The sequence below is a fragment of the Agarivorans sp. Toyoura001 genome, assembly GCF_005405585.1.
Classification (GTDB): Bacteria; Pseudomonadota; Gammaproteobacteria; order Enterobacterales; family Celerinatantimonadaceae; genus Agarivorans.
Map to the genome: position 1 here is coordinate 1 of NZ_BJEQ01000024.1, position 57,671 is coordinate 57,671.

The following is a 57,671-nucleotide window of genomic DNA, read 5'->3' on the forward strand; positions in this document are numbered from 1 at the left end:
TGTAAGACACTGAAAGAACTAAAGAGACTTGTAAAAGAATCGATAGCGATATACAACACGATGAGACCGCACCTGAGTTTAAATATGGAAACGCCCAATCAGGTGCATAATAGAAAAGGCCAGCTACAGGAGCTGGCCTAAAAATCGTCAACCTATTTTAGGACGGGTCAGGTGTTTAACGTTTTTGCCATACCAGCAAGAGGTTGTTTGCTGGCATGTCAATTTGCTCGCATAACTCTAGCCTTCCAACCGCTCCCCAGCTTATCAGCTCCTCAATGTCTCGTAGGCCACCGTAACCCTGTTGTTGCAACATTAGGTCAAATGCTTGGTTACTTTGGCCGCTGTAAGCGCCTGCTTGCTTAAATGGCCCATAATGAAAGAAATAGCCGTTAACGGGCAAGCCTTTGCCAATAGCTGAATACATCTGTTGCACAATGGTTGGGCTCATTATGTGCGCGGTATTTGCGGTATACACTGCATCACACTCACAAGGCCAGCTGTCTTGGCCAATTTGGTAATTAAGCGGCTGAGTTTGGTGGTTTAACTCAAAGTAGCTATGCCAATATTCAATGGCTGCTAAGTTGGCTTGTTGATCTGAGCACTGCCAGTGGAGATGCGGACAGGCTTGAGCAAAATATGCCGCATGTTGGCCAGTACCAGTGCCAATCTCTAAAACTCGTTGTGACGTTCCTAAACGAGGTGCTAACTGGCTGAGTATAGCCTGTTTGTTATTCTCGGCCGCTTGGTTAAAAAACTCAGCGGGGTGTTGATTAGTCTTCATCAGGCGCTTTATGTAAATAGGCTTTTGCCGAGAGATCTTTATTATAAGTGTCTTCTTTTAGCTTCACTTTATACTGCAGGCCAGCTTTGGCTAGCATGTGTGCAGCAATCGGTGCTGTAATAAATAAAAACATCGTGATGAGAAACTCTTTTAAGTTCAACCTGCCTAAGTCGAAACTAAAATACACCATAGAGGCAATTAGGATACAGCCTACGCCTAAAGTGCTAGCCTTGGTTGGGGCATGCAAACGGGTGAAATAATCAGGAAGCTTAGCTAGCCCAATAGAGCCAATTAACATGATAATAGCGCCAAGCACTAGCAGAAAACTAACCACAATTTCTAATATATTGGTCATCGCTTAGTCCTATTCTATGATGTCGCCGCGAAGCAAGTATTTACAAAAGGCGGCGGTACTTACAAAGCCTAATAACGCAATTAACAAAGCGCTTTCATAGTAACTGGTCGTGCCTTGATAAAGCCCGAGTAAAATAATTAGCGCGATGCTATTTATGTACATGGTATCTACTGCGATGATTCTATCGGGAGTCGTTGGCCCAACAATTAAACGCCAAGCATTTAGCGCCAGAGCGATACAGATTAAGCCGCTAGCAAACAAAGTGGCATAACTTAACATTGGAATATCTCCTTAATCGGCGCTTCATAGCGTTGCTTGATTTGAGCAATTAGCTTTTGTTCATCTTCTAAGTGCAATACATGCACATAAAGCCATTGCTTATCATCAGATAGCTCAACACTACAAGTACCAGGTGTTAGTGACACACTACTGGTGAAAATGGTCAGTGGCAGTGGTTCGCTAATGGTAATTGGTACGGCAATAAACGCTGGTTTTAGGTGGCGATTACTTTGTAGCACTCGTTTGGCGACTTCGAAGTTGGAGACAATGATGTCTTGTACCAAGCGCAGCAAGTAGAGCAGTACTTTTAGCGGATTTTTAGCCACCGGTTCTTTTTCGCTAAGGGGGGCAACAATCCAAGGAATAACGATGGCAAACACCGCTCCAAGTACCATGTGGCCGCGGCTAAACTCATGCAGTATTTGCCATACTAACCAAAGCAACAGACTGTGGTAGGGAGTAGGGAACCAAACAAACTTACTTTTCTTACTCATTATTTGGCTACCTCATTAAGTTGTTGCAAACTCAACCCTGCGTTGAGCTGCTCGGCAGCTAATTGTGCGTAATCGCTGATAGACCCTCCAAAAATTACCATCAGTGGCAACAGTGCAACCAAAATACCAATGGCTAAGTACTGGATAGGACTCCCTTGCAGAGCGGTGGTGTTTTCACCACTAGTTCGCCAGAATAATGAAGTACCCGCGCGCGACAAGGCAATTAGCGAGATCAGTCCAGCGCCTAAAATGAGTGACCAAATCCAGGCCATTTGCTTGGTATCAGTTACCGATTGCAGTATTAAGGCTTTACCCACAAAGCCAGACAACGGTGGCATACCAATCAAGGCAATAGCCAGCAACGCAAATACAAAACCTAACTTAGCAGATTGCGGCATCGCTCTAGCGGTAACAAAGCGGTCTTCAGCTTTGCCTCGTTGTTGTTGAATCAAGCCCGCGAGTAAAAACATCGCAGCACAAGCTATCGTGCTGTGCACTAAGTAGTAAATACCGGCTGTGCTAGCTTGTACGCTGTTTAAAGTAATTGTCACTAACAAGGTGCCAACCGAAACTATCACCAAGTTGCTACATAAAACCCTTAAGCTTTGGCTCGCTAATACCGAAATCGCACCAATAGCGATAGTAGCCAGTGCTATCGGCCATAGCCATGGCAACGCGATGTTAGCCAGTTCGCCAGCTTGGTTTCCAAACATGACCCCATGAACGCGCCAAATGCTGTATATGCCTACTTTGGTCATAATCGCAAATAGAGCAGCTACCGGCGCGCTGGTATTTGCATAAGCCTTAGGTAGCCAAAAGTGCAGTGGCAGCATCGCGGCCTTTAAGCCAAATACTGCAAGCAATAGCAATGCGCCAGACTTGGTAATCATCAGTTCATTATTAGAAAGATGAGGGATTTTGTCGGCCATATCGGCAAAGTTCAGGGTGCCTAAGGTGCCGTAAAGGGTGCCTAAAGCAAACAAAAATAATGACGAGCCAATAAGGTTTAGGAATACATAATGTATGTTTGCCTGAACCCGTTGTTTGCCCCCACCGTGGATCATCAGTGAATATGAAGCAATTAATAGTACTTCAAAAAACACAAACAAGTTAAAGGCATCGCCAGTTAAAAATGCTCCGTTAATCCCCATTAGTTGGAACATAATTAAGGGGTGAAAGAAGGCGCCGTTTTTATCTTCGCCAGCACTTGCGTAAAGGATGACGGCAAGCCCTAAAATAGCGCTCAAGGCGATCATTAACGCTGAGAAAGCATCAGCAACTAACACAATGCCAAATGGAGCAGACCAGTTACCCAATGCGTAAACTTGAATACCAGTACTTTGCACTTTTATTAGCAACATCGCGGCTGCTATCACCATTAATACACTAGTAGCAATGGTGAATACGCGTTGTTTATTCAGCGCACTACTAATGCTAGGGAAGAGCAAAATAACCCCGGCAAAAAATGGCAGCAGGATAGGAAAAATAACTAAATGATCTAATAAGCTCATTAGGCTTTATCCTCCCGCGCTAGTGGGTCTACAGGGTCATCACCATCAACGTGGTCATTGCCTAAGTCTGCGCGCCCACGCATTGCTAAAATCACCGCAAATGCGGTCATGGCAAAACCAATCACAATGGCGGTAAGCACTAAGGCTTGGGGGAGCGGATCAGCATAGTTTTCTGAGCCATTAAGTACCGCTGGCGAACCAATGGTTAAACCACCACTGGCAAATAAAAATAAGTTAACGGAATAAGACAGCAAGGTAAGCCCAATAACCAAGGTAAAAGTATGGCCACGTAGCATCAAAAATATGCCACAGGCACTCATAAATCCTACACACACCGAGTAAACGAGTTCCATTATCTTACTCCTACGGTGAGGCGTTCTTTGGTGGTGAGCTTGCCTAAATTGGCTAAAATCAACAATGTTGCTCCAATAACGGTGAGGTAAACGCCTAGGTCAAATACCAAGGCACTGGTTAATTCAAACTTACCTATCCAAGGGAGCGAGAAGTAATCGAACCACGAGGTTAAGAAAGGTTGTCCAAAGGCCCAACTGCCTAAGCCGGTAATTGCGGCTGTTACCAAACCAATGGCGATAAAGTAGTGGTAACTTACGCTTACTCGTTTGGTCATCCAATCTACACCATGCGCCAAGTATTGCTGAATGAGAGCGATGGAGGTGATCAGTCCAGCGATAAAGCCACCGCCAGGTAAGTTATGACCACGCATGAATATGTAGGCCGAAATCAACAAGAATAGCGGTAACAAACTCTGTGAAATAACCGATAGAAGCACCGGGTATTTATCGGTGGCCCACAAGCGACCATCGTGATCCTTGGTGCGCATCGACAAACGCATGCGTGCAATCAATTTGTAAATACCTAAGGCGGCAATACCCAATACGGTAATTTCACCAAAGGTATCAAAGCCCCTAAAGTCCACCAAGATTACGTTAACCACGTTAGTCCCACCGCCGCCGGTTTTAGCGTTAGCGATAAAGAACTCTGAAATGCTATCGAGTGGGCTAGTCATCAGCGCAAAACAAATACTTCCAATGATACAGCCGATTAAAGAGGCTACCGCCAAGTCTCGAACAAAGTGGCTGGGTCGGCTTTTACTGGTGGGGGTGTGCTGAGGGAAAAAGTACAAGGCCAGTAGTAACAAAATCACCGTGACAATTTCTACCGACAGCTGAGTTAAGGCTAAATCTGGGGCTGAGAAGTAAGCAAAAGTAATTGATACCACTAAACCCACTAGCGACAACATGAGCAAAGCTATTAAACGATAGTGGCTCCAAATTACCGTCGCTAGCGAGCCCGCTACAAGCAATACAGCAGCAATGGCTACAGCACCGTTTAGCGGGTATTCCGCTTGAGAGCCTCGAGTTGTATCCAAATCTAATAGTGGCGGGGCAATTAAGGCTAAGGCAAAAAAGCATAACCAAAAGGCGTAACGCTGAAGCGAGCCAGATTCTAAGGTTTGATTCACTTTTTGTGCCCAGCGCACGCAGGCTTGTATGGCACCTTCAAATTTTATTTTGGCATCAATGGCAGGGAATAAACCTTCAAACCTAAACAAGGGCTTACGGTTTAAGTAAATCGCCAATCCACCGGCAATCGCTAAGCCACTCATCAGTAAAGGAATGTTGAAACCGTGCCATATCGCCAAGCTAAATTCAGGTAATGGATGGTTTAACACTGCTAACGAAGCACTATCTAGCAATGGCCCCACGGTGTAGGCAGGGAAGATACCGACGACTAAACACAGGGCAACTAATATCTCTACCGGCACGCGCATGTAACGAGGTGGCTCGTGCGGCGTTTTGGTTAACCCCTTAGGTTCACCGTTAAAGAATACATCGTGAATAAAGCGCAGAGAGTAGGCAACCGCAAAGGCACCGCCAATTGTGGCTAATACCGGAATTAACCAAGACAAAGATCCTAAAATGCTTTGGTCGAGAGTCTCGGTAAAAAACATTTCCTTGGATAAGAAACCATTGAGTAGCGGCACCCCAGCCATAGAGGCGGAAGCAACCATGGCTAAAGTGGCAGTAATCGGCATGTATTTCCATAAGCCATTGAGTTTACGCATATCGCGCGAACCTGACTCGTGGTCAATAATACCGGCAGCCATAAACAACGAGGCCTTGAAAATAGCGTGGTTGATAATGTGGAATACCGCAGCAATTGCAGCCAACTCAGTATTCAAACCCAGCAGCAATACAATTAAGCCCAAATGGCTGATGGTTGAATACGCAAGTAAGCCTTTTAAGTCGTGCTTGAATAAGGCCGTGTAAGCGCCAAGTAGTAAGGTAAATAAACCGGTTAACGATACCACCACAAACCATACTTCGGTGCCTGCTAGCACAGGGTAGAAGCGCGCAAGTAAGAAAATACCGGCTTTTACCATGGTAGCCGAGTGCAAGTAAGCGCTTACCGGAGTGGGCGCTGCCATGGCGTGTGGCAACCAAAAATGAAAGGGAAATTGCGCCGATTTAGTAAATGCACCCAGTAAAAACAAACTTAGAATAGCCAAGTAATAAGGGTGTTGTTGCACAAGTTCTGCGCTGTTAAGCACCACATTTAGTTGGTAACTACCGACAACTTCGCCTAATAAAACAATACCCGCTAACAAGGCTAAACCACCGGCCCCGGTAATGGTTAAGGCCATGCGAGCGCCTTTACGTGCGTCACTACTGTGCGACCAAAAACTGATCAGCAAAAACGAGCTAATGCTAGTGAGCTCCCAATAGAACCAGAGCTGCAGCATGTTGTTCGACATAACAATGCCAAGCATTGCCGTCATAAACATAATTAGGTAGCAATAAAAGCGGCCCATATGGTCTTTTTCAGACAAATAATAACGGGCGTATAAGATAACCAGTAAACCAATGCCTAAAATGAGCAGGCTAAATAACACCGACAAACCGTCTAGACGAAAGGAGAGGTTAAGCCCCAGCAAGGGGATCCACTCAATGCTTTGAGTAAAAGCCTGCCCATCAAGCACCGCTGGTAAATCAAATAGAATTAAGCCAAGCGCTAATGCAGGAAGTAAAGCGGTAGCTAAAGCACAGGTGCTGCGATTAAATTTATTGGTTAGCAAGGGAATGATAATCCCTAGCATGGGTAAGAAGGGTACCCAAAAATAGTGCATTTTGGCTTAGCTCCGGTCGCTAATTGTTTGGTAATTATGAAAAATAATAGTCATTAATTGAATGAATATCCACGCTTTGTTGAGACTAGTCTACTTAAGTTGCCGCTGTAATTATACGCTTGTTTTTGGGCTTGAGCTTAGGGGTGGGGAGACATAGACTATTGAGTAATCAACAATAAAATTATGGCTTTACTCGATGTTGAACAAGATTTTATATGGTTTTGCTATTTTGTGGCTGAGCCTACATGCTCAAATTGGCGCAAGCGCTGACTTAGAAAAATCAAGCTGGCCTATGCAGCAAGCAAGAATAGAGGCCTTATTACACAGCATTGAACAAACTGATTTGGTGTTTATTCGCAACGGCACTGAGCACAATGCGGAACAAGCGGGTGCCCATTTACGGATGAAGTTAAAACGCGGACAAAGCAGTTGGTTTGCTCCAAGTAAAGAAAAATGGACTGCTGAAATGTTTATCGACAAACTGGCCACTAAATCCTCTTTGAGTGGAAAAGCCTATCTGATTCGCTTGGCCAACGGCGATCAAGTTCCCTCTGCCATTTGGTTATACCAGCAATTAGCGGTATACGATCAGCAGGCTACACGATGAGTAAAACCAACTACCACCAAAAGTTTGTGCCGGTTATTCGCTATTTAGAAAAAAACTACGATCAAAACCTTAATCTAGATGAAGTGGCCAAGCTGGCTCATTTATCTCCTTATTATTTTCATCGCATTTTTAAAGCGGTCACCGACGAAACTCCGGCAGATTTTCTACGCCGTTTAAAACTAGAAAAAGCAGCTAGTCAGCTCTTCTACCATAAAGAACCCGTTACTAAAGTAGCTTTAGACTTTGGTTTCTCTAGCTCTCAAGCTTTGGCTAAAGCCTTTCGAAGTTATTTTGCCATTAGCCCTAGCGCAGTCAGAAGCTGCAAAGATATGGATACCTATCGCAATTACTGCGAGACAGCAAGATTGGACACCTACTGCGCAACAATGGACACGCTTTAGAACTCGCCTCGCAATATGCTAGCTCTGCAAATCAATCAAGGAGTGTAGCAATGAAAACTGAACATTTTGACCAAAAAACTTTAGCTTACGTTCGAGTCACCGGCCCCTATGGCGAAGGCTACGATGTTGCCACTGAAAAACTATATGGCTGGGCAGGGCCATTGGGATTAGCCAAGGGTGAATCAATATTCATTTATCACGATAACCCTGAACTGACCCCTGCGGATAAATGCAGAACTGATGTTTGTTTAGCTGTGCCAAGTGATGTAAACCCTCCTGCGGGCATAGAGTTACAAACTTTACCGAGTGGCCAATACGCCAGCATTCGCAAAACGGTGACCGAGAACAGCCAATACGCTTTGTTCTGGCAGCAACTCATGACCCAAGTGGTTAAAGCTGAGCTTACCGTAGATAATCGCCCCTGTTTCGAGCTATATCATCACTATGATATGGATAGTCACCATGCCGACGTGAGTTTTTGTACTTCCGTAAAATAGTAAGCCAAGCATGTGCTTTTGAGTTCATTTTTGCAGTCCTTCGGGGCTGCTTTTTTGTTGTTACGCATCTGTCGTTAAATATCCATGTTGGTGGTTAATCTGTATTTGAGCGTGTTTTGTCACATGACCTCACCTAAATACTGAAACAAACTAGTGTGTGAATTCATCTTCAGAATGAATTTGTGAGTGCCTACAAGTTATCCTCAAACGGTTGGTTTTTTTACTATTTATATACATTTATTCTGGTTAGCCTAAGTCTGGAAAATAAGTGAGCGAAGGAAAGCAAGACCATGGGAAATCTAAAGAAATTAGTTTTAGTTGGAATGTTTAGTAGTGCAGCTGTCATGCTCAGTGCGTGTGGTGGAGAAGGAAGTTCTGTTGGTGCACCTAGCGATGCTGAAGTAGAGCTAGACGCCAGCTACTACACCGATACCTATGGTTGGAATGCCAGTGGCGGTATGGCGCAAACTCAACTTGGCCGTGGTTTAAATTTAGGCAACTATTTAGAAGCGCCAAATGAAGGTGAATGGACCGGTGGCCGCTTGCTGGTAGAGCAAGATCTACAAATCATCGCCGATGCAGGTTTTAAAACCGTGCGAATACCGGTGCGCTGGTCGAATCATGCAGGCGAAAACACCCCTTACCAAATTGATGCCAGCTTTATGGCGCGAGTTAAACAAGTGGTGGGTTGGAGTTTAGCGGCTAACTTAAAAGTGGTGCTCAACGTACATCACTACGAAGAAATGATGAACGATGGCCAAAACCAGCAAGAGAACCACATACTGCGTTTAGTGGGCATGTGGGCGCAAATTGCCGATGCCTTTCCACTTAGCGAATATGATGAAGACAGCCTAGTCTTTGAATTACTGAACGAGCCAAACGGTACGATTGGTTACGATGATTGGAATGACATTATCGGGAGATTGACTCAGCTAATTTGGACCACCATGGCCGATGAGCAAAATAATGGTACGGAGCAGCGCACCATTATGATCGGCACTGCTAACTGGGGCCATCCAGACGGGTTAACTCAACTCGATTTACCCAGCAGCGTAACCGCTAATAACACTATTATTACCGTGCATTACTACGAACCTTTCCATTTTACCCACCAAGGGGCTGATTGGGTTCAAGGGGCTGAAGAATGGATTGGCACTCCATGGTTGGGGACCGCATCCGATCAACAACCGCTTATTGATTTGTTCGACCGGGTAACCGCTTGGAACGCTGGAGCGGGTCGAGGTTTCGAAATCTTCATGGGTGAATATGGTGTGTTCTCACAATATTCAGATCCAGATCATCAACGCGCCTGGACAGCATTTATTGCTCGTGAAGCAGAGAAACGCAATATTAGTTGGGCTTACTGGGAATATGCCTCTGGTTTTGGAGCCTATGATCCAGACGCTGGAGAATGGCGCAGCGCCTTAATTGAAGGATTGATTCCTGCTCAACCGTAGTGTTACCCACAATTGCCTAGCCACCCTCCGGCTAGGCAAGCGTAGTTTGCCCGCTAATTGTCCTTTTTCGTTTCTTCACATTATCTTATTGCTAATCAAGCACTATAGTTTCTGTATCTGTTAAGAATATAACTTTCAAATTCAAGCCATTAGCCGCTCATACTAAGTGGTTTATATGTCCTGTTATTAGTGAAATTAGTGATGAAAATGACGCGTTGGTTAAAGCGAAGCCTTATTAGCTTTGCGGTTTTGTTGGGCATTTTGCTACTTCCCATTGTTTTGTTAGTGGTAGGCATAAAAGTAGAGATTGGCGATAGTCGCCAGTTCGTCACCAACTTACTGTCTGAGCAGTTGCAGCGTGATGTGCAAATAAGCGGCGAGATTAATTTGGAGCTGTCTTTTAGGCCGGCAATAAACGTAGAACAAATTGAAATAGCGAACCCCAGCGGCTTTAGCGAACCCTACTTTGCTCAAGTTCGTCAAGCCAGTATGCAAATAGATGTATTGCCGTTGCTTCGACGCCATCTGCAAATCGACCAAATTTTATTAGATGGTTTTTATCTCGAGCTAATACGAGCAGAAAGCGGGGAAAACAATTGGCAGTTTGCGGCCTCTAATACCTCTTCTCAAGCCACATCAGCAAAAAAAACTGGCAGTGAGCAAACTCAAGAGGGGCGTTTTTCTTGGCAAGGAATTAACTACAGCTTCGACATTAAAGAACAAATTCTGATTAGTGATGTCAGCATTAACTACCGTGACCAAGCTGCCGAAGCAGTACTTAACTGGCACCTAGAAGAATTAAAACTTACCTCTATTGATAGCGAAACGCTTGCCATGACTGCTTACGGCAGCATGTTAGATGAATCGTATTCTGTGGATTCAACATGGCAGTTAGAGCCCTTATTGCAAGGCCGCGCTGGCGATATTGCGTTAAACATGCAAGTTGCCGACGCCAAGTTAGGCCTTAGTGGCAAACTTGCCCCACAAAGCGACCAAAACAGCTATATGGAGCTGAGCGTAGATTGGCAAAACGCGCAATCTATTGGTCGTTTGTTGGGGGATGATCTAGCGCAACTTGCACCAATAAAGCTGGCCACTCGCTTTGATGGAAAGCCTGGTCAATATAGCTTATCCCCCATTAGTGCTCAGCTTGCCTCAAGCATTTTTAAGGGAGAGCTTGCCTTAAGTGGCCAAGAGCCCCTAGAGATTAACGGTAAGTTGAACATTGATAAAATTGATTTAGCGCCTTGGTTGGCAGAGCTACCAGATGAGACGGCTAGCAAGCCGTTAGCAGACAATGAATTACCGCAAGTTAACTCGGCCGAACCGCAAGCGCAATTGGCCGGCGCTCAAAACGCCGAGCCTGAAGAAGAAACCTTGCCGTTATTGCAGATTATTCGTTATTGGTTTAATCAAGCTAACGCAGATTTATCCTTAACCATTGGCAGCATAGAAGGGCTTCCACAAGAAATAGCAAATGTTAGCGTTGGCCTTAAGGTTGAGGGAGAAAGTTTAAAAGCACCCCTGAGGGCAGTGGTTGACGATATACGTTTCCGCGGCAATCTGAAAGCTAGCATTAAAGACGATAGTTTAAATACCTCTATGCGCTTAGTCGCGCAAAAGTCCCCATTAGATAAACTCGCCAGTCGTATTCCCATGCTTGCGGGCAGCACCGGTAATATTGGGCGTTCGGTACTGAGAATAAGTGCCAAAGGCACTACCGTGGCAGAGCTTTTTGCTAATAGTCACTTCAATTACAAAATTGAAGATAGCCAAATGCTATTGCCTGCTGGCACTGCCTTCAACATTAAACAAGCCAGTTTAACGGCGAGTGTCGATAGCGAAGTCAGCATTAATATCGACGGTATTTTATTAGATATTCCTGTTAAGGCCGAGCTTAAAACCAGTCCTTTAAGAGCCATGCTAAATCAACAAGCTTGGCGAGTGAACATGCAGCTAGATTCTCCGGCGATAGAGATGCAACTAAGCGGTGAGCTGCCTAGTGGAAAGTGGCAAGATGGAGCAAGTGTAGAGCTTAATGCCAGTGGTTCTCAAATTGGCTTGTTAGCGCCCTGGTTAGGGCTGGATAAACAAGCAAAAGGGGCGTTAAAACTGGCGTTGGATATGCAAATAGCCCGTGGCGAATCACAGCTGCAGATTCGCCAGTTACAAATAGCCGATAGCCAAGGTTCTTTGGAGGCTTCATGGAACAAAGCCAAAACGGCGCAAGGTTTAGTCAGTATTAAATCAGATTGGCAGAAAATAGATGTTGGCCAACTAACGGCTTTATTTCCCAACGATGAACCCAAAAGTACCGCCAAAACACTAGCCGAAACCGAGCCAAGCTTTACTCGTCAAGAGTTGAAAACGATTGATATTCGAGTGCCGATATTGCCTCAAGGCTTTGCCATTCATGATGCTGATTTGGCGATAAGCATTAACAAACTGTTATTGGGTGATCATCAACTAGAAAACGTGAGCTTTTCGGGTTTAGCACGTAATGGCTGGCTACAGAAAGCGCCATTTAGTGCCGAATTTGCTCAAAGTAAATTCTCTGGTAATGCAGTATTAGACTTACGTTCATCACCATTAACGTTAGATTTTGCTGTTGCATCTAAGCAGCCAAATATCGGCCAATTGCTTAAACAATTTAATATTGCTGAACAAACTGAGATTCGTTTAGACAAAGCAGAATTCAATTTAGCCTTAAGTGGCGATAACATTGCTCAACTACTGGCGAGTACCGAGTTAAGTGCAAAATTAAGCGGCGGATATTGGACATTGGTAGACCCAAACACCCAAGCCAGCGCACGAGTAGAGCTTAGCGAGGGCAGTGTTAGTGCCAGCCCCAACAAACCGCTGCAGCTAGCGCTAAACGGCCAGTTAAAGCAGTTGCCACTAGCGCTGTCTATTCGCACCTTAAGTTTGGCAGAATTTACTCAAAAACCAGACGCTTTACCTATTGAATTAGACCTAGATTTGGCTGAAGTAGCCTTACACGCTAAGGCCAAGTTACCTCGGCCCATTTCTTTGCAAAATCTTAGTTTAGCGGTAGACATAAGCTGCCCAAAACTGAGTTTATTAGACAGCCTTCATGGCATTCAACTGCCGCCCTTTGGCCCAATTAAACTGGCTGGTGAGTTAGTGCTTAGCCCGCAAGGTTACGCCATTAACAAAATGTTATTGTCAGTGGCAGAGAGTGAGCTAAGTGGAGCTGCTAGCTTAGTCACCACTGGCGCCAAACCCGTGTTAGACATTGCGATCAGTGCCAATAATATTCAGCTAGACGATTTTAAAACAGGCGGTTGGCAAGGCTGGGCAAATGGTACAAGTTCTGAGTCACCTGCAAAGCCTGAGTCCGCCTTAAAAACATCAAACCAACAAGCCGCCACAAATCCAGAAACCGAGGAAAGTGCACAGGCTTTGTTGAGTCAGCAGGTGTTTGAACAGCTAAATGCCAAGTTTCGTTTAGACGTAGCGAAGGTGCAGTCGGGAGATGACTGGTTAGGCCAAGGTAAATTGTATTGGACCTTACAAGATGCGCGTTTTCGATTAGCACCTTTGTGGCTGGCCTTACCTGGAGGGGAGATACACTTAAGTGGCGAACTTAGTACCCAAGGCGCGGGTTTTTACAGTGAGTTAACAGCCAAAGTTGAAAACTTTGATTACGGTTTGCTGGCGAGGCGAATTAAACCCGATACCGAGATGAACGGTGAGCTAAGTGTCCATTTAGATGTAAATAGCCGCTTTGAAACGCCACAGCAATGGCTAGAAAACATGAACGGGCAGGTGGGGTTTGGCGTGTGGCCGCAACAGTTTGAAGCTGGCATTATGGATTTATGGGCGGTGAGCTTAGCTAGCGCAGTAGTGCCAGAGTTAGACGATTCAGAAAAATCCGTCCTCAATTGCGTGGTTGCAGTTTTTGATAGTAAAGATGGCCAGTTAGCCCAAAACGTGTTGCTTGCGGATACCTCACGTATGCGAGTACTGGGCGAAACCCAAGTAGATTTCGACCAGCAACAGGTCAACATGATCCTGCGGCCACAAGCTAAACGGGCGCAAATATTTGGCTTATCTACCCCTGTTCAAGTGAGCGGTAGCTTTGAAGACTTTAAGATTGGCGTAGCTAGTGGCGGACTTATTGGCACTACTCTGCGATTTGTTACCAGCCCAGTGGTATCGCCATTACGCTGGATTGTAGAAGCGCCGTTAGAGGCCGATGGCAGCGAGCTGTGCAGGCAAGCTTGGCAGCAGGCTAAGCAGGTAAATGCTGCAGAGTAGCCATTGACGAGAGTGGATATCTTAATTTGTGCGTTGCCTCATAAGCCCAGTGCTATTGAGTTGCGAACTTAATGTTAGTGGCTAGGCTTATTACAGCGCTCACATAAAAAGGATCTCTATGCGATTGTTTGAAGGATTGAAACGCCCCGCATTAAGTATTGCTATTACCGCTTGTTTATCTTTTCCGGCCCTTGCCGAACTCTCTATCTGTAACCGACTTACGGTAACTGGCAATGCCGAATACCCACCAATATTGTGGCGCGACCAAAACAACCCTGGTCAGCTAACAGGCTTAGCCATAGAGCTGTTAGAGCTAGCATTAATGGATACTGGTATTACAGTTGACGCTAAAGATCGCGGCGTATGGGCTCGCGCCTTACAAGAAGCAAAACATGGCGAAGTAGACATGTTAGCCGGCGCGTTTTTAACCGAAGAGCGGCAAGCTTACATGGATTACATTGTGCCGCAGTTTAGTGATGTACCCAGTGTGGTTTGGACAAAAAAAGGTAAAGAGTTTGATTACCAAAAATGGGAAGACTTATTAGAGCTGCGAGGCGGTACGCTAATAAATAACAGCTTTGGCCAAGACTTTGACAGCTATTCGAAAAAGAATTTAGCCATTCTTACCAGCGCCACAGCTGAACGTTCGTTCGCTATGTTATTGGCAGAGCGTTTTGATTATGTGCTGTACGAGCTTTATCAAGGCTTAGCCATTTTGGAATCTGCGGGGCTAAAAGGCCAGGTGACTCCCTTAGAAAGCCCTATTTCAGTAGAAGGGCTCTATTTTACTTTTTCAAAAAAATCAGGCTGTAATAGCGAGGCCTTGCGCCGGCATTTAAGTGAGCGGGTAGCCCAGCTATCGGAGTTTGGTACCTTTGAACGTTTGTTTGATAAACACATGCAAGAGTGGCTTAAGCAGCAGCAACACCAAGGGGTTACCCCAGAAAATTAATTTAAGAATGGTTGGTTGTTTGTGAAAAATGGCACAGCACAGTACTACTCGTTATTCACGACGAAACTGCTTAGGTGTTTTCCCATAGGCCTGCTTAAAGCGTTTAGCAAAATAGGCGGGGCAATTAAAGCCTACATTATGCGCGACTTCAGTAATTGGGCGGCTAGATTCAATTAACTGGTTAGCCGCTTGTTGTAAGCGGTAGTGCAGCAAGTATTGATTAGGGCTGCTTTTTAACGCGCTGCTAAACAAACGATAACACTCACTTTCACTAATATTGGCGGCCTTGCTCATGGCGGCTGTAGATAAACTGTCGCGATAATGCTGGTGGATAAATCCCAATAAAGCTTGAATTCTACCTTGTTGAACCGATGATACCTGCGAGCTCGCCAAAATGCCTGGCTGATTTTCGCAAAATAGCTGCCAAAACCTCATTAGGTGTAAGCTTACCGCCAGCTCATAAGTAGCGTTTTTCTGTTGGCTGGCAGCAAAGGCCCGCTCTAACTCTTTAATGGCACGGCTTTGCCAAGGACTATTGGCAGAGAATTTATAATAGGGTAATTCACTATTGGTTATCACCGGGTACACATAGTGCTTATATACGCGGCTATTTTTAGCGCCGCCAATTAACTGTGGGGCTAATACAAAGTTTAAAATTCGGCAATCTTGCTCGCCAATTTGAGTCATTTTGTGCAAGGTGCCAGCATTGACAAACACCGCATCACCAACCGTTAATGGGGTACTTCCACCAACACATTCCAGCAGTGTGCTGCCGGTAACAACTTGTACTAGTTCTATTTCATCGTGCCAATGCCAAGGTACTTCACCACCAATAAACTCAGAAAATTTTTCGTCATAAAATGCGCAGGGGAAATCATCGAAACCATGATGGGTTAACTCGCGGCCTTCGGCATTGGTTTGAATGTTGTAGATTTGCATTTCATAACAATTTGGGAGCTTTGTTATAGTTTAAGAGAGTATTTAGCTACTAAGCAATAGTTATTGGGAGTATCGTTTTCATAAAACCACTCCAGAGCCCTGTTTGATGTTACTACTTACCATAATCTACTTAGCCTTTATCAGTTTAGGCTTACCCGACTCATTGCTGGGCTCGTCTTGGCCGATTATGAGTGGCGATCTTAACTCAAATCTGGAGTTTGCTGGGGTCATCGCCATTGTAGTGAGCGCAGGTACGGTGATATCAAGCTTACTATCTAGCCGAGTTACCCATCACTTTGGTACAGGCAAAGTGGTGGCGGTAAGTGTATTGATGACCGCCATCGCGCTTTATGGCTTTAGTTATGCTGATAATGTTTGGCTACTAGTATTACTGGCAGTGCCGTTGGGCTTAGGCGCTGGCGCGGTAGATGCCGCTTTAAACAACTTTGTCGCGCTTAACTACAAAGCCAAACATATGAATTACCTACACTCTTTTTGGGGAGTAGGGGCCACCGCTGGGCCACTATTTATGGCCATGTACTTGAGCCAACAACAGGGCTGGCGAGAGGGTTACACCACCATTTCTTACAGTCAGTTTGCTTTGGTGGCAGTGCTTCTACTAGCTCTCCCTTTATGGAAAAAAGCCTCCAGTGAAGCATTAAGAGCTGGTGGCGAGCCGCAAGCTTTAATCAGCAATAGCACTGCCTTAAAGATCAAAGGCGTGAAACTACAGCTACTCACTTTTTTCTGTTATTGCTCTTTAGAGGCGGGTACGGGTTTGTGGGCGGCCAGTTACTTAATTACCGAAAAGGGCGTGAGTGCATCGGTTGCCGCATTTTGGACAGCTATGTACTTTTTAGGTATCACCCTAGGGCGCTTTTTCTGTGGCTTTATTGCCGAGCGTATTACAGAAGACAAACTGATTCGAGTGGGCGTAATCACTATTTTTGTGGGCGTAGTTTTGTTACTTGCACCTATTTCACCGCTAGTCTCTAAATTGGGGCTAATTTTGATTGGCCTAGGCTGCGCGCCTATTTACCCCAATACTATTCACCTCACGCCAGTGCGTTTTGGAAAACAAGCCTCACAGGCCATTATTGGTTTGTCTATGGCCTGTGCTTATGTGGGGACTACTTTAATGCCACCATTGATTGGTGTGATTGCTGGTTCAACATCGTTTATCGCGCTGCCAATAGCCTTGTCTATCTTTAGTGGCGTTATGTTGTTTAGCACCGAACGGCTAAAGCAGTGGCCGCAAACTAATCTACTTCAGCATGCTGAAGTGCCAGCAAAGTAAGCTCAAAAAAAGTCGAATAGTAACGACAAATAACAGTGAAAAGGTAGTGATATGAGTAATAAACACATTGGTGAGTTAGTGCTAAGCCAGCGCCAAATCCAGCAGGGCGTAAGCAAAGTAGCAGAGCAACTTAATCAAAAATACCAAGGCGAGAGTGCAGTTATTATTAGCGTAGTACCGGGTGGCGTATTGTTTACTGCAGATCTCGTGCGAGAATTAAGCTTTGATATTGGCATGGATACCATCTCTTGCCCGCATACGCCGGGCGACAGCAATAACAACTCCACCATTGTATTCCATCAAAATATCACGCTTGAGAACCAGCATGTGATTGTGGTTGATGACGCCATCGAGTCGGGCGGCACCATGAAGCGCTTGGTGACTTATTTAAGTGAGTCTTACGCGCTCAAATCCATCAGTATCGCCACCCTGTTTGTAAAGCCGGGGCGAGTGGATATTTCTGTACCTCAGCACTACGCCTATGAAATGCCAAACAACGACATGTTAATCGGCTACGGACTACCGTGGAATAACCTCCACCGCAATATTCCCTACCTTTCGAAGCTGGTTAAATAGGCCGTATTTTAGCCACTTTATAAGGCATTCGACCAAGAGGGCATAATTGGTGCGTGACGAGATCAATACCTCGCACTTTGGCACTTGAGTTGAATATTTTTTGACTTTAAAGTCAGTAGAATATGATTACTTGTTCTTTAGCGAATCGTTATCAATAGGAGTGGCCTAGTGACAAGGATGGTCAAGAGTTTTTATTTTCGGGTAATGATCCTTATCGTACTGTATACCGCTAATGCGTTGTTCGGTGATGAAGGTTCATTTCAAAGTAGTCTAGAAACAGTATCTATCACATATTGGGTCGCCATTGGCTATTTAGCTTACTTTGGACTGTATGTGTTAACTCTTAAGTGCAATGATTGTGGAGAGCCTGTTATTTACAAATCAGTAAATCCCTCTGGTTGGCAGTTGCCCACTAACTGTTGTAGTGAATGTGGCAAAGGTTTTGACTGAGAATAAAATAGGTCTGAATTTGTCTAATCAAACCACTCTGGCTTAAGGCTGTGTACTAAGCCTTCTATAGCAAAGCTTGGCTTGACCGATCTAAAGTATCCTCACTATTTAAGCTCGTTTTACTCTGTTAGTTTCTTCTACAATTATTTACTATTTCCCTAAACCTTAAAAGAAAGAGAATTTTATGACAAGCCGTGTATATGTATTAGCTCAGTTCAAACCAAAAGCAGGAAAGGAAGCTGAGTTATTTGAGGTGCTTAAAGCACTTGAGCCAGATTCTTATCGCGAGAAAGGCTGTATTCAGTACATGCTAACGCGACAAATTGACCATCCAAGCGCTACTAGAAACGAGTACCCAATTGTATTTAACGAAGTTTGGGATAGCCCGGAATCTTGGGCTGCGCATGGTCGTAGAAAACAAGTACAACACTTTTTCGAAACGCAGGTTCAGGCAGAAACTGGCTTAGTGGAAGATGCAATGGTTACCGCCTATTCCGATGAAGGCTATAACTATGATGCGCCTATTTACGAGTAAAGCGTTTAAATGTTAGCTGACCAACAAGGGCAGAATTACTGTTTATTAAGTGACTCTGTCCTTGTTTTATTTTAGAAAGGAGGGCAAGCAGTGAGTAGGTATCGCTCAATCATAAACTCAGGCCCTTCTGGTGCTTAAAACGAGCAAAGCCCATGGCCTTAGTACCACTAACACGCCATTAATTTGGGCGAAAACGCCTAAGCATTTAGCCAACCATAATACTTAAGCTCCTATTTTTTTCACTACACGTTCTAGCCGTTTCATTTTATCTTATTTCCTTAATTACTTTTTATTATTAGCTGCTTACGCTTAACAATTGTTAATTGTCTTAATTTTTCTCGAAAAAATTTTGAACGAGTGTTCAGGATTGTCTTGAATGATCGTTCATGGTTGTTTATAGATCTTCTATCGCAACGGGGCAGAGCAGTTAAATCACCTCGTGACTAAGTTCATAATGGTTATTAGATAGGTAAAAATAATGAGCAACTTTACAATCCACACTGTAGAAACCGCACCTGAAGCAAGCAAAGCGTTGGCTGAGAAATCACTAAAAACCAATGGCATGTTGCCAAACCTACACGCGATAATGGCCGAAGCACCAGGCTTGTTAGAAGGCTACCAAGTGCTGCATAAACTGTTTATGGAGTCATCATTTAACGCCGAAGAACTAACGGTGGTGTGGCAAACCTTTAACGTTGAGCACGAGTGTGGCTATTGTGTACCTGCGCATACTGGAATTGCCCATATGATGAAAGTTGACCCTGTATTAACCGAAGCATTGCGCGAGCGCCAAGTGATGCCAACTGAAAAGTTACAAGTGTTACGCGACACGGCACTAGCAATGACGCGTAGCCGCGGTAACTTGACCAAGCAACAAATGGCAGCATTTTTTGCAGCCGGGTATACTCAGCGCCAGATGTTAGAGATTGTTTTAGGTTTAGCGCAAAAAGTAATGAGCAACTACACTAACCACCTTGCTGAAACGCCAATAGACAAACCATTCCAAAAGTTTTCTTGGAAATAAAACGTAGAGCACTAGCTTGCTAAGGCTCAGCGGGAGTTAAAGGGTATGTGAAGGGTTAAGTTTTGTGATTAACACACCGTAATTCGTTGAAAATGCGGATTGAAGCAGAGACAGATTTTGTGTATTAAAAAAGCCGCTCATGCGGCTTTTTTGGTGTTTATACTTTTTTACTTAAGGCTGGCTGAGAGAATGAAATCCCGTTCCACCCATTTTTTATAAACTGACGAATGTTTTGATGATCTTCACCTTGAGGGGTATCCAGTACATCTTGGTAGTACTGGCCAAATAAGGCGAGAGTTTGCTGCTTACTTAAGGCTTGTAGCTGGGCAAAAGCAAACACTTTACATGAACCTGAGTTTTCTCCTGCGGCATTATTTTGTTCACCATTAGTAAACGCGCTCGGAGTAAAACTGTAGTTAGCCTCAATAATAGCCATGCTATCTTCAAAGCGAATTTGATCTGGATCTTGGGTGAGGATTTCTATGAAACTTGTGGTATCAGCTTGAGCCATAGTGTACTTCCTGTAGCGTTTGCAAAAACTACGCACACCTTATTTGAGAAGCACAGTATTGGTCAACAAAAATAGCGCTTATCTAGGCTCGTTTTGGATTAATAACATTGCTATCAAAATGAACGCTGCACCTGGTAAGGTTTGCCAATCTAGTTGTTCTATACCCATTAAAACGGTGAGTAAAATAACAAATAGTGGGGTTAAGTAGCTGTAAGCTGCCACCTTAGTTGGCCCTAATTTTAAGGTGCCAATTTGTAATAAAAAGAAGGTGATAAGAGTGGTAAACAAGGCCAGATAACTAATGCCCGCATATACCCTAAATGTAACACTGCTCCAATCTATTTGGCTAAAGCTGGGTAACGCTAATACCAATAACCAAACGGCACCAAACAAGATAACCCAAAAGGTCATTAGCTCTTGGCGCTCGCCACGATAGCATTTTTTCATTAAGGGGTTATAAACACTTAAGCTTAAGCAACCCACCAAAAACAACAGGTCGCCACTGTTCAGCTGTAAGTTAACCAGAGCGCTAATTTGGCCGCGAAATACAATCCATAAAGCGCCTACAGTACCTATTAATAAGCCCAGTTGGCGACGCTTACTTATTGCTTGGTGATTGATTAAGTAACTAGCGAGCGCTGTCATTGCTGGCAAGGTGGTATAAAGTGCGCCAGTGTTAATGGCGCTGGTATGACGCAACGCTTCGAACATACACCAAAAAAATATCACCAAGGGAATGCTAAGTAAGGCATAGCCGAACAAGGCGCGCAGTGGCGGTAGTGCCCAGCCGTTTTTCGCTATTACATAAGGGGCGAACAATAGGGCGGCCATTAAAAAACGCAGAAACATCATCACCACTGGTGGAAGGGCATAAGTAATAGCTGAGCCCACGGGAAACGAGCTAGCCACGAATGCCACCATGATGAGCATTAAGCCGTGGGTGCCTTTGTTGGTGTTTATTAATGAGTTTGCTGGCGCTAAGTGCTGGCTGTTGATCATTGTGAATATCTCATTTAAGGAAGCAGCGCCAGTTTAATCGTAATCGTATTGACTGATAATTCCCTAAATTTGATAATAACTGTTGAGTTTAAGTTGACAGTGGTGAAGCTATGGATGGGTTTTCGGCAATTCCTGTGTTTGTTGCAGTGGTAGAAAGCGGCGGCTTTTCGCCTGCGGCGCGCAGTTTGGGTATTTCTAAATCGGCGGTGAGCAAGCGGGTAAACCAGTTAGAACAACACCTTGGCGTAAAGTTGCTACATCGAACGACCCGTAAACTCAGTTTAACCGAGGCGGGAAAACACTATTTTGAGCATGCTGCTAAAGCGCATAATGCCGCTAAAGATGCCGAAGACGCAGTGGCGCAATTACAAGGGGAGCCGCAAGGCTTGCTGCGTATAAACACGCCTATGTCTTTTGGTCGTTTGCATATAGCCCCGTTAATCGCCGAGTTTTTAACGCGTTATCCCAAAATCAGCATTGATATGATGATGGACGACAAGGTCAATGATTTAGTCGCCGAGGGCTTTGATCTTGCTATTCGCGCTGGCGACTTGCCCGATTCATCGCTTATTGTACGCAAATTAGCACCGCTAAATAGTGTATTGTGCGCCTCGCCAGCCTACCTAGAATTACATGGCTCTCCCACGCAAATAGAGCAGTTAAGCCAGCATAATTGCTTACAGTTTAGTTATTCGCAAGATGTGAAAGAGTGGACGTTTATGCGTGACGGACAATCACAATCAATAGAGGTAAAAGGCAATTATCGAGTCAATAACAGTGAAGCCTTGCGTGATGCCATGCTGCAGGGATTAGGCATTGGCCGATTGCCTACCTTTGTTGCTGGGCCAGATATTAAAGCCGGCCGTTTAGTGACATTGTTAGATGAATTTAAAATGCCCAACAAAACCATTCATGCGGTATTTGCCGAACGCCAATATTTACCAGCAAAGGTGAGGGCGTTTATAGATTTTGCTGTGGAGTACTTAGCGGCAGATCAGCCTTATTGGGAGCTGGAGTAAACAAAAGCTAATTGTTTACTCCAGCTTGTTTATCGTTTCGGTCATAAACTAACCATCGTTGTTATCATCTGCAGCGATGGCCTTATCTAACCAAGTTTGGGCATGTTTAATTGGGCCTTGAATCCCTTTGAGTGGTGCGTCGGGACGATCAGCCTGTACCTTGGAGTGATTGTTGAGCTTAAGCAGCACTTGCTGGGCGTACGCTAAGGTTTGTTGGTCTGGCATCGGTGTTACGCCATCACGAATACACGCAATGAGCGTGCGGTGTAGGCCGCTGGTTAAAGTCCAAATGGTGTTTAGTCTAAATCCGCCAAGTTCTTTGTTACTAGCGAGTTCATCCAAAAAACGGATTAGCTCTGGAAGCAGGGCCACAGGGCGTTTTTCTCTAATGCTTACAGCGGCTACATAGAGCTCTTCCGCTGAGGATTTAAGGCTGAGATAGTCAGCTAAAGTATCAGTTTCTGATAGATTACGGGCTTCAGCTTTAATGGCTTGCCTCGCATGAGCGAGTTGGCCAACAGGGGCATTAGGATCAAATCTTTGTAGAATGTCGTCAAACTGGCGGCGATCGTTTTCCATTTCCGATTCCAATTCAACTATTCTTTCTTTACCTTTTTCTAGATCTTCTTTTAGGGCTTGCAGCTCTAATTCAAACTGACCAAACTTTAGCTTGGTTATGCGCTTGCGAAGTTCGGGTTGAGTGACGACATAAATAATTGCTGCCAACACCATTAATTCCCAAAGAGAGATGTTACCCAAAAACCTGCTAATAATGTCCATGTTAAGCCTAGCTATAAACCAGAACCCTCTATTAGTAGACTGTAGCTATTCATTAACAAAAAAGAAAACAAGGTTGTTATTTAAGATCGGACGGTGTGAGAGAGTTAGGCGATAGATAGGCTCTATATGGCTCGCCACTTAGGGTTAAGAATGGCCCAGCGTTCGTGGTCTTTCCAGCCTTTACCGCCAATGTTTAAGTAGCTTTTAGATAAGCCTTCTTTCACAAACCCTGCTTTAGCCACTAACGATATCGAGGCTTTGTTACCGGGCTGAATATTGGCTTCTAAGCGGTGTAAATTTAACTCTTCAAAGGCGTAGTTTAGTAATAGGCGAATACCTGCTTTCATATAGCCATTGGCCTGGTGAGGGTGGAACACTTCGTAGCTAAGATAAGCTGACTGAAAATGACCCCGAATGATTGCCGAGATATTAAAAGTACCAACGATCTCGCCAGTTTCAGCTAAACACACTAATTGGCGGTGTTCCTCTTCCAAATAAGCGCGCACGTTTTTAGGCGGGTAGCTCCAAGGGCGATGAAAAATCTCGCTGTTTTGGTAACACTCGCTGAGTTCCTCTAAATCAGCGCGCTCTGGCTGTCTTAAATATACGTTCAATGTTCTTGCCTTTTTTACACCTAGCTTGTTGAAAAAACGATGAAAGCCTCATTATCTTAGCTGATGTTTTGGGCTTAAACATTACTGATACATCTCTTTTTTGAAGAAATAAGCGTGCGGTCTATTTATTGATAAGTGCATAGTAAAGACAGGTAAACTGTAAACTTGAGCTCAACAGTATCTTTACTATTTTCCGTATTATCACCAAATATGAAACAGATTAAGCTGAACAGGAATTGATTAACTTTCTTCAGCTTATGGAGCCACCATGGAACTGTTTACTGCCATACAACAACGCCGCGCCGTTAAACACTTTGATACAAATGCAGCAATGGAGCCGCAACACTTCACCCAAATGATGGAGGCGGTGCTATTGTCTCCTACCTCTTACAATATCCAGCATTGGCGCTTTGTTCGAATTACCGATGTCGGTATGCGAGAGCAAGTTAAGCAAGCTGCTTGGGGGCAAGCGCAGGTGAGTGAGGCGGCTGAGCTGATTATACTGTGTGCCGATACTCAAGCTTGGGCTAATAGCCCAGAGCGCTATTGGTCTGCTGTTGATGCTAAAACCCAAAGCTTGCTGGTGGGAATGTTAGGTAACTTTTACCAAGGTAAAGCAGAGTTGCAACGTGATGAAGCGATGCGCTCTTGCGGCATGGCTGCACAAACGTTAATGCTAGCGGCGAAGGGTTTGGGTTACGACAGTTGCCCAATGATTGGCTTTGATGCTGAGCAACTGGCCGAGTTGATAAAGCTTCCATCAGACCATGTCATCGGCATGATTATCGCGGTAGGAAAAGCGGCTAAACCTGCCGGTATTCGTGGAGGTCAATTAGCTATGAGTGAAGTGCTTAAGCAAAATAGTTTTGCTTAGCGAGATGAGTTACAGCTAAAACGCATTGCCAGCGTAAGCTAGTAATGCGTTTAATGTTTTAGCGTTTTTTACGGTTGGGCTAACAGTTGCTGTAGGCTTTGACGCTCACTCTCGGTGATTTGGGTTTTGTTTAAAAACGGCATGTCTTTGGTGACTACTGAACGCTCAATGATTCGAACACGCCAACGCTCTATATCCTGCCAAGTATCGAGATTCACCCCGCCAGGTGCGGCGCTAAAGGTGTCGTCGGTAGGCATACGACTATGGCAAGTGGCACAGCGTTGTTGAACAATACTCATTACTTGGCGCTGTTGCTCGCTCATCGAGCTTTCACCTTCAACACTGATCTCGGTGCTAGCACTAGCTAGAGCCTGCGCATTTGATTTAGCCTGACTCCAGCTCAAAAACACCGCCAGTAACAGTAAACCTGTAGCGCCGCTGACAATAATGGCAGGTTTGTGAACGCCTTGATGTTTTAAGTTAAAGAAGTGGCGGATCCAAGCACTTAAACCAATTAAGGCACACAGTATTAACCAGCTGTGGCTATGTTGGTAAATCATTGGGTAATGATTGCTAATCATCAAAAAAATCACCGGCAGGGTGAGGTAGTTATTGTGCACCGAGCGGCGTTTAGCTTCTAAACCCGGAGCGGGGTCTACGGTTTCGCCTGCGCTAACTTGTGCCACCATTTGCTTTTGGCCGGGAATAATTTTAATCCAAACGTTGGCCACCATAATAGTGCCAATTAGCGCACCCATATGAATAAATGCCCCTCGGCCGCTAAATACTTGAGTGAAGCCATAACAAAATAGCGCGCCAATGATTACCAAGCTCAAGCTAAGCAGCAGAGGTTTGTTGGTAATGGGTGAACGTAATAGCCCTTCGTATAGGGCAAAACCTAATGTAATACCGCCCACTCCTAAGGCAATGGCTTGAGTGGTGCTTAATGCCATTATTTGTGGGTCGATTAAGTAGGCGTCGGCCCGTAAATAATAAATCCAAAACAGCAGCAAGGTGCCGCTTATCCAAGTGCTATAGGCTTCCCATTTAAACCAATGCAGTTTCTCAGGCATTTTCTCTGGGCCGACTTGGTATTTGGCAACTTCGTAAAAGCCTCCGCCATGCACTGCCCATAAGTCGCCTTTAATGCCTTTTTGTTTTTTCCAATCTGGTGGTGTCTTTAGGTTGTTGTCTAACCAAACAAAATAAAAGCTCGCACCTATCCAGGCGATGCCTGCAATAACATGAAACCATTTAATAAATAGTGCTAACCATTCATACAGCTGTGGCCACATAGTGTTGTCCTTTTTTATAAACTTGCTTACCTGCTACATAGGTGGCGTTAATCACGCGGTCGTCACCTAAGGTGCTAATGGCAAATAACTGTTCACTTAAACCGCGCGCTTTATTTAAGCGCTGGCTAAGCATTGGCGTGGGCTGCATATCAAGTTCAACAAAGTCCGCTTCGCTGCCCACATTTAAATTGCCTACTTGGGTGTCTATGCCCATAGCAACGGCTGCGCCTTGAGTACACAAATACAAGGAATCGAAAGGGCTTAGGCTAGTTTGTTGTAGCTGGCAAACCTTGTAGGCATCGGCTTGATTAGCAAACATGCTAAGGCTAGTACCGCCGCCAACATCGCTGGCGAGGGCGACCAAAACCCCGTTGGCTTGGGCACGCTGATAGTTAAATAATCCGCTGCCTAAAAACAGGTTTGATGAAGGGCAAAAATTGATGGTAGCGCCAGATGCGGCCAAAGCGATGTATTCTCTATCAGTGAGATGGATACCATGTCCAAATAGCGACTTTTCTCTAACTAAATTATGGGCTTCGTACACTGCCAAGTAGTCGGAGTAATCAGGGAATAGCTCGTTAATCCATTGCACTTCGTTAGGGTTTTCAGACAAGTGAGTTTGAATAAATGTGTCTGGATGTTCATTGGCTAATTGACCAGCCTTAGCCAGTTGAGCTTCACTAGAAGTGGGCGCAAACCGTGGAGTAATGGCGTACAACTGACGACCATTTTTATGCCATTGCTCAATCAATTGTTTGCTCTCGTAATAGCCACTATCTGGAGTATCTTGCAGCGCGGCGGGGCAGTTTCTGTCCATTAATACTTTGCCGCAAATCATGCGCGCATTATGGCTTTGGGCTGCCTCAAAAAAGCTAGTGACGGATTGCGGGTGAACCGTGGCATACACGCTGGCAGTGGTGGTGCCATGAGCAAATAGTTGTTGTAAGAAAAACTCAGCTTGGCCGCGGGCGTATGCGGCCTCAATAAACTGTTGTTCCGCGGGAAAGGTGTAGGTATTTAGCCAATCTAATAGTTGCTTGCCAAAACTGGCAATCACTTCAACTTGGGGATAATGCACATGGCTATCAATTAAGCCCGGAATGATTAAGCCTTGATGCTCAACAATCGACAGTCGTTCGATAACGGTGTTTTCAGCATCGAAGAATTCTTTGGCACCGCCAAGGTGAGCGATAAGACCGTTTTCAACAACTAATACGCCGTCTTCCCAGTATTGATAGTTCTCACTGGGGTTCAGACTGGCTTGAGGAAAATGCAATATGCTGCCGCGATGAATCTGTCGCGTCATATTAACTGCCTCGATACGTTGAGTAGCTAAAGCCACTTAATAGCAGGGGAATGTGGTAATGGGCTTGGCTTTCATCGCTGTTAAACACCACATCGGCTAAGGGAAAGAAGCACTGTTTAAAGTGTTCATTACAGTAGTCTTCGGTGATAAAACGCAGGCAGTAACAATCGGCGTCTAACTGTAATTCGGCAAAGCTAAATCGGCCGTCTTGATTAGTGACGCCTTTAGCTAAACTCTGGGTTTCGCCAAATCGGAAAATTTCTACGGGAATGCCAGCCGCAGGCTGGCCACAACTGGTATCTAGTACATGGCAGCTCAATGTGCTCAAAATAAGTTCTCCATTCTAAGAAGGCTGATTTGCTGCTGTTGCTTGGCAGCAGTGATTAATTCTTGTTGGCGACTTTGGCCATAACGTTGCTGTAATAAGTGCAGCATTTGGTCAGCTGACTTACCGCTAGCGCACACGATGAAAATGAAGCCGTAACGGCGTAGGTAATCTTGATTTAGTTTAAGTAGTGCGTGTAGGGTAGTTTGTTGAGCATCGGCCACTTGGGCTTGTTCAGCTTGGCTTAAGTCTTTGCCTTGGCTGTATTTTTTGTGCAGGCTGCTTAAATCACCAATCATCGGGTGACCCGCAAAGGCCTCTAACCAGTCCTGCTCAGTTAGCTGACTAAAGGCTTGAATGGCCATTTGATAACAATGCTCGGGTGATTGAAAAGGGCGTAAACTGGCCAGCTGTTGCTGCCACGTTTTACTGGTGCAAATGCTGGCCATTTGGCTAACAAACTGGCTAAGCGGCAAGTTGTTTAACTCACTTAGCGTTTGTTGCACTTGGTTATTGCTCATTGCTTTCTCTGGCCAGTTGTTTGCGCAGAGAGTTAACCGTTTGCCACTGTTGTTTATGTTGGTTTCTTTTAGTGTCGTTTAAGATTGGCTGATCAGCGTTTGAGTGATCGTTATGCAATAGGCTGATCAGTTGGGCACTCACCGACACGGCTACTTGCATTGGTAATTTACCTTGCACTTCAGGTAAGCCAATAGGGCAAACCAATTGTTCACTAAGTTCTGGCTTAGCGAGTTTTTCTGCTAGTCGGTATTTAAATCGCTGGGCTTTGGTGGCCGAACCAATCACGCCGACAAAGTGTAAATCTTGGCGCGTTAGTGCGGCCAAACTCAGTTCAAAATCTAAACTATGGTCTTGGCTTATAATCAGCACATTACTGGCTGGTTTTAGTTCGCTAATGGTTTGCACTGGCTCTGGATGATAGTGGGTGTTCACACCTAATTTGGCGATTGAGTCCAACCAGTCTTGTCGATTATCAATCACCTCTAGGCTAAACGGCAGTTGTGACAGTATTTGGCACAGTGCATGGCTAACATGGCCTGCGCCATAAATGGTGATATGTGCTTGTTTAACCGCGAAATATTCAAACAGTACTTGCACCGCACCACCGCAACATTGGGCTAAATCGGCCGCTAATGAAAAGCGTTCTATTTGAGTACCGTTTTGGCCGCGTTGCAGATGATCACGGGCGTGCTTGATCACCTGATATTCTAGATTTCCACCACCTAGGGTATCGAATTGCTGCTGTTGGCTAATCACCATTTTTGCACCATTCGCACGGGGAGTAGAACCCGCTTCGGCAATAACAGTAGCAATGCAATAAGCCTGTTGTTGCTCCTTCAAATAGCCACACGCGTCTAACCAATTGTGAGGCTGTAAACTCTGATTCCAGTTATGCATCTTGTGCCTCCAAGAAATCAAATTGGCGTTGGCAGGCCATAAGTATTCGCTCGCCAGTGGCGGGAGCATCTAACTGCGGTGCGAGCTGATGTTGGCTAATCGACGCAACCGCATCATAAATGGCGCACCAGGCGCTAATGGCTAACATAAAGGGGGGTTCGCCCACCGCCTTTGAGCGGTAGATGCTGTGCTCGGGGTTCATTTGGTCAAACAAACTAATGTTCATTTGTTTGGGGTAATCGCCAATAGTGGGGATTTTGTAGTTAGCTGGGCTTTGACTTAGCAGGCGACCTTGCTCATTCCAAACTAATTCTTCAGTAGTTAGCCAACCTACACCTTGAATAAACGCGCCTTCAATTTGGCCAATATCAATGGCAGGATTAAGGCTAGCGCCCACATCATGCAAAATATCGACTCGGTCTAGGCTCATTTCTCCGGTAAGAGTATCTATGCTTACTTCGCTGCAAGCAGCGCCTAAGGAAAAGTAGTAAAACGGTCGGCCTTCGGCTTGCTCACGGTTGTACCAAATCTTCGGTGTTTTATAGAAGCCAGTGGCAGAGAGAGGCACCCGATGCATGTACGCTTGCTGCACCAGTTCACCCCAGCTAATAGTATTTTCACCTAAGGTAACTTGGCCATTTTCAAATTGAATTTGCTCTTCGCTGACTTGGTAGTGGCTTTGCGCAAAATCTAACAAACGTTGCTTAATGTCTGCGGCCGCCAAATGCGCTGCCATGCCGTTTAGGTCACTGCCCGAAGACGCTGCGGTAGGCGAGGTATTCGGTACTTTGTCGGTACGCGTGGATTTGATGAGCACGTAGTCAAAAGGAATACCAAGAGTTTGCGCCACAATTTGCTGCACCTTGGTATGTAAACCTTGGCCCATTTCAGTACCGCCATGGTTTAGCTGAACACTGCCGTCGGTATACACGTTAATTAATGCACCCGCTTGGTTAAGGTGTTTGGCAGTAAAAGAAATGCCAAACTTAACTGGGCTTAGCGCCAGCCCTTTTTTAATGGTGGGATTACTGTGGTTCCATTGGTTTATTTGTTGGCGCCGCTTACGGTAGTCGGCATTTTGTTCAAGTTGTTTGAGCAAGTTACACATGTCTTGGTGTTGCTCAACGGGCATGCCGTAATGGGTGGTGGCATTGCCTGCGTGGTAAAGGTTTTTGTAGCGAACATCTAAGGGGTCTTGGCCGGTAGCAATGGCAATGTCTTGCATGGCTTGCTCGATAAGCATCATGCCTTGAGGGCCACCAAAACCACGAAAAGCAGTGTGCGATACTGTGTCGGTTTTAAGGCGATTACCCACTACTTCTGCCTGACTTAGGCTGTAGGCGTTGTCACTATGGAACATCGCTCGGTCAACAATGGCGTCAGACAAATCTGGCGAGTGACCACATAGCCCGTTTACTTCTAGCTTGGCACTTTCAATCACACCGTCACGGCTTACACCTAGTTGATAGCGATTGTAAAAGGGATGGCGTTTACCGGTTACCGCCATATCTACGCTGCGTGGTAAACGAATTTTTACTGGCTTACCGGTTTGCCAAGCCGCGAGGCTAGCCAAGCATGCCCATTGGGCGGCTTGGGTTTCTTTGCCGCCAAAGCCGCCACCCATTCGGCGCATATCTACCGTGACCCGATGAAAGGCAATATTGAGCACTTCGGCAATCAGTTTTTGTACTTCGCTAGGATGCTGTGAAGAGGTATACAGTAAAATGCCGTCTTCGCTTGGCATCGCTAGGCTTACTTGTCCTTCTAAATAGAAGTGCTCTTGCCCGCCGATGTGTTGCTCGCCGCTGAGCACAAGTTCGCTTTGCTTAAGTGTGTCTTGGCTTACCGCTTTGCCCATTCGATGAGCAGGGCGAACAAAGGGAGTTGGGTTGCTGGCTTGTTTAGCTTGCGCAGCGTTCAATATGGGTTCAACTTGAGATTGATATTGCACTACATCTTGGCTAGCTTGTGCTGCAACTTGCCAGGCTCGCTGGTGGCTATGGCAGAGTACTAGCGCAATCGGTTGCTGGTGATAGCGAATTTCCTGCTCACTGAGCAGAGGGTCACCTGGGAATATTGGCCCAATATCTTGATGACCGGGAATATCGTCGTAGCGAATAACCGCTACCACATCGGGATTATCGTGCAGTGCGTCAAGTTGTTGCTCACTCACACAACCTTTGGCTATTTGGCTGGTAACGACTGCGGCGTGTAAACACCCTGCGGGCAGGTTTTGGTCGTCTACAAACACGGCCTCGCCAGCCACTTGTTTTGCCGCGCTTTCGTGAGGGACAGATTGGCCTACAATCTCGCTAACATCCACTTGATGTAATTGCTGAGTTGTTAGTTTACGCATGGGCAGCTAACCTCGTTGGCAATTGGTGGCAGTACAAATAAAAGCGCTTGAGCAAGTTTTGCACTAGCATCACTCGATAAGCAGCGCTGGCTCTTACATCGTCAATCGGCTTGATAAATTGCGGCACCAACGCTTGTAGCTGTTTAAGCTTTTTGGGGGTAAAGGTTTCGCCTAACAAACAGTTTTCTAACTCAGTTAAACGCACTGACTTTGCGGCTACGCCACCGGCAGAAATCACGCAGTGGCTTACCAGCTTATTGCTGTCGTATTTGAGCGCTACGGCTAATACCACCGTGGCAATATCATCTTCATAACGCTTACTAACTTTGTAGATTTGATGCTGAATGTCGGGGTCTAAATCGGGCAAGTGAATTGCACTAATCCATTGCTCTGGCTTTAAGCGCGTTTCACGGTAACCTGTGATGTAATCTTCTGGAGCATATAGTTCGGTGCTGTAGCCATCATCTAATTCGATTTTTCCGTTCAAACTGATTAATAGCGGTGCTATATCGCCAATGGGTGAGGCGTTACCCAAACTGCCGCCTAAGGTGGCGCGGTGACGAATGGTGATACTGCCTAATCGTGCAAAAATCTCATCGGTAGTGGGGTAGTGTTGCTGCATAAAAGCATGAACGTCACTTAAGGGTACGGCGGCGCCTATCCGCCAGCCACCGTCAAGTCGTTCGATTTTGCTTAACTCTGGTAGGGCGGTGAGATCGATGATCTTGGGAATGCGCTGATGCAGTTGAGTAACTTCTAAGGCTAAATCCGTGCCGCCGCCAATCCATTTAGCGTCGGGGTGTTGCTGGCGAATTTCGGCAAGCTCTTGGCGGTTACTAGGTTGCCAATAGTTCACGCTATTTAATGGTTCGCATTTGCCCATCCAGTGCTTTACGGTGTCTTCATTTTGTTGGATATGGTCATTAGTGGCGGGCGCTGCTGCAACTTGTTGGGCAGCTTCTATTAAGGGGCCGTAACCGGTGCAGCGGCAAAGGTTACCTGCTAGGTAGTCTTCGGGATGTTCAGGTTGTTGCTCTTGGCGTGATAAGGCATATAAAGACATTACAAAGCCGGGAGTACAAAATCCGCATTGGCTGCCGTGTTTATCTACTACCGCTTGTTGAACTGGGTGTAATTGCTGGCCTTGCTTTAAATACTCTACAGTGATGATTTGTTTGCCATGCAAAGAATGTAGCGGAGTGATACAGCTATTAATTTGCTGGTAGCTTAATTTACCTTGAGCGGTCTTGCTCACCATTACCACGGTACACGCGCCACAATCGCCACTGGCGCAGCCTTCTTTGGTGCCGACTAAGCTGCGTTGTTCACGCAAAAAATTCAGCAGCATGGTGTCTGCCGCTTGCTGACTGAGCGCTATCGCTTGGTCGTTAATCATTAGCTGTAACATACTGCTCCTACCTTTGTTACAAACTTAAAGTTGTCTACTCGGTCAACTTTAAGGTGAAAATTTTTAGTTACTTGTTGTCTCATTGCGATATGCGTAGGTATCTGCGAAGCGCGATAATATCCACTCGCCGGCGCTAACTTCTGAGTACTTCGATGTTTCTCCCTCGGCTAAACAAGAGGCTAAGGTATTTACTGGTGTGTCAAAATCTGGCTCTACAAAAAAAGGCATAGAGAAGCGGGTCGCTTGCTTGTTAGGGCTGGTGACCCGATGTGGCGTAGATTTGTACTTACCATTTGTCCAACGCTGCATTAAATCACCGATATTGACGACAAAACTGTTTGTTACTGGTGTGGCATCTAACCAATTGCCGTTTCTATCCTGCACTTGCAAGCCCCCAATGTGATCTTGATAAAGCAAGGTGATGCAACCGTAGTCGGTATGTGCGCCAGCACCATTGCTGCTATTTTTTTGTGGTGGGTAATGAATCAGCCGCAACACACTAATCGGGCAGCTAAAGTTTTTACTAAAAAAGTTTTCCGCTTGGCCTAAAGCAATAGCCATTGCCTGTAGTATTTTGAGTCCAACCTGTAGGGTGAGTTCGTAATGCTGCTGCATTAGCTGAGCAAAGCCGTCAAGATTGGGATACTGGTTGGGCCCGTACAGCAGAGAACATTTGGCCACTTGCGGGTGATAGGGGCTTAAATCCAAGGCCATATCATAGGTTTCTTTAAAATCTTTCGGCCCTGCGGGGTCTAATTGCTCGGCGCTAACTTGGCCCCAACCTCGGTGATTAACTGAGCGTTGTATATCGATTTTGCTTTTTTCATCTTCGCTTAAGGCAAAAAACTGGGCGGCCATGCTTTGCACTGCTGCAAATTGCTCTGGTGGAATACCATGACCGGTCACGTAAAAAAAACCTTTGTCTCTACAAGCTGCATCTATCGCGTCCACCACTTCTTGCCAACATTGGCTGTCTGCTTGGTTTAGTGCGGCAATGTCAATAATAGGTAAGGCTAAGGTCATGCTTGTATCTCTTAGTGAGCCCAGCTAAACGCTGGGCTTTTAAGTCAAATGCTACTTTGGAATGGTGGCGTCGATACCTTCTACGTACCACATCACGCTGGCTAGCTCTTTGTCGTTTAGAGTTTTACCCGCCGGGATAACTTCCTTGCCTTGGTTGTCTTTCATCGGGCCAGTGAAAGGATGGAATTGGCCAGACTTAATTTTGGCTTCTGAACTACTAATGGCGGTTTTTACCTCTTCGGGTAAGGTTGGGTTAACCGATACCACCTGGAGGATTTCTTCAGCAAAACCACCCCAATAATCTTCTGGCTTCCAAGAACCGGCCATCACTTCTTCTACAGTACGAATATAATGTGGTGCCCACACATCTCGAATTGAGAACATATGTGCGGTAGGGGCAAAATGACTCATGTCAGAGGCTTGGCCAATGCCCATCATGCCGCGTTTTTCTGCTGCGATAAGTGGCGCGGGGCTGTCGGTGTGTTGCAAAATAATGTCTACGCCTTGGTCCATTAAGGCATTGGCAGCGTCGGCTTCTTTACCGGGGTCGTACCAGGTATTTACCCAAACAATTTTAATTTGTACGTCTGGGTTAACGCTTTTAGCACCAAGGTATACCGCGTTAATATCGCGAATGACTTCTGGAATAGGGAAGGAGGCAATGTAACCAATAACGTTAGTTTTGGTGGTCATGCCTGCCGCTACGCCCGATACATAACGTCCTTCATAGGTACGAAGTATGTAGGTAGAGACATTTTTGCTGCGCTTGTAGCCAGTGGCGTGTTCAAAACGTACTTTAGGAAAACGCTTAGCCGCTTTAATAGTGGGGTTCATAAATCCAAACGAGGTAGTGAATATCACATCGTGGCCCGATTTTGCCAGCTGAGTAATCACTCGCTCGGCATCAGCACCTTCTGGTACATTTTCAACAAAAGTGGTGCTTACTTTGCCGCCAAAGTGTTGCTCCATCTCGATACGACCTTGATCGTGTTCGTAACTCCAACCGTGATCACCTACTGGGCCAACGTAGACAAAACCTACTTTTAGTGGCTCGTCTGCTGCCATGCTAGCGGGGGCAAGTAAACTGCTTACAGCAAACGCCGCTGCGCTTATCCATTTATTTAGTTTCATTAAGAACTCCGTTTCTATTTCGGCGGTGAGGTATTGATTAGTGATAGCAAAAAGCTGGCCACTTGGTCATGTTTTTTTGATTTAAGTCAAAAAAGCCCATTTGCACAAGCTTTGTTGAGATTACTGGTAATAATTGTTACGGGGCTAGTGGCTGTTGATTGTTAAATAGTGGTGCAGCGTTTAATTGAAAACGCACCACACTTAGGCATTCAGCACAGTTTAGCTTTTACCAAGCATAGTTGATGTAGCCAAAATGTTGCGGCTGTGATTTATAGGAACAAAAAGGAGAGGGGAACTAGCCGCTGGCTTGATGCCGCGGCTAGTGGTTTTGCTTTATTTTGTGCTTTATTCTACAAAGCGTATTAGTTGATTAGCTTGACTACCACACTGCCACTGCTGAATAGCAGCAGCTTTGTTAGCGCTGGCATTTTTTACATCAATACAGGCGTTAGATTTTTTAGCGCGCAGTTCAAACCAGCCGTTTTGCTTGTCTACTAACTTCCAAGCTTGGTTGGGGTTATTTGCTCCACAATTGTATTGCTGAATGGCCGCGCCATTGGCTTGACTACCACTGGTTAAGTCCACACACTTTTCGCTTACTTGTGCTTTAATCGCAAACCAATTATCACCTAAGTCGGTAAACATAAAACGCTGGTTAGTATTTTGAGTATTACAGTCCCATTGGTGGTATTGGCTGCCATTTTCAGTTCTACCGTTGGCTACGTCCATGCACTTATAGCTGTGTTTAAACTGTAGGTTAGTCCAGGATGTTGGTGGGGTAATGCCTTCTGCAACAACGCTTAAGTCGTTTATTTGGTCGCTAGCTATATTACTTTGCCATTCGGTACCTACTGGTCGAATGCTGTTTTTAAGCGTGTAACCATTTGACGCTACAGGTATGTCATCTAATTCAAGATTTAGCTGAGCAATGCCTTCGCCTGCCTCTACCGTAGTGGTAGCTTGGGTCAGCCATTGATCGTTTAACCACAGCTCTACAACTATATCACGCTGTTCAGTGGCGCTATATTCAACATCGAATTGCTGTTGCTGAGCATGCGCTAACATTTTCTCGGTTACGAGCAATTTAGTGCTGTCTTCGCTAGGAAGAGCATTCACAATAGTAATGTTAGTGATTTGCTCAAAATCGATGTTTTGTTGCCACGAAGCACCAACCGGGCGAATAGACCCTTTAAGAATGTAGGTGGTGCTACCTATCACAGGTGCAGTGCCTAGTTTAACGGTAACGCTCGCTCGGCTGTCACCGGGTTTCACAGTGGTTTTGCCGGCTGCTAGCCAATTGTCATCATTCCAAACTTCAACGACTAGGTCGCGCTCTATCATTGCCGAGTAATCTAGTTCAACGGTGTATTGCAAGGCGCTAGTTAACTCACTGAAGCTGTCTACAAATACTAGTTGATCGAAGCCTGCGCCATTATCATCTTCAATACTAATGTCGTTGATTTGGCTTTGTTGAATAATGCTGGCAACGTCGCCGCCTTGCGGGCGGATATTGGTTTTGAGTATGTAATCCTCTTCACCTGCTTGAGTCGGCGCATTTAAGCTGATCTCGAAGGTTTTACTGCCTTTACCAGCGGCTACATTTTGGGTTTGTCCTGCTAGGTAGGTTTGGCCGTTCCACAGCGATACCACAAGATCACGGCTCATAGAGGCTTCATAGTTCACCGTTACGGCGTAATTACTACCAGGTGCAAGGCTGATGATTTGTTCTGCAAAGCTAATTTTGTCTTCGTTTGTGGTGGCATTGCTTTGGTTATGAACCTCTAAAACTACCGAGCTAACACGGCCGTCAGAGTCAGGGAAGGTAAGGCTAATGGTGTTATTTTTCGCCAGCAGTTGATTGCTTACAGGTATGCGTAATGTACCAAAAAAGTCATCTCGCGAGCTTTGGTCGCCACCTTTCCAGTTACTGGGTACCGAAACTGCGGTGCCATTTACTTTCACAATTGGCTGCTTTGATTTGTTGTGTTTACGGCCAATACTCACTTTAAGTATCGAATCGCCATTCGCTAAATCAACATTGTTAATGTCAAAGTTAAGCACTTGATTAGCTGTAATTTTTTGCAGGTTAGTACTGCTGTAATAGTTGTTTACCTTAACGGTATTATTTAATTCAAGGTTTCCGTTGAAGCGATAAGCCAATACTACGGTTTCACCAGGAATTAAATCTACAGAATTAGGTGTGTTAATGCTGGCTTGGTCTTGGTAAATAGGCGCTTTGTTGGTATAAATCTTTAAGGATTTTTTACTCACATTGGCAATACTGCCAAAGCTATTTACAAAATCTAAGTTCACTTGTTGATTGCTTTCAGACAAGCTATTTAGCGCTACGTAAGCGGTATTACCATCAACAAAAGCATGTACTTGTACATCTTCATAATCAGAGAGTGTTTTTACCCGTAGGCCTTTTACCTCAGACCATAATTGGTAGAAGTGGATCCGCGGTGTCCAAAAGAACTTGGTGGGTTTGCCATTCACAATACTGGTGGGATCGGGGCGTGATACTACGGCTCCGTACGGTTCCCAGTTATTGGCAGCGTTATAGTGCCAAGCGGCTTTACCAGTAATAAACGGAATAGACGTAAGCAAACGGTCTTGGCGGTCTATTAGTTGAAATAACATGTTGTTAATTGAGCGAACTGACTGCACGCTGGCAATGTCGCTGTAACTATCGCCATAGCCTTTTTCAATTCCACCGTATTCGGTAATGGCTAGGGGTTTAACTTGGTCCCACTTGTGGTAACTGTAGCTTTCAACTAAATCTAAGATTGCGTCTAAGTTACTGCCAGAACGCTGACTATTTGCTCCGGTTACGTTAACTCCATCGTATAAATGCACCGAAAACGCATCCATGTATGGACCTGCGCTATCCATAAACATCTTCATACGTGTATCAAAGTGTTTAAAGTCCCACAATTCCATGGATGGCCAAGCACCGGCATAACCAATTAACTGGGTATTGATGTTTTCTTGGTCAAACTTTTTGCCAATTTGCTTAAATAGCTCGGTAATTTTGCTACGCGCTAAATCGTCATCGATGCCAAATTCACCGGCATGTACAAAGGGTTCGTTGATTGGCTCATAGAAAATAGGGCGTGTGCTGTCGTCAAAGTAATATTTGAAGTAGTTGGCGGCCCATTCTGCGGCTTTTACCGGATCTTGGTTAGCTGCGAACGCATTGCGAGGGTGATCGGTAACGATGTAACGATCTGAAAAGTAGGCATAGTTTCTATGATTTTTAGTGTTAGCCACATTTTTTGCGCCGTTGGTTTTGGCGGTGGCTTCATTAGGGTAAGAATCGTGCCCTTTGTGCGCTGAGAAGGGACTCCAAAAGCCGCGACCAAAGCCTGCGTTTAGCTCGTTAGTTAGGTAATCTAATTCGTCACTGGTGACTTGGTTTTCTGAGTGGGTAGTATGTAGATTAAAGTACTTCTCTCGGTCTAACTTAGACACGCCACCAATAAATTTTTGGGTGCTTAAATCAATCGTAACGGTGGGTGCTGCATAAGACCCGCTGCTGACTAACAAGCTAAACGTCGCGCCGATCAGTGCCGAGGCAGTTGATAATCGCATTTGTATCTCCATGATAGTGTTTTAAAAAACATGTGGCATGGGTGTTAGTTAAATGCCTTGTTATAAGCCTGAGTCTTAGCGACTCAAGTTTGGCTACAACAAATCTAGTTTGCGCAAGGTAACACTCATATCATCCTGATATTGCTAAGCTTTGTCCCTGTATCTTATTACTTGCTTGGATTATTTTTATTGGGGGGCGAACTTAAACCAGTTATGGCTGGGCAAGATACTAGAACAGGCTTAATTGATATTTAAATTAAGAATTGAGTTTGTCACTAAGCTGTGAGGTATATCACGCAATATTCTTGGTTTTAGTGCTTACGTGTCGTTAATGAAAGACAGTTATCTGACTGTTATTTATAGTTTTTTAATGCTTGTTTATGATTAGCACTTTTAGTAACTCTAGTAATGGTAAACAGCAGAAAAACGGTTAAAGCTACCGGTTTAAACGATTCGCTTATTAGGCTTTTGGAAGTGACACCATGTGGTGCAGGGGTTGCTAAATTCGCACCAATATCACGCTGCTACAGATGTTTTTGCTGGCATATTTTACTCGGCATTATTTTCTCCCTTCGTGCTCTACACCTTTGATACAGGCGGCTTGTAGAACTCCCGAATGTTACAAAAAGGTAAACTGGCAAGTTTATTGCGTTATTAAACTGACTGAATGGTCAGGTTGGGCGGCGATAGCCGAATGTTAATGAACGGAGCCAAAGATGAAAACCGAAGCATCGCAGGAACTCATTTATACGCTAGACGAGCAGCCCAAAGCGGCCGAAGCTTTTTTTGCAGGATTACAGCATGTGTTGGCTTGTTTTGTTGGAGTGATTACCCCAACACTGATTATTGGTGGCGTACTAGGTCTAGGTGAACACATCCCTTATTTGATTAGCATGGCCTTGATTGTATCGGGTGTCGGCACCTTTATTCAGGCGAAGAAAATTGGCCCAATAGGCGCAGGCATGATTTGTGTCCAGGGCACTAGTTTTGCCTTTTTAGGCTCGGTATTGGCGGCCGGGTTTATTGCAAAAAGCCAAGGTGGCGGGCCAGAAGAAATGCTATCGCTTATATTTGGCGTATGTTTTTTAGGTGCCTTTATCGAGATATTTCTTTCTCAGTGTTTAGTGGCGATGAAGCGCATTATTACACCGCTGGTGACCGGTATTGTTATCACTATTATAGGGATCTCACTGATTAAAGTGGGCATGACAGATTTGGCGGGTGGCTTTAAAGCGCCTGACTTTGGGAGCTTACCAAACCTTGGTTTAGGGTGTGTGGTATTGGCGGTCATTATTGCTTTGAACCGCTGCTCAAATCCTTGGTTACGTTTGTCATCAATTGTGATTGGTTTGGCTGTGGGTATGTTGATAGCGGCAGTGATGGGCAAGTTGGACTTTTCAGCAGTGGGCACTCAACCTTGGGTGAGCATTCCTATGCCGTTTAAATATGGTTTTAGCTTTGATTGGGTGGCTTTTTTACCGGTTGCACTTATTTACTTCATCACCGCCATTGAATCTGCCGGAGATATCACCGCCAACTGCGCGATATCGCAGCAGCCAATTAAAGGCGACGCTTATTTAAAACGTATTCGTGGCGGCGTATTGGCTGATGGAGTTAACTCTTTGTTAGCGGCAACATTTAACACCTTTCCCAATACTACTTTTAGTCAGAACAACGGAGTGATTCAACTAACTGGCGTGGCTAGCCGTTATATTGGTTACTACATTGCGGCCATTTTGGTGGTGCTGGGTTTGTTCCCAGTATTGGGTGCGGTGCTGCAACAGATCCCTAAACCTGTGTTAGGTGGAGCAACCCTTGTTATGTTTGGTACGGTTGCTGCCGCGGGCATAAAAATCATCGCCAGTGAGGCACTTAATCGCCGGAAGCTACTCATAATGGCGGTGTCTTTTGGGGTAGGGTTAGGTGTGACGATGGTGCCTGATTTACTGCAACACGCGCCCAAACTGGCTCAAAATGTTTTTGGTTCTGCGGTGACTTCGGGCGGCTTAATTGCTATTGCACTAAGTTTATTGCTCCCCGAGGAACAGGTCGAATCGTCAAGTTCGGTGGAGACTTCTGCCCGCGATTCGTCTGGTTAAAGTTTGTTCATTAGCTAGCTTGAATAAACGGCGAGCTTTTGGCAGAATGACGACAGGTGCTAAAGGGGCGCCTGCCCGCCAAGAGGAACTCACCCTTAAGTACGATAAGTTTAGCGACCTATCATTACGACACTGTATGTCATTCTGAATATTGTTTTGCGGGGAACAACACAAGTATTTAGGAACATAGAGATGTTATCAGCTATTGAAGAACTTAAGATCCGCAGTAAAATTTTGCTTAAACAGCGTCATACCGCCAACTCACCTTTACCCGCCTTAGCCAAAGGCAAATCACCACAACTTAAACACGCTTTGTTGTATGTAGCACGCCAAGCGGGATTTAACGATTGGCAACACGCCCAAGCGGTATTGTCCTGTGAGCAAAGCGAGCCTAAACAACAAGATAGTGGCAAGTTTTGGTATTCCAATGCTTGCATGGCGTTGCTTAACCACTGGTGTGCTAGCTACCAAGAAGCTCTAGCACTGCAGACTAAAAGGGGCGGGGTAATACTGCCTTACAAAAGCCAGTTTGTGGTGGCCGACGGGGTGTATTTGCAAGCACTGGGTTTAGCCGCCAACGATCCCTTATGGGAAAGCCTTAACCATGATTGGTGCCAAGGTTCGCAAGCCGTTCGACAAGAATTAGCCTATAAGCGTTTATTAGCAATGCAAACTGCCCGTTATAAAGTGTGTTAAAACGTCAGTGATCCTTAAAACTAAAAGAGGTGAGTGTTGATCGCCTCTACTATTGCTTTTTGTCAGAATGTATAAATAGTTTTGAATCGCGCTTTTGTATTGGCCGTTTCGCTAAACAATGCCAAAGTGTTGCAAACGTGATTATTTATCAAACCTATCTCAAGACATTTTAATGCAAACGATTATCGAGTTAGTAAAACAAGATCTTCCTCGAGTACAGGCGCTTGAGTACGTTCAGGCCCTAAACTTGCCCGATTGCTATATTGCTGCTGGTTTTGTTCGAAACGTAGTGTGGGATCATTTGCATCACAAGGTAGTACCTACCAAGCTAAACGATGTAGATGTTATCTATTTTGATAGCAGCGAAACTGACCCTGACAAATATTTGGCCTATGAGAAAGTGCTTAGTAGCGCAATGCCTGGTTTAAATTGGCAAGTACGTAATCAAGCCATCATGCATAAACGCAATGGCGACCCGCAATACCTGAACTCATTAGATGCAATGCGTTATTGGCCTGAGAAAGAAACCGCGGTGGCAATTCGCTTGCTGGATAAGCATCGCTTCGAGTGTATTGCTGCATTTGGTTTTGACTCTTTGTTTAGGGCACAAATAAGCTATAACCCTAAGCGGCAGAGAGCGGTATTTGAGCAGCGGGTAAACGCGAAAGGCTGGTTAATCACATGGCCAAATCTACAGCTTATTTATGAGTAAAAGCAGATAAGTAGATACGAGCGTTCCACTTCTTCACACACTAAGCCTAGGCCATTGAAAGAGCAGATTATTCTAGCTATTGCTCTTACTGGCTTTTTGCTTGATGCTAATGATTCACTTGTTAATCGACAGGCTTAAACAAGTTTTTTACTGTGTTACTAAACTGATTCTTAGTGCGCCTAACAAGAACGCGCTAATTATGTAGGATACATAATGGCTGAATTTGTAATGAATGCGGGTGGGGAGCGGTTTCGTTTCGCCAGCTTAAAAGAGTTAATGGCCAAGGCTTCACCCTTGCGCAGCGGTGACCAATTAGCGGGTTTAGCGGCATTAAGTGACCATCAGCGAGTAGCGGCGCAAATGGCCTTAGCCGAGCTGCCTTTAAGCCATTTTCTTAATGAAGCTTTAATTCCTTACGAACAAGACGAAGTGACGCGACTGATTGTTGATAGTCATGATGCTCAGGCCTTTAAGGCTATTGCTCATATGAACGTGGGCGATTTGCGTAATTACTTGCTAAATGAGCAGGTCGGCGCGGCGGAGTTGGCGGCCTTAGCACCTGCATTTATGCCTGAAATGTTGGCTGCAGTTAGCAAGTTGATGCGTATTCAAGATCTCATTTTGGTTGCCAGCAAGTGTGAAGTAGTGACGGCATTTCGTAATACCTTGGGGTTAAGTGGAACCTTGTCGACGCGTTTACAGCCTAATCATCCTACCGACGACCCCGCTGGTGTGGCGGCGAGCATTTTAGATGGCTTATTGTATGCCAATGGTGATGCGGTAATTGGTATTAATCCCGCTACCGATAATTTGCAGGCTGTTACCACCTTAATGAAGATGCTGGATGAAGTGATTCAGCATTATCAAATTCCCACCCAAAGTTGCGTGCTTAGCCACGTAACTACCCACTTAGAAGCGATCAGTTTAGGCGCACCTGTAGATTTAGTGTTTCAATCTATTGCGGGTACCGAGCAAGCTAACCAAGGCTTTGGTATTAACTTAGCCTTGTTAGATGAAGCCTACATTGCAGCGCTATCGCTCAAGCGTGGTACTAAAGGTAACAACGTGATGTATTTTGAAACCGGGCAGGGCAGTGCGCTTAGTTCCAATAGTCACCACGGGGTTGACCAGCAAACCTGCGAAGCGCGAGCTTACGCTGTCGCGCGGCGCTATAAGCCCTTATTAGTTAATACCGTGGTAGGTTTTATAGGGCCAGAGTATTTGTATAACGGGAAGCAAATTATTCGAGCCGGTTTAGAAGATCATTTTTGTGGCAAGTTAATGGGCTTACCTATGGGCTGCGATATTTGTTATACCAACCATGCTGACGCCGACCAAGATGACATGGACATGTTATTAGTGCAGTTAGTCAGTGCTGGGGTTAACTTTATAATGGGCATTCCTGGCTCAGATGACATTATGTTGAACTATCAAACCACCTCTTTTCATGATGCCTTATTTGCTCGGCAGATTTCTGGGAAAAAACCTGCGCCAGAGTTTGAGGCTTGGTTACAACAGCAACAAATCACCGATGACCATGGCCATTTAGCACTTAAGCAGCAGTTGCCAAAAGCCTTTGATGTGGTGAGTAAGGAGTTGCGCAAGTGAGCGATGACAAATCTAACTCATTGGTGACTAAACCGGCGCTTGCAGAGTTGGTGATTGAGAACCCTTGGCGGTCCTTGCAAAAACACACCAATGCGAGAATTGCTCTAGGCAGAGCGGGCTCTAGCTTACCCACCAAGGCACATTTAGCTTTTCAATTAGCTCATGCGCAAGCGCGAGACGCTGTACTAATGCCTTTGGATTATCAACAGCTAGCGGAGGATTTAGCCCACTTTGACCTAGGTGTAAAACACCTCAGATCGCAAGCCTGTGATAGATCTACGTACTTACAACGTCCCGATTTAGGCCGGTTGCTTGATGAGCCATCGAAACAAACCTTAGCGAATGACCTCGCTAGTTACGATATTGTGCTAGTGCTGACCGAAGGGCTATCTTCTGCCGCAATTGGAGAAAACGCCAGCTCAATGTTAGCGGCTTTTCTGCCTAGGGTGGTTGGCTTAGGTTTATCTATCGCGCCATTGATAATAGTTGAGCAAGGCCGAGTCGCTGTAGGTGATGATGTAGCCCACGCCTTGGGAGCGAAAATGGTGGCAATACTGGTGGGCGAGCGGCCAGGTTTAAGCTCGCCCGATAGCTTAGGTATTTACTTCACTTATCAAGCTTATCCCGGCATTGAAGAAGCCAAACGTAACTGTTTATCTAACATTCGCTCGGCAGGCATGTCGGTTGACGACGCGGCATTTCGCTTAGCCTATTTAATTGAACAAGCTAATCAGTTGGGGTACTCAGGCGTGGAGCTAAAGGATAAAACTGAAAGCAGTAATGCCAAAGTAGGCCAAAACTTTCTACTCCCTTAAGCAAAGTTACAATAGAGTTGTCGACCTTAGAGGGTAAGTGCTCATTAGTGACCCTAAAGAGGCTATGTTTAGGGTAATGACTATCGATAATGGGGGGCTCAATGCCGCAACCCATTATCGATAAAAGAGGTGAAGGATTAACGGAACTGAGGCATGAAGTCTAAATTTTCGTCAATCGTTTCATTTAACGCTTCCTCTAAAATGCAGCCTGTTGTGACTAATGGATTCAGAATTAGCGCTCGGTGGGCAATATTACGATCACCTGTTACTGCTGCTTCAACGGTTAGTGTTTCAAACTCTTTCATCATTTGAATAAGGCGTAATGTATCTGAAGGGAACGGTGCAACGTTTAGTGGTACGGGGCCAGAGCGAGTAATCATACTACTTACTTCAACCGCACAATCATCTGACAGACCAGCTATAGTGCCATTGTTGCGTGTATTAACGTGCATGATGGTACGTTTGTCGTTGTAAATTGAGCTCATTAGCTCACAAGCTGCTTCAGAGTAATATTGACCGCCTCGTTTCTCTAGCTCTTTAGGTTTCTCGCTAAGAGCTGGATTACGATAGATATCGAACAGGCGTTCTTCCATTGCTTTAACTACTTCACCACGGGTGCCCTCGCCATTCGCCTCTACAATTTCTTGCTGCATGATATCTTGGCTAGTGTAGTAATAACGCAAGTAAGCACATGGAATCATGCCCATGTTACGCAGTAACTGTTCTGGCCAATCAAATGCCGGTATGTTTGCCGGAACCAGCGTATCGTTACCTGACAGCATCTCATCAACGATGTCTTCGAGTTTGTCTTGACCGTTAATAAGTACTTGTCGAGCAAAAATGAAGTGGTTTAATCCCGCAACTTGTAAGACAAAGTCTTGCTCGTTTACATCAAGCATTTTGGCAATGCCTTTTTGCATGATAACCGGCACATTACATAAGCCGACCGCTTTCACCTTGGTATGCTTAAGAATAGCTTCGGTCACCATGCCTGATGGATTGGTAAAATTGAGTAACCAAGCATCTGGACACAACTCTTCCATTTCATGGGCAATTTCAAGTGCGATAGGGATAGTACGGCAAGCATTAGCAAAACCACCAAGACCGTTGGTTTCTTGCCCAATCATGCCGTATTTTAGAGAAATACGTTCATCGCGAATACGACCTTCGAGACAACCCGCGCGGAACTGAGAGCAAACAAAATCAGCACCTTTTAAGGCTTCTTTACGATCCAGCGTGACATGCACATTTATGTGTTCCAAATTGTTTTTAGCGAGCATACGGCGTGTTAGATCACCGATAATGTTGACCTTGTCGTGGCCTTCTTCGATGTCTACCAACCAAAGTTGACCGATAGGAAGTTCGCTGCTGCGATGAATTAGGCCTTCAATAAGCTCTGGAGTGTAACTCGAACCAGCACCAATAATGGTGATTTTAAGTTGGTTTTTCATATGAGGATTCTCTATACGGATTAATTGAGTTAATTAAAAGTCTTTCCATTAAGGGCGACAAACTAAAATATATGTTATATACATTAGCTACACTAATTCATAAGCATAATGTTTAGTTTAATGGACAAAAAACAACAGCAACTCACCAACATGCACACATTCAGTGTGGCGGCTAAGTTTTTAAGCTTTACCAAAGCGGCGGAAGAGTTGTTTATTTCTCAGGGGGCGGTAAGTCAACGAATCAAGCAGCTAGAGCTGCAACTCGGCTTTATGTTGTTTGTAAGGCTGACAAGGCGTTTAAAACTCACCGTAGAAGGAGAGCGCTTACTACAAGCGCTTAATCAATCTTTTGACCTGATTTTTTCTGAGATAGACGATATTAGGTTTAAGGAGTTAAGGGGAGAGTTGTATCTTGGCGTTGCGCCGACATTTGCGCAAAGCTGGTTGTTAAAGCGTTTACCTGAATTTCAAGCGATGTACCCCAATTTGAATATCAAGCTAAGAGTGAAGGCGAGTCCGTTAAATTTTCAACATGAACCAGTGGATTTGGCTATCTATTATAGCGAGAGGCACCACGCTGAGTTTTTCAGCCAAAAGTTATTTGATGAATACATTACTCCGGTTTGTTCGCCTAGTTATTATGAGAATCAATTGAATACTGTTGATAACAAAGAGCCACTTGAAAGTAACCAGCTGTTAGCTGAAAATTTTAGTGACCTGACTTTAATCCATTGTTCTGAATCGCTTGAATCGAACCAACCTCAACATGAATGGAAGTTATGGCTTGGAAAGCAAAGTGATGAGCAAGTGAAACGATTAGTGCTTCCTGAGGCTAGCATGATAGTTAACCATGCCGACATGGCAAATTCAGCCGCGAGTTACTCAATGGGTATGGCGATGGGAAGAATTGCGCTAATAGAAGAAAAGTTGCATACGAAGGCGCTAATCGCGCCTTTTGAAAGCGTATCTTCAGGGCGTGCTTATCATTTAATTTGCCCTCAAGGTCAGCAAACAAGGCCAAGAAATAAAGCTTTTATTGATTGGTTGATGGCTTGCTTATCTAAGGCATAAGCCATCAACTACTACAATACTTGGTCAAACTGACTAACGGCTTAATATCTCGTAGCCATCAACAAAGGTGTTGTAAAACTGAGCCATTACTTGTTTACAGTGATTAGAGCAGTAAGCGTTGGTTGACGGAAATGTTTAGAAGGTTGCGATAGTTTAAGTAGCTAAGGTTTTAAACATAATTAAACAATCCACCAAGCCTTGTTCGCTGTGTTGATAACCATTGGGAATGGTACCGATAACATCGAATCCCAGCTTTTTCCACAGAGCAATGGCCGCCTCATTGGTAGAGACTACCGAGTTAAATTGCATGGCGCTAAAGCCGAGTTGTAATGCCTGCTGTTGAGAGTGCAAGCACAGCTGCTTAGCGATACCTTTGCCGCGAGCCGTTTCACTAACCATATATCCGCAGTTACACACATGGCTACCAGGCCCCATGGCATTAGCTTTTAGGTAGTAGCTTGCTAGTATTTCACCATTTTCTTCATATACAAAACACTTAGCTGGCAATATACACCAAAGCTCATAGGCTTGTTGCTCACTCATATTCGGATCAAAGGCGTAAGTCTGTTGGGCGCGAATCACTGCCTCGAAGCTTGGCCAGAAGGCGCTAAAATCCGCTTGGGTCATGGCTCTTATCATTTGAGTCGTCCTTTGGTATTCGCCGCTTCGCTTTGAGGAGTGCAGAGAGTTATGTGTTTACACTAACTGTTTTTGTTGGCTGGCAAAAGTCACAAAACTGTCGCTCATGGTCATGCCTAGGTCTTGATGATCCCAGCTATCGAGCAAGGCATGATAACCCTCTTTCCCCGCTAAGGTGTAAGCCGAAGAGACCCCTCGGTAGTTCTTTTTTAGCTCAAGCGCCTGCCACATATCGCCGCAGCGTAGTTCTACCTTGCTTACACGTTTGCCTGCAGGTTTATCACCTTGGTAGTGGTAACGCAGTTTGTAAAAGTAGGGAAAGCTGCCGTCTCCAGTGCCTAACAAGCCATTGTTCGTGGCGTTATCTATCGAGCTTTCAATAACTTGCAATAATTGTTTACCTGATACTAGATAGCTAACAATGGCAATTTCAAAGGGTAATAAACGGCCGCATATTTCCGCTTTAGTAAGTGGGCCCGCTTTTAAAGAAACACGCACACCGCCGGCGTTATGTAAGGCAAAATCGGTGGGCTGTTTGGCGTTAGCGGCTTGATAAAAACCTTGGCATACCAGTGGTGATATTTCACTGCCCTCGGGCAGTTGGCTGGTGGGCATTCTAGAGTGTAACAATGGCTTGCTCAGTGTAGTCACAACTTGGCGGCGCATTTCGTCAATTACTGGGCGATATTCTTGGTTGATGATCTTGGTCATTTGCTGATCATCAGGGTAATGGCTCACTAATGAACTCGCCGCCAAATAATCAGCAATTTGAGCGCGTATCTCGGGTGATACTGGCTGACCATGTTGCAAAGCTTGCCACTGGTTATCGATTAAAAAACTCACGCCGCCATCTACCGAAATAACCTTACCTTCGCTATCAAATTCTAAGCGCTCTAAGCCTATAGATTCAGCATGTTTACCTGCTTGTAGAATGAGGCAGCCATGATGCCAGTGCTGGCTTTGTTGAGTACTTTCAATACCCATTTCAGAGAAATCACCGGTTAAAGTGTGTGAGTGGCCACCAACGATCAGGCTTATGCCGGATACGGCTTCCGCTAAGGCTAAATCTCCGCTATGGCCTAAATGGCTTAATACCAAGATGTGTTTTATGCCTTGTTGTTGTAAATGCTTAATCGTTGCTTGAGTCGTTTCAATGGCGTTCAAGAAATGGCAGTCAGCATCGGGGCAACCAATGTTATGCATCAGGTCGTGGGTAATACCAATAATTGCCAGTTGTTTATCGCCTAAAGGCTTGAGCAGGTACTCAGCTATTTGTTGCTGATTATCGTAGCGATAGAGGTTTTTATGTGGCGCTAAAGGTTGAGGTTTATGTTGATCTTCTTGGCTTAAATCCATGTTGCCAGCAAGTAAGGCAAACTCAGCTTGATCAACAAATTGTGATACTGGCGCGTTACCAAGATCAAACTCATGGTTGCCAATGGTCATGGCGTCAGGCATAAGCAAGTTAAGTAAACGGGCGTTAGCTAAGCCTTTGAATTGGCTGAAATACAAACTGCCTTGAAAGCTATCACCTGCATGTAGCAATAAACTAGGTATCTGCTGTTGTTTCGCTATTTTTCGTTGTTCGGCTACTGCGCTAGCAATACGCGCATAACCTCCGCATTGCGCATCAATTTGGTAGCGTTGTCCATGTAAGTTGATGTAAAAATGGACTAAAGAAGACTCAAAATGGGAGTGGGTATCGTTGATATGAGCCAAGTAAAGCGAATAAGTCATAGAGTCTCCAACAAGCGGGAAGGCATGATACGCCAATTTATTACTTTGCTTGAACCATTCAGTGATATTTATTTTTTATTGGCGCTGTTAGTCACCAAAAGAACAAAGCCTCTAATAAATAGAGGCTTTGATTCAGCTTGATATCTAGAGAGTTAATGGCGTCTAGAATCAAAAGGTTTGGCCAAGCTCATGGGGGCTGCCAGCTTTTGCCGAATAGGGTTAGAGCTAATAATTACCATCACTACAATAGTGGCTACATAAGGCATCATTGCTAGCAAGTTGGGTGAAATGGTAAAACCGATACCTTGCATCACTAAGTGCAAGATAGACGCAACACCAAACAAGTAGGCGCCAACCATTAAGTAACCCACACGCCATGAGGCAAATACAACTAAAGATAAAGCAATCCAGCCGCGGCCTGCGGTCATGTTTTCCATCCACATTGGGGTGTAAGAAAGAGACATATAAGCGCCTGCTAAACCAGCAAATGCACCACCAGTAAGTACCGCAATATAGCGAACTTTTATCACTTTAATGCCTAAAGCGTTGGCCGAGTAGGGGTTTTCGCCTACCGCTCGTAAGGTTAAGCCTGCACGTGTTTTGTTTACCACCCACCAGCATATTGCTACCAATACAAAGCTGCCATAAACCAGTATGTCGTGGTTAAATAGCAGCGGTCCAACAAAAGGAATGTCGCTCAGTAAAGGGATCGCAATGGGCTTAAATCCATTAACGGTAGAGCCCACTAAGCTTGCGCCCAAAAAGGCACTTAAGCCTGAACCAAAAATGGTTAAGGCCAGGCCAGTGGCTACTTGGTTGGTATTTAAGTTAAGTGATAGTAGCGCAAAAATACCCGCCATCATCATGCCTGCCACCATGGCAAGCAACAAACCTAAGGCTAAATTGCCACTAAAGTAAGCACCGGCAAAACCGGCCATGGCACCCATTAACATCATGCCTTCTTGGCCTAAGTTAAGTACGCCCGATTTCTCGCAAATCAATTCGCCCAAGGCAACTAGCAATAACGGTGTGCCTGTTTTGATGGCTGCCACCAAAATTTGTTGAAACAGTTCCATGTCCATTAAGCGGCTCCTTGCTTGGTGCTAACTGGGGCAGTTTGAGAGTTTGATTTATTGGGCTGCCAGATGATTTTGTAGTGAATGAGAAAATCACACGCGAGTAAGAAAAACAGCAATATACCTTGGAATAGGCCAGTAATTGCTGTAGGCATACCCAACTCAATTTGGGCTAAATCGCTGCCCATGTATAAAGTCCCCATAAAGAAGGCCGCGAAGATAATGCCAAAGGGGTTAAGCCTGCCAAGGTAAGCCACAATAATGGCTGCATAGCCATAGCCTGGCGATACTTGCGGAATGAGCTGACCAATGGGGCCGGTCACCTCTGCCACGCCAGCAAAGCCTGCTAGCGCACCAGCACTCAGCATCACGCTCCAAATAATAAACTTACTGCTGTAACCGGCGTATCGCGCGGCCGGTTGGTCTGAGCCAAATACGCGCAGCTGAAATCCCGGTAAGGTGCGGTACAAAATAATCCCCGAACCAATGGCAAAAACTACCGCTAATACAATGCTGATTGAGGCACGACCATCTTCCATAATGGTGGGGAGCAATAACGCGTCGGCAAATATGGCTGACTCTGGAAATCCAAAGCCTTCAGGATCAATAAGTGGGCCGTGTACTCCCCATAGCAGCAAATACAAACCAATGTAATTAAGCATAATCGTGGTAAGAATAAGGTTGGTGTGGAACAGCTGATGCAGCAGGGTAGGTATAGCTGCCCAAAACATGCCAGCCACCGCGCCGGCGAGCAGCGTAATGGCTAACCAGCCATAACCTGAATCATCATTGGCTTGCAGCGCAAAATATGAGCCCACCAACGCGCCAACTAGCAATTGTCCTTCGGCACCAATATTCCAAATGTTCGCTTTGTAACACAGCGCTAATCCGGTGGCACACAATAACAAAGGCGTGGTTTTTACCATTAATTCGCCTAGGTTATAGCTGTCGCTAAGCGGACCGATAATGAATACTTTAAATGCGGTGGTGGGGTTAATGCCTAAGGCCAAAAACATAATGCTAGATACCAGCATAGTGAGCACAATCGCAATCAGTGGTGACAGCCAAGACATCAGTTTGGAAGACTCTAAACGCGCTTGAGTTTTAAGCATGTTTTACATCCTCCTGCGGCTTATCTTCATTCATGAAGCTGCCAGCAATCCATTTACCTACCTCTTCAATGTTGGTTTGCTCGGTGTGTACCGCATGTGATAACTGCCCTTCGTATAAGGCGGCAATGCGGTCTGAAATCATGAACAATTCATCAATATCTTCCGATACCACTAAAATGGCCGCGCCGTTATCACGCAGCTCAATGAGTTGGCGATGAATTGAACTGGCTGCGCCTATATCTACCCCCCAAGTAGGGTGAGCACAAATCAGTACTTCTGGGTTTTGATCCACTTCGCGACCAATAATAAATTTTTGTAGGTTACCGCCCGATAAGCTCTTAGCTTGCGCGTGGGCGTTGTGGCATTTCACGTCGTTGCGGTGAATAATCGACTTGGCTAACTCAACCACTTTATGCGGCAAAATGAGACCGCGATTCACCAAGCCCTTGCGCGCGCTAGTCAGCAAGGTGTTGTCGGCTAGGCTCATGTCTGGCACTGCACCTTGGCCTAGGCGATCGGCTGGCACGTAACTCATGCCCAGTAAGCGCCGTTCACCAGCATTTAGCTTGGCCACCTTGCGGCCATTTATTAGTATGCTGCCGGCCTCTGCTCGAGTATCTTCGCCACTTAAGGCTTCTAATAGATCTTCTTGGCCATTACCGGCTACGCCAGCAATACCGAGTATTTCGCCTTTATGCAGGCTAAGGTTTACCTTTGTGAGTCCGGTACCAAAAGGATTAGTAGGCGGTACGCTTAAATCTCGGGTGACGAGCAGCTCGTCGGAGCCAATGGTTTTATGGTAGCGCTCCGACAACACGGCTTCACTGCCAACCATCATTCTGGCGATAGAATCTGGTGTTTCATTAGCGGGTACACATTCACCGTTCACTTTGCCGCCGCGCAATATTACAGCCCGGTCGCACAATGCAGTGACTTCTTTCAGTTTGTGGCTAATAAATAAAATGCTGCAGCCTTCACTGGCTAGCGTGCGCAATACTTTAAATAAACCGGCGACTTCTTGCGGGGTGAGTACCGAAGTCGGCTCATCAAGAATCAGCAGTTTAACGTTTTGAATTAAACAGCGAAGTATCTCTAAGCGTTGGCGCTCGCCAATGCTTAAGTTATGTACGTAGCGGTCTGGGTCTACTTTCAGCTCGTAGGCTGCGCTGAGTTCAATTATTTTGGCGCGCAAAGTGGCTGCGTCTTTCACAAAGCCTGCATCAAGGCTTAGCTCTATGTTCTCCTGCACGGAGAGGGTTTCAAATACCGAGAAGTGTTGAAAAACCATACCAATGCCCATGCTTCGTGCCATATTGGGCGAGCGGATCACTACTTCCTTTCCTTGCCAAAGTAGGCTGCCTTCGTCTGCCTGTACGACGCCGTAAATCATTTTAACTAGGGTAGATTTTCCTGCACCGTTCTCTCCAAGTAAGGCCAGTATTTCCCCTTTGGCTAGCGTTAAGCTCACTTTGTCGTTGGCCACTACGCCGGGATAGCGCTTAGACACTTGCCATAACGACAACAAGAGATTGTCTTGTTTCATTTTGAGTCCATTCTTGTTTTTCTATCGATCGGTAAGCCATTTGCATTGCATAAATCTGACCAAGTGTTCAACTTCACTATTGTAGCTAATAAGTTGCAATTGTTTGTTTTTTGTTGTGCTTAGTTGGTGCGAAGTATGGCAATAAATGGCGCTTTATGGTGCGTTCATGGCTTTTTTTAGCAAACTGCAGTTTGCACTAGTGATTTATAAGTTAATCATTAATAATGCTTTCGTAAGTAATATGAGGCTTAAAAAGGTGGAACAAGGAGAGTGACTCAGCATGGCTAAAGCTACGGCAACCCAAAGTGGCGCAATTAGAAAAAAGAATGAAAAGGTCATCTTAAAAGCGGCGACCAATGAGTTCGTGAAACACGGTTATCAAGGCACTTCATTGCAAGCCATTGCCGATAGAGCTGAGCTGCCAAAAGCCAATATTCTCTACTACTTTAAATCTAAGCAGGGTTTGTATCGCGCCTTGTTAGAAGACATTCTTGCCATGTGGAATGACGCATTCGAACATACCACCGCCGATGATGACCCGGCCGTGGCTATTAGTGCTTATATTCGCTCCAAAATGCGTTACAGCCGCAGCCACCCTAAAAGCTCACGTATATTTGCCATGGAAATTATCCAAGGTGCGCCTAACCTAAAAGACAATTTGCAGTTTCCCGTTATTGAGTGGAGTAAGCAAAAATGCAGCTTGATTCAAACTTGGATAGACCAAGGAAAAATTCAGCCCATTGAACCGATTTATCTATTATTTTTGATTTGGGGAGCGACGCAGTTTTACGCGGATTTTGATACTGAAGTACGAATGATTCACGGTAAAGCCTTAAGCGTTGAAGAGTTTAGCCAAGCTGAACAAAACTTAGTGGATATTATTCTTCGTGGTATTGGTTTAACGTCATAAATTTATTTTCTTGAGCGCTTGGTCAGCTTTTTGCTTATCCTTTTAGCTATACGCTTAAAAGGATAAGAGCAGCCAAATGCTTGCAAACAACCCATCAGCCAGTAAAACTCTGTGGATAAAGAATCCCTTAGCTGTTTTTAGTGGGGCATTAACTGGCCCTAACGCCGAGCGTGACTTAGCCGGTGGCTTAGTGATTCAAGGTAGCCAAATTATTGAATCTGTGGCTGCCGGCAAACAGCCCACTGTTACCGTAGACCAACAACTAGACGCCAGCGACATGGTGTTGCTACCTGGCCTTGTTAATACTCATCATCATTTTTATCAAACATTGACCCGGTGTTTACCCGCCGCTATTAACCAGCCTTTATTCCCATGGCTTAAAACCTTGTACCCCATTTGGAGTGGTTTAACACCCAAGCATATTGAGCTAGCCACTGAAATAGCCTGTTGGGAATTAATGCTAAGTGGTACGACTACGGTGGCCGATCATCACTATGTTTTTAATCACGCCCTTAGTGAAGCAATAGACATACAAGCGGAGGTAGTGGGGCACTTAGGTGTGCGCGCTATGCTAACGCGCGGCAGCATGAGTTTGTCGCAAAAAGATGGCGGCCTACCGCCTGACAGCGTGGTACAAACCGAGCAGCAAATCCTCGACGATAGCCTACGTTTAATAAAGCGTTATCACGATGCCAGCAACGGTAGCATGCTGAACTTGGCGTTAGCGCCATGCTCGCCGTTTTCGGTTACCGAGGCATTAATGTGCGAAACCGCCCGCTTAGCTAAGCAGCAAGGTGTGCGTTTACATACTCACTTAGGCGAAACTATTGATGAGAACGACTTTTGCTTAGAAAAGCTGGGCATGCGGCCAGTAGATTACTTAGAGCATTGTGGCTGGATGGGCCCACAAACATGGCTTGCTCACGGCATTCATTTTGATGAGCGCGAGATACAGCGCTTAGGTACCGCTCAGGTTGGTATTGCTCATTGTGCTACGTCTAATATGGTGTTGGCGTCGGGCATTTGTCCAACGCTAGAGCTAGAAGCCGCTGGCTGCAAGGTAGGTATAGCGGTAGATGGCTCTGCTTCTAACGACAGCTCGAACATGATTCAAGAGTTACGTCATTCGCTTATGCAACAACGCTTGCGTTATCGCGCCGACCAGATCTCTCATCATCAAGTACTGAACTGGGCAACCCAAGGCAGTGCAGCGGTGTTAGGGCGCGACGATATAGGCGTATTAGCGACAGGCAAACAAGCCGATATTGGTTTATACAAACTAGACGGGCTTAACTTTTCTGGCGCACACGACCCATTAGCAGCGCTAGTTTTATGTGGTGCGAGTCAAGTGAGTAAGTTAATGGTGGGCGGTAAGTGGGTGATTGAAGATGCCGAGGCCACTCGTGAGCAATTAAACCAACTTAAGGCACAGCATCATCAATTAGCGCGTCAGCTGGTGGGTTAGGAAGCAACATGACAGATAAAAAAAATAAGCAAGATGACTACCCCAGAGATTTAGTCGGCTATGGCCAACATTCCCCTCAGGCCAACTGGCCAAACAAGGCTAAAATTGCCCTGCAGTTTGTGGTTAATTATGAAGAGGGCGGCGAAAACTGCGTATTACATGGTGATAGTCATTCCGAGAAGTTTTTATCGGAAATTGTTGGGGCAGAGGCATATCCCGATCGCCATATGAGCATGGAGTCTATTTACGAATATGGCAGCCGCGCTGGATTTTGGCGCTTACATCGTTTGTTTGTAAGCCAAAATATTCCGGTTACCGTATTTGCGGTTGCCATGGCGCTGCAGCGCCATCCAGAAGCGGTAAAAGCAATGTTAGATGCTAATTGGGAAATTGCCAGCCATGGTTTAAGATGGATTCACTATCAAGATTTTAGCGAGCAGCAAGAGCGTGAACACATAGAGCAAGCCATTGCTATTCATCAACAAACTACTGGCTCGAAACCTAAAGGCTGGTATACCGGCCGCACCAGCCCGCATACCCTAAAGTTAATTGCCGAACGTGACGATATTCTCTATTGCGCTGATAGCTACGCCGACGACTTACCATATTGGGACAACAACTACAGCAAACCCTTGTTAATGGTGCCCTATACTCTAGACACCAACGACATGCGCTTTGCTACCCCACAGGGCTTTAACAGCGGCGAGCAATTTTACCAATATTTAAAAGATGCTTTTGATGTGTTGTATTTCGAAGGAGAAACCACACCCAAAATGCTTAGTATTGGCTTGCATTGCAGAATAGTTGGGCGGCCAGCTAGGCTAGCCGCGTTGCAACGGTTTATTCAATATACCCAGCAGTTTGAAGGGGTGTGGTATGCCACACGAGAGAAAATTGCAGAGCATTGGGTGAATAAGTAAAGGCCTTTGAGTATTTGCTGTTTTCTTCATAGTAAGTATGTAGGTTATTTGACCTGAGCATTATCGGGGACGCGCAGTAGCGTCATCTTCACCTCAAAGTGTTGGTTTTGAATTATTTCCTTCCTGATGCTTGCGGTGTGTTAGTATGTTTTTTCTCCCTACCGCTTAGTAGGGACTTCTTTTCTTTTCCGAACTTACATCTCGGCACTCCTTAGTCGCCCTCCTAAGCCTTATCCACAAGGCTTTAGTTATGTCCAGCTCTACAGTAAATTTGCCAAATGCAACTCAGTTTAACAGTAATGAAGCATTAGAAATTGACCTAATTTCGACGGATTACCCCGCCGTTGCTCCGCTCTACGAATGCTTAACCCCTTTAATACCTTCGGCCATTGTTTTTTGTGAGGGTAACTTTGGAAAAACCGATGGGAAAACTGCCAATGGTTTGGTTAGGCATTCGCAAAACTATCGAATACTGTCGGTTATTGATAGTCAGTCTGCTGGCTTAGATTCTGGCGAGTTGCTCGACAATAAGCCAAATGGCATTCCAATAGTAAGTGATATTGAAGAGGCAATAGCCCTTGCCGAAACTGTCCCCGATTACTTTATTTTTGGTATTGCACCGTCTAGTGGGTTGTTGTCCCACGCTGAAAAAGACATGATTTTGCAAGCCATGTCGCTAAACATGAATATTGTTAATGGCCTGCATGAGTTTTTGAATGATGACCCCATTTTCAAGCAAGCAAGTATTGCCAATAACGTGCATATTCTCGATATTCGTAAACCTAAGAAGCAAGAAGACTTGCACACATTTAGCGGTAAAATCCATGATGTTAATTGCCCAAGGGTAGCAGTAATGGGAACCGATTGTGCATTAGGCAAGCGCACTACCGCCACAATACTCGCAGAGAAACTGAGAGAAAAAGGCCTAAATGTGGTGATGATTGCAACTGGTCAAACAGGTATTATGCAAGGTGCTGCTTACTGTGTGGCTTTAGATGCCGTTCCCTCGCAGTTTTGTGCTGGAGAGCTAGAAGCAGTGGTGCTAAAGGCTTATCAAAAAGAAAACCCTGATATTATTATTGTTGAGGGGCAAGGTGCTTTGAGCCACCCGGCATTTTCTACTAGTTCATTTATTTTGCGCGGCAGTTGCCCTACAGGGATAATCTTGCAGCATGCACCTAAGCGAATGTATAGAATAGATTTTCCTTCTATGCTTGTGCCTTCTATTGCATCTGAGATAAACCTTATAGAGACCTTTGCAAATACTTCCGTTATTGGCATTTCATTGAATCACGAGGGAATGTCTAACGAAGAGATGTTGTTAGAGATCTCCGCTTACACCAAAATGTATGACATGCCGGTGACAGACCCTCTTACTCAGCCTACGCAGAAACTGGTGGAAATGGTGTTAACCGCTTACCCTTTATTGGCGCAAAAACTGGTCGACAGTAAGTGAGTTACCCAAGGGTAAACATTGACTGTTACAAAATTCAGCATAATGCCCGGCTGCTGATTCGCCAACTGGCAAAGAAAAATATATCAGTTACCCCGGTAACTAAAGTGTGCTTAGGGCATCCAATTA

The 57,671-nt window shown here is 45.2% G+C and carries 52 protein-coding genes (1 of these 52 running past the window's edge); 24 read left to right on the forward strand and 28 right to left on the reverse strand.

Annotated elements, in window-relative coordinates; genetic code table 11:
- Window positions 1-141: integrase core domain-containing protein (locus tag FFR00_RS19735; RefSeq protein ID WP_137675137.1), on the forward strand; the 141-nt coding region annotated here is incomplete at its 5' end.
- A gap of 34 nt (window positions 142-175) precedes the next feature.
- Here FFR00_RS19735 and FFR00_RS19740 read toward each other — a convergent pair.
- Genes FFR00_RS19740 through FFR00_RS19770 form a run of 7 tightly spaced genes read right to left on the reverse strand, consistent with a single transcriptional unit; the run spans window position 176 to window position 6,568 of the window.
- Window positions 176-781 carry a DUF938 domain-containing protein gene (locus tag FFR00_RS19740; protein WP_137675138.1) on the reverse strand — a complete coding sequence of 202 codons (606 nt, stop codon included), beginning with the start codon at window positions 779-781 and terminating at the stop codon, window positions 176-178.
- The gene (locus FFR00_RS19745) at window positions 771-1,136 is read right to left on the reverse strand and encodes a Na+/H+ antiporter subunit G (RefSeq protein WP_137675139.1); all 366 of its coding nucleotides are present in this window, start codon (window positions 1,134-1,136) and stop codon (window positions 771-773) included. The genes FFR00_RS19740 and FFR00_RS19745 overlap by 11 nt, the downstream gene beginning before the upstream one ends.
- A 9-nt stretch (window positions 1,137-1,145) precedes the next feature.
- Complete coding sequence (locus FFR00_RS19750; protein ID WP_137675140.1) at window positions 1,146-1,415, reverse strand: K+/H+ antiporter subunit F; 270 nt, start codon at window positions 1,413-1,415, stop codon at window positions 1,146-1,148.
- Complete coding sequence (locus FFR00_RS19755) at window positions 1,409-1,909, reverse strand: Na+/H+ antiporter subunit E (RefSeq protein WP_137675141.1); 501 nt, start codon at window positions 1,907-1,909, stop codon at window positions 1,409-1,411. Before FFR00_RS19755 ends, FFR00_RS19750 begins: the two co-directional genes overlap by 7 nt.
- Entirely contained in the window at window positions 1,909-3,420 is a 1,512-nt protein-coding gene (locus tag FFR00_RS19760; RefSeq protein WP_137675142.1) for a monovalent cation/H+ antiporter subunit D, read from the reverse strand. The genes FFR00_RS19755 and FFR00_RS19760 overlap by 1 nt, the downstream gene beginning before the upstream one ends.
- On the reverse strand, window positions 3,420-3,773 hold the full coding sequence (locus tag FFR00_RS19765; protein ID WP_137675143.1) for a Na+/H+ antiporter subunit C: 354 nt from the start codon (window positions 3,771-3,773) through the stop codon (window positions 3,420-3,422). Before FFR00_RS19765 ends, FFR00_RS19760 begins: the two co-directional genes overlap by 1 nt.
- Window positions 3,773-6,568, reverse strand: coding sequence for a monovalent cation/H+ antiporter subunit A (locus tag FFR00_RS19770; protein WP_137675144.1), 2,796 nt, complete (start codon window positions 6,566-6,568; stop codon window positions 3,773-3,775). The genes FFR00_RS19765 and FFR00_RS19770 overlap by 1 nt, the downstream gene beginning before the upstream one ends.
- Window positions 6,569-6,764: 196 nt before the next feature.
- On the opposite strand from FFR00_RS19770, the gene FFR00_RS19775 reads away from it, so the two are divergent.
- From FFR00_RS19775 to FFR00_RS19795, 6 genes are all read left to right on the forward strand, one after another.
- Window positions 6,765-7,175 carry a DUF5329 family protein gene (locus FFR00_RS19775; RefSeq protein WP_137675145.1) on the forward strand — a complete coding sequence of 137 codons (411 nt, stop codon included), beginning with the start codon at window positions 6,765-6,767 and terminating at the stop codon, window positions 7,173-7,175.
- Window positions 7,172-7,576, forward strand: coding sequence for a helix-turn-helix domain-containing protein (locus tag FFR00_RS21930; RefSeq protein ID WP_235836269.1), 405 nt, complete (start codon window positions 7,172-7,174; stop codon window positions 7,574-7,576). Before FFR00_RS19775 ends, FFR00_RS21930 begins: the two co-directional genes overlap by 4 nt.
- Window positions 7,577-7,626: 50 nt before the next feature.
- Window positions 7,627-8,073: a GyrI-like domain-containing protein gene (locus FFR00_RS21935; protein WP_235836270.1), complete on the forward strand. Its 447-nt coding sequence runs from the start codon at window positions 7,627-7,629 to the stop codon at window positions 8,071-8,073.
- 290 nt (window positions 8,074-8,363) lie between these two features.
- Entirely contained in the window at window positions 8,364-9,530 is a 1,167-nt protein-coding gene (locus FFR00_RS19785) for a glycoside hydrolase family 5 protein (RefSeq protein ID WP_137675146.1), read from the forward strand.
- A 201-nt stretch (window positions 9,531-9,731) separates the two neighbouring features.
- On the forward strand, window positions 9,732-13,811 hold the full coding sequence (locus FFR00_RS19790) for an AsmA family protein (protein WP_137675147.1): 4,080 nt from the start codon (window positions 9,732-9,734) through the stop codon (window positions 13,809-13,811).
- A 118-nt stretch (window positions 13,812-13,929) separates the two neighbouring features.
- Window positions 13,930-14,763 carry an ABC transporter substrate-binding protein gene (locus FFR00_RS19795; RefSeq protein ID WP_137675148.1) on the forward strand — a complete coding sequence of 278 codons (834 nt, stop codon included), beginning with the start codon at window positions 13,930-13,932 and terminating at the stop codon, window positions 14,761-14,763.
- Window positions 14,764-14,814: 51 nt separating this feature from the next.
- On the opposite strand, the gene FFR00_RS19800 is transcribed toward FFR00_RS19795, so the two are convergent.
- Window positions 14,815-15,702, reverse strand: a complete 888-nt coding sequence (locus FFR00_RS19800) for an AraC family transcriptional regulator (protein WP_137675149.1) — start codon at window positions 15,700-15,702, stop codon at window positions 14,815-14,817.
- Between the two features lie 106 nt (window positions 15,703-15,808).
- Between FFR00_RS19800 and FFR00_RS19805 the strand changes: the two genes are divergently transcribed.
- The 4 genes from FFR00_RS19805 to FFR00_RS19820 all read left to right on the forward strand — a co-directional run bounded on the left by FFR00_RS19805 (window position 15,809) and on the right by FFR00_RS19820 (window position 19,584).
- Window positions 15,809-16,999 carry a sugar MFS transporter gene (locus FFR00_RS19805; RefSeq protein ID WP_137675150.1) on the forward strand — a complete coding sequence of 397 codons (1,191 nt, stop codon included), beginning with the start codon at window positions 15,809-15,811 and terminating at the stop codon, window positions 16,997-16,999.
- Between the two features lie 51 nt (window positions 17,000-17,050).
- Window positions 17,051-17,575: a phosphoribosyltransferase gene (locus FFR00_RS19810; protein WP_137675151.1), complete on the forward strand. Its 525-nt coding sequence runs from the start codon at window positions 17,051-17,053 to the stop codon at window positions 17,573-17,575.
- 634 nt (window positions 17,576-18,209) lie between these two features.
- Complete coding sequence (locus FFR00_RS19815) at window positions 18,210-18,560, forward strand: putative quinol monooxygenase (protein WP_137675152.1); 351 nt, start codon at window positions 18,210-18,212, stop codon at window positions 18,558-18,560.
- A 478-nt stretch (window positions 18,561-19,038) separates the two neighbouring features.
- Window positions 19,039-19,584 carry a carboxymuconolactone decarboxylase family protein gene (locus tag FFR00_RS19820; RefSeq protein ID WP_137675153.1) on the forward strand — a complete coding sequence of 182 codons (546 nt, stop codon included), beginning with the start codon at window positions 19,039-19,041 and terminating at the stop codon, window positions 19,582-19,584.
- Between the two features lie 157 nt (window positions 19,585-19,741).
- On the opposite strand, the gene FFR00_RS19825 is transcribed toward FFR00_RS19820, so the two are convergent.
- Together FFR00_RS19825 and FFR00_RS19830 are read right to left on the reverse strand one after the other, a co-directional pair.
- Window positions 19,742-20,095 carry a HopJ type III effector protein gene (locus tag FFR00_RS19825; RefSeq protein ID WP_137675154.1) on the reverse strand — a complete coding sequence of 118 codons (354 nt, stop codon included), beginning with the start codon at window positions 20,093-20,095 and terminating at the stop codon, window positions 19,742-19,744.
- Between the two features lie 78 nt (window positions 20,096-20,173).
- A complete protein-coding gene (locus FFR00_RS19830) occupies window positions 20,174-21,094 on the reverse strand; it encodes a DMT family transporter (RefSeq protein ID WP_137675155.1) in 921 nt (306 codons plus the stop codon).
- Window positions 21,095-21,204: 110 nt separating this feature from the next.
- Here FFR00_RS19830 and FFR00_RS19835 point away from each other — a divergent pair, with 110 nt between their 5' ends.
- On the forward strand, window positions 21,205-22,113 hold the full coding sequence (locus FFR00_RS19835) for a LysR family transcriptional regulator (protein ID WP_137675156.1): 909 nt from the start codon (window positions 21,205-21,207) through the stop codon (window positions 22,111-22,113).
- A gap of 48 nt (window positions 22,114-22,161) precedes the next feature.
- Here FFR00_RS19835 and FFR00_RS19840 read toward each other — a convergent pair whose 3' ends face one another.
- Window positions 22,162-22,893, reverse strand: a complete 732-nt coding sequence (locus FFR00_RS19840; protein ID WP_137675157.1) for a hypothetical protein — start codon at window positions 22,891-22,893, stop codon at window positions 22,162-22,164.
- Between the two features lie 122 nt (window positions 22,894-23,015).
- Window positions 23,016-23,507 (reverse strand): GNAT family N-acetyltransferase, encoded by a 492-nt coding sequence (locus tag FFR00_RS19845; RefSeq protein ID WP_137675158.1) that lies wholly within the window; start codon window positions 23,505-23,507, stop codon window positions 23,016-23,018.
- Window positions 23,508-23,775: 268 nt separating this feature from the next.
- Between FFR00_RS19845 and FFR00_RS19850 the strand changes: the two genes are divergently transcribed.
- Window positions 23,776-24,381 (forward strand): nitroreductase family protein, encoded by a 606-nt coding sequence (locus tag FFR00_RS19850; RefSeq protein ID WP_137675159.1) that lies wholly within the window; start codon window positions 23,776-23,778, stop codon window positions 24,379-24,381.
- A 68-nt stretch (window positions 24,382-24,449) separates the two neighbouring features.
- Here the strand turns inward: FFR00_RS19850 and FFR00_RS19855 are convergent, their stop codons facing one another.
- The 10 genes from FFR00_RS19855 to FFR00_RS19900 form a co-directional block, all read right to left on the reverse strand.
- The gene (locus FFR00_RS19855) at window positions 24,450-25,676 is read right to left on the reverse strand and encodes a urate hydroxylase PuuD (RefSeq protein WP_137675160.1); all 1,227 of its coding nucleotides are present in this window, start codon (window positions 25,674-25,676) and stop codon (window positions 24,450-24,452) included.
- Entirely contained in the window at window positions 25,657-26,982 is a 1,326-nt protein-coding gene (gene guaD / locus FFR00_RS19860; protein ID WP_137675161.1) for a guanine deaminase, read from the reverse strand. Before guaD ends, FFR00_RS19855 begins: the two co-directional genes overlap by 20 nt.
- Before the next feature lies 1 nt (window position 26,983).
- Window positions 26,984-27,310, reverse strand: a complete 327-nt coding sequence (gene uraH, locus FFR00_RS19865) for a hydroxyisourate hydrolase (RefSeq protein WP_137675162.1) — start codon at window positions 27,308-27,310, stop codon at window positions 26,984-26,986.
- Window positions 27,307-27,828, reverse strand: coding sequence for a 2-oxo-4-hydroxy-4-carboxy-5-ureidoimidazoline decarboxylase (gene uraD / locus FFR00_RS19870; RefSeq protein ID WP_137675163.1), 522 nt, complete (start codon window positions 27,826-27,828; stop codon window positions 27,307-27,309). Before uraD ends, uraH begins: the two co-directional genes overlap by 4 nt.
- On the reverse strand, window positions 27,818-28,726 hold the full coding sequence (xdhC, locus tag FFR00_RS19875) for a xanthine dehydrogenase accessory protein XdhC (RefSeq protein WP_137675164.1): 909 nt from the start codon (window positions 28,724-28,726) through the stop codon (window positions 27,818-27,820). The genes uraD and xdhC overlap by 11 nt, the downstream gene beginning before the upstream one ends.
- Window positions 28,719-31,082 (reverse strand): xanthine dehydrogenase molybdopterin binding subunit, encoded by a 2,364-nt coding sequence (xdhB, locus tag FFR00_RS19880; RefSeq protein WP_137675165.1) that lies wholly within the window; start codon window positions 31,080-31,082, stop codon window positions 28,719-28,721. The genes xdhC and xdhB overlap by 8 nt, the downstream gene beginning before the upstream one ends.
- A complete protein-coding gene (gene xdhA, locus FFR00_RS19885) occupies window positions 31,075-32,490 on the reverse strand; it encodes a xanthine dehydrogenase small subunit (protein WP_137675166.1) in 1,416 nt (471 codons plus the stop codon). Before xdhA ends, xdhB begins: the two co-directional genes overlap by 8 nt.
- 63 nt (window positions 32,491-32,553) lie before the next feature.
- Window positions 32,554-33,513: an isopenicillin N synthase family oxygenase gene (locus tag FFR00_RS19890; RefSeq protein ID WP_137675167.1), complete on the reverse strand. Its 960-nt coding sequence runs from the start codon at window positions 33,511-33,513 to the stop codon at window positions 32,554-32,556.
- Between the two features lie 51 nt (window positions 33,514-33,564).
- Window positions 33,565-34,644 carry a BMP family ABC transporter substrate-binding protein gene (locus FFR00_RS19895; protein WP_137675168.1) on the reverse strand — a complete coding sequence of 360 codons (1,080 nt, stop codon included), beginning with the start codon at window positions 34,642-34,644 and terminating at the stop codon, window positions 33,565-33,567.
- A gap of 345 nt (window positions 34,645-34,989) precedes the next feature.
- On the reverse strand, window positions 34,990-38,235 hold the full coding sequence (locus FFR00_RS19900) for an RICIN domain-containing protein (protein WP_161985212.1): 3,246 nt from the start codon (window positions 38,233-38,235) through the stop codon (window positions 34,990-34,992).
- A gap of 716 nt (window positions 38,236-38,951) precedes the next feature.
- Between FFR00_RS19900 and FFR00_RS19905 the strand changes: the two genes are divergently transcribed.
- From FFR00_RS19905 to eutC, 5 genes are all read left to right on the forward strand, one after another.
- Window positions 38,952-40,334 (forward strand): nucleobase:cation symporter-2 family protein, encoded by a 1,383-nt coding sequence (locus FFR00_RS19905; protein ID WP_137675170.1) that lies wholly within the window; start codon window positions 38,952-38,954, stop codon window positions 40,332-40,334.
- A 192-nt stretch (window positions 40,335-40,526) separates the two neighbouring features.
- Window positions 40,527-41,030, forward strand: coding sequence for a hypothetical protein (locus FFR00_RS19910; RefSeq protein WP_137675171.1), 504 nt, complete (start codon window positions 40,527-40,529; stop codon window positions 41,028-41,030).
- A 172-nt stretch (window positions 41,031-41,202) separates the two neighbouring features.
- The gene (locus FFR00_RS19915; protein ID WP_137675172.1) at window positions 41,203-41,742 is read left to right on the forward strand and encodes a nucleotidyltransferase family protein; all 540 of its coding nucleotides are present in this window, start codon (window positions 41,203-41,205) and stop codon (window positions 41,740-41,742) included.
- Between the two features lie 213 nt (window positions 41,743-41,955).
- Window positions 41,956-43,350 (forward strand): ethanolamine ammonia-lyase subunit EutB, encoded by a 1,395-nt coding sequence (locus tag FFR00_RS19920; RefSeq protein ID WP_137675173.1) that lies wholly within the window; start codon window positions 41,956-41,958, stop codon window positions 43,348-43,350.
- On the forward strand, window positions 43,347-44,165 hold the full coding sequence (gene eutC, locus FFR00_RS19925) for an ethanolamine ammonia-lyase subunit EutC (protein ID WP_201798781.1): 819 nt from the start codon (window positions 43,347-43,349) through the stop codon (window positions 44,163-44,165). Before FFR00_RS19920 ends, eutC begins: the two co-directional genes overlap by 4 nt.
- A gap of 137 nt (window positions 44,166-44,302) precedes the next feature.
- Here eutC and FFR00_RS19930 read toward each other — a convergent pair whose 3' ends face one another.
- The gene (locus tag FFR00_RS19930; protein WP_137675174.1) at window positions 44,303-45,616 is read right to left on the reverse strand and encodes a 6-phospho-beta-glucosidase; all 1,314 of its coding nucleotides are present in this window, start codon (window positions 45,614-45,616) and stop codon (window positions 44,303-44,305) included.
- A gap of 120 nt (window positions 45,617-45,736) precedes the next feature.
- Here FFR00_RS19930 and FFR00_RS19935 point away from each other — a divergent pair, with 120 nt between their 5' ends.
- Entirely contained in the window at window positions 45,737-46,687 is a 951-nt protein-coding gene (locus tag FFR00_RS19935; RefSeq protein ID WP_137675175.1) for a LysR substrate-binding domain-containing protein, read from the forward strand.
- 153 nt (window positions 46,688-46,840) lie between these two features.
- Here the strand turns inward: FFR00_RS19935 and FFR00_RS19940 are convergent, their stop codons facing one another.
- The 5 genes from FFR00_RS19940 to FFR00_RS19960 form a co-directional block, all read right to left on the reverse strand.
- Window positions 46,841-47,326 carry a GNAT family N-acetyltransferase gene (locus FFR00_RS19940; protein ID WP_137675176.1) on the reverse strand — a complete coding sequence of 162 codons (486 nt, stop codon included), beginning with the start codon at window positions 47,324-47,326 and terminating at the stop codon, window positions 46,841-46,843.
- A 57-nt stretch (window positions 47,327-47,383) separates the two neighbouring features.
- The gene (locus FFR00_RS19945) at window positions 47,384-49,063 is read right to left on the reverse strand and encodes a bifunctional UDP-sugar hydrolase/5'-nucleotidase (protein ID WP_137675177.1); all 1,680 of its coding nucleotides are present in this window, start codon (window positions 49,061-49,063) and stop codon (window positions 47,384-47,386) included.
- A gap of 152 nt (window positions 49,064-49,215) precedes the next feature.
- The gene (locus FFR00_RS19950) at window positions 49,216-50,145 is read right to left on the reverse strand and encodes an ABC transporter permease (RefSeq protein ID WP_137675178.1); all 930 of its coding nucleotides are present in this window, start codon (window positions 50,143-50,145) and stop codon (window positions 49,216-49,218) included.
- Complete coding sequence (locus tag FFR00_RS19955; RefSeq protein ID WP_137675179.1) at window positions 50,145-51,251, reverse strand: ABC transporter permease; 1,107 nt, start codon at window positions 51,249-51,251, stop codon at window positions 50,145-50,147. The genes FFR00_RS19950 and FFR00_RS19955 overlap by 1 nt, the downstream gene beginning before the upstream one ends.
- Entirely contained in the window at window positions 51,244-52,794 is a 1,551-nt protein-coding gene (locus tag FFR00_RS19960) for an ABC transporter ATP-binding protein (protein WP_137675180.1), read from the reverse strand. The genes FFR00_RS19955 and FFR00_RS19960 overlap by 8 nt, the downstream gene beginning before the upstream one ends.
- 280 nt (window positions 52,795-53,074) lie before the next feature.
- On the opposite strand from FFR00_RS19960, the gene FFR00_RS19965 reads away from it, so the two are divergent.
- The 5 genes from FFR00_RS19965 to FFR00_RS19985 all read left to right on the forward strand — a co-directional run.
- Window positions 53,075-53,704 carry a TetR/AcrR family transcriptional regulator gene (locus tag FFR00_RS19965; RefSeq protein ID WP_137675181.1) on the forward strand — a complete coding sequence of 210 codons (630 nt, stop codon included), beginning with the start codon at window positions 53,075-53,077 and terminating at the stop codon, window positions 53,702-53,704.
- Between the two features lie 76 nt (window positions 53,705-53,780).
- Window positions 53,781-55,169 carry an 8-oxoguanine deaminase gene (locus FFR00_RS19970; protein WP_137675182.1) on the forward strand — a complete coding sequence of 463 codons (1,389 nt, stop codon included), beginning with the start codon at window positions 53,781-53,783 and terminating at the stop codon, window positions 55,167-55,169.
- Window positions 55,170-55,177: 8 nt separating this feature from the next.
- Window positions 55,178-56,089: an allantoinase PuuE gene (gene puuE, locus FFR00_RS19975; RefSeq protein WP_137675183.1), complete on the forward strand. Its 912-nt coding sequence runs from the start codon at window positions 55,178-55,180 to the stop codon at window positions 56,087-56,089.
- 250 nt (window positions 56,090-56,339) lie between these two features.
- The gene (locus tag FFR00_RS19980) at window positions 56,340-57,545 is read left to right on the forward strand and encodes a DUF1611 domain-containing protein (RefSeq protein ID WP_137675184.1); all 1,206 of its coding nucleotides are present in this window, start codon (window positions 56,340-56,342) and stop codon (window positions 57,543-57,545) included.
- A protein-coding gene (locus FFR00_RS19985; RefSeq protein ID WP_137675185.1) for an alanine/ornithine racemase family PLP-dependent enzyme crosses the window boundary here: on the forward strand, window positions 57,542-57,671 show its 5' portion. Its footprint extends 977 nt past the window's final position; the window shows 130 of its 1,107 coding nt (coding positions 1-130); its start codon is at window positions 57,542-57,544; the stop codon falls past the right edge of the window. The genes FFR00_RS19980 and FFR00_RS19985 overlap by 4 nt, the downstream gene beginning before the upstream one ends.

What these genes read in the sequence shown, in the direction of transcription:
- FFR00_RS19740 (WP_137675138.1), bottom strand. Translation starts at nt 781, where the DNA reads ATGAAGACTAATCAACACCCCGCTGAGTTTTTTAACCAAGCGGCCGAG.
- FFR00_RS19745 (WP_137675139.1), bottom strand. Translation starts at nt 1,136, where the DNA reads ATGACCAATATATTAGAAATTGTGGTTAGTTTTCTGCTAGTGCTTGGC.
- FFR00_RS19750 (WP_137675140.1), bottom strand. Translation starts at nt 1,415, where the DNA reads ATGTTAAGTTATGCCACTTTGTTTGCTAGCGGCTTAATCTGTATCGCT.
- FFR00_RS19755 (WP_137675141.1), bottom strand. Translation starts at nt 1,909, where the DNA reads ATGAGTAAGAAAAGTAAGTTTGTTTGGTTCCCTACTCCCTACCACAGT.
- FFR00_RS19760 (WP_137675142.1), bottom strand. Translation starts at nt 3,420, where the DNA reads ATGAGCTTATTAGATCATTTAGTTATTTTTCCTATCCTGCTGCCATTT.
- FFR00_RS19765 (WP_137675143.1), bottom strand. Translation starts at nt 3,773, where the DNA reads ATGGAACTCGTTTACTCGGTGTGTGTAGGATTTATGAGTGCCTGTGGC.
- FFR00_RS19770 (WP_137675144.1), bottom strand. Translation starts at nt 6,568, where the DNA reads ATGCACTATTTTTGGGTACCCTTCTTACCCATGCTAGGGATTATCATT.
- FFR00_RS19775 (WP_137675145.1), top strand. Translation starts at nt 6,765, where the DNA reads ATGTTGAACAAGATTTTATATGGTTTTGCTATTTTGTGGCTGAGCCTA.
- FFR00_RS21930 (WP_235836269.1), top strand. Translation starts at nt 7,172, where the DNA reads ATGAGTAAAACCAACTACCACCAAAAGTTTGTGCCGGTTATTCGCTAT.
- FFR00_RS21935 (WP_235836270.1), top strand. Translation starts at nt 7,627, where the DNA reads ATGAAAACTGAACATTTTGACCAAAAAACTTTAGCTTACGTTCGAGTC.
- FFR00_RS19785 (WP_137675146.1), top strand. Translation starts at nt 8,364, where the DNA reads ATGGGAAATCTAAAGAAATTAGTTTTAGTTGGAATGTTTAGTAGTGCA.
- FFR00_RS19790 (WP_137675147.1), top strand. Translation starts at nt 9,732, where the DNA reads ATGAAAATGACGCGTTGGTTAAAGCGAAGCCTTATTAGCTTTGCGGTT.
- FFR00_RS19795 (WP_137675148.1), top strand. Translation starts at nt 13,930, where the DNA reads ATGCGATTGTTTGAAGGATTGAAACGCCCCGCATTAAGTATTGCTATT.
- FFR00_RS19800 (WP_137675149.1), bottom strand. Translation starts at nt 15,702, where the DNA reads ATGCAAATCTACAACATTCAAACCAATGCCGAAGGCCGCGAGTTAACC.
- FFR00_RS19805 (WP_137675150.1), top strand. Translation starts at nt 15,809, where the DNA reads ATGTTACTACTTACCATAATCTACTTAGCCTTTATCAGTTTAGGCTTA.
- FFR00_RS19810 (WP_137675151.1), top strand. Translation starts at nt 17,051, where the DNA reads ATGAGTAATAAACACATTGGTGAGTTAGTGCTAAGCCAGCGCCAAATC.
- FFR00_RS19815 (WP_137675152.1), top strand. Translation starts at nt 18,210, where the DNA reads ATGACAAGCCGTGTATATGTATTAGCTCAGTTCAAACCAAAAGCAGGA.
- FFR00_RS19820 (WP_137675153.1), top strand. Translation starts at nt 19,039, where the DNA reads ATGAGCAACTTTACAATCCACACTGTAGAAACCGCACCTGAAGCAAGC.
- FFR00_RS19825 (WP_137675154.1), bottom strand. Translation starts at nt 20,095, where the DNA reads ATGGCTCAAGCTGATACCACAAGTTTCATAGAAATCCTCACCCAAGAT.
- FFR00_RS19830 (WP_137675155.1), bottom strand. Translation starts at nt 21,094, where the DNA reads ATGATCAACAGCCAGCACTTAGCGCCAGCAAACTCATTAATAAACACC.
- FFR00_RS19835 (WP_137675156.1), top strand. Translation starts at nt 21,205, where the DNA reads ATGGATGGGTTTTCGGCAATTCCTGTGTTTGTTGCAGTGGTAGAAAGC.
- FFR00_RS19840 (WP_137675157.1), bottom strand. Translation starts at nt 22,893, where the DNA reads ATGGACATTATTAGCAGGTTTTTGGGTAACATCTCTCTTTGGGAATTA.
- FFR00_RS19850 (WP_137675159.1), top strand. Translation starts at nt 23,776, where the DNA reads ATGGAACTGTTTACTGCCATACAACAACGCCGCGCCGTTAAACACTTT.
- FFR00_RS19855 (WP_137675160.1), bottom strand. Translation starts at nt 25,676, where the DNA reads ATGTGGCCACAGCTGTATGAATGGTTAGCACTATTTATTAAATGGTTT.
- guaD (WP_137675161.1), bottom strand. Translation starts at nt 26,982, where the DNA reads ATGACGCGACAGATTCATCGCGGCAGCATATTGCATTTTCCTCAAGCC.
- uraD (WP_137675163.1), bottom strand. Translation starts at nt 27,828, where the DNA reads ATGAGCAATAACCAAGTGCAACAAACGCTAAGTGAGTTAAACAACTTG.
- xdhC (WP_137675164.1), bottom strand. Translation starts at nt 28,726, where the DNA reads ATGCATAACTGGAATCAGAGTTTACAGCCTCACAATTGGTTAGACGCG.
- xdhB (WP_137675165.1), bottom strand. Translation starts at nt 31,082, where the DNA reads ATGCGTAAACTAACAACTCAGCAATTACATCAAGTGGATGTTAGCGAG.
- xdhA (WP_137675166.1), bottom strand. Translation starts at nt 32,490, where the DNA reads ATGTTACAGCTAATGATTAACGACCAAGCGATAGCGCTCAGTCAGCAA.
- FFR00_RS19890 (WP_137675167.1), bottom strand. Translation starts at nt 33,513, where the DNA reads ATGACCTTAGCCTTACCTATTATTGACATTGCCGCACTAAACCAAGCA.
- FFR00_RS19895 (WP_137675168.1), bottom strand. Translation starts at nt 34,644, where the DNA reads ATGAAACTAAATAAATGGATAAGCGCAGCGGCGTTTGCTGTAAGCAGT.
- FFR00_RS19900 (WP_161985212.1), bottom strand. Translation starts at nt 38,235, where the DNA reads ATGCGATTATCAACTGCCTCGGCACTGATCGGCGCGACGTTTAGCTTG.
- FFR00_RS19905 (WP_137675170.1), top strand. Translation starts at nt 38,952, where the DNA reads ATGAAAACCGAAGCATCGCAGGAACTCATTTATACGCTAGACGAGCAG.
- FFR00_RS19910 (WP_137675171.1), top strand. Translation starts at nt 40,527, where the DNA reads ATGTTATCAGCTATTGAAGAACTTAAGATCCGCAGTAAAATTTTGCTT.
- FFR00_RS19915 (WP_137675172.1), top strand. Translation starts at nt 41,203, where the DNA reads ATGCAAACGATTATCGAGTTAGTAAAACAAGATCTTCCTCGAGTACAG.
- FFR00_RS19920 (WP_137675173.1), top strand. Translation starts at nt 41,956, where the DNA reads ATGGCTGAATTTGTAATGAATGCGGGTGGGGAGCGGTTTCGTTTCGCC.
- FFR00_RS19930 (WP_137675174.1), bottom strand. Translation starts at nt 45,616, where the DNA reads ATGAAAAACCAACTTAAAATCACCATTATTGGTGCTGGTTCGAGTTAC.
- FFR00_RS19935 (WP_137675175.1), top strand. Translation starts at nt 45,737, where the DNA reads ATGGACAAAAAACAACAGCAACTCACCAACATGCACACATTCAGTGTG.
- FFR00_RS19940 (WP_137675176.1), bottom strand. Translation starts at nt 47,326, where the DNA reads ATGATAAGAGCCATGACCCAAGCGGATTTTAGCGCCTTCTGGCCAAGC.
- FFR00_RS19945 (WP_137675177.1), bottom strand. Translation starts at nt 49,063, where the DNA reads ATGACTTATTCGCTTTACTTGGCTCATATCAACGATACCCACTCCCAT.
- FFR00_RS19950 (WP_137675178.1), bottom strand. Translation starts at nt 50,145, where the DNA reads ATGGACATGGAACTGTTTCAACAAATTTTGGTGGCAGCCATCAAAACA.
- FFR00_RS19955 (WP_137675179.1), bottom strand. Translation starts at nt 51,251, where the DNA reads ATGCTTAAAACTCAAGCGCGTTTAGAGTCTTCCAAACTGATGTCTTGG.
- FFR00_RS19960 (WP_137675180.1), bottom strand. Translation starts at nt 52,794, where the DNA reads ATGAAACAAGACAATCTCTTGTTGTCGTTATGGCAAGTGTCTAAGCGC.
- FFR00_RS19965 (WP_137675181.1), top strand. Translation starts at nt 53,075, where the DNA reads ATGGCTAAAGCTACGGCAACCCAAAGTGGCGCAATTAGAAAAAAGAAT.
- FFR00_RS19970 (WP_137675182.1), top strand. Translation starts at nt 53,781, where the DNA reads ATGCTTGCAAACAACCCATCAGCCAGTAAAACTCTGTGGATAAAGAAT.
- puuE (WP_137675183.1), top strand. Translation starts at nt 55,178, where the DNA reads ATGACAGATAAAAAAAATAAGCAAGATGACTACCCCAGAGATTTAGTC.
- FFR00_RS19980 (WP_137675184.1), top strand. Translation starts at nt 56,340, where the DNA reads ATGTCCAGCTCTACAGTAAATTTGCCAAATGCAACTCAGTTTAACAGT.